Below are 57,671 nucleotides of genomic sequence, written 5' to 3' on the forward strand. Positions count from 1 at the left end.
ATATCATAAAACTGTGATTTTGCGCAAAAAAGTTAGCAAAGAGCACATAAATCACAATAAAGCGGGATTATATTGATAAAAACGGCGAAAACCGCCTCTAAAGGAGGGGAGAGAGCATGCGAGTTAGAATTTCAGCTATTTTTTGAGATCGAGGACGTCTGCGGAACACGTTCAAATCTATTTTTGAAGAGTTGGAAATGTCCTCTACAAAATCTGCCGAAAGCCGTTTTAACGCCGAAGTCGCAAAAAGTACAGCGGTCAACTCAAAATTATAGAAAAAGCTTCGCATGTCCATATTGGCGGTCCCAACCGAGCCGAGCAAATCGTCCACAATTACCACTTTGGCGTGGATAAATCCTTTTCGATATTGGTAGAACTCCACTCCCGCCTCAAGCAAATCTTGTACATAGGACAGTGACGCCAGGTGAACCAGTTTTGAATCTGATTGGTAGGGAATAATAATTTTCACATCTATGCCACTGACGGCCGCCAGCTTCAGCGCCTCATAAATCCCCGGATCGGGAATAAAATACGGCGTCGTTATCCAAATCCGCTTTTTGGCAACCGTGAGCGCTCCAAAGCACAATTCCTGAATCGTGTCCCATACCTGATCGGGACCACTGCTCAAAATCTGTACTTCCTCATCCCCTGTGCAGGTATGTGGAGGAAATAAATTCACGTCCATCAGCCTCTCTCCCGAAGCCAGCTTCCAATCGCTAAGAAACACATTTTGCAGAAAATAGACGCCATCTCCTTCAATCTGCAAATGCGTATCCCTCCAAAACCCCACTTTGGGGTACTTTCCGAGATAATCGTCGCCTATATTGATTCCCCCCACAAATCCGATTGTGCCGTCCACCACTACGATTTTCCGGTGATTGCGATAGTTAATTCGGCGGTCCAGCGTGGCGAAAAACGGCGGTAGAAAATAATGAAATTCGACCCCAGCCTCATTACAGGTGCGAATAAATGAATAGGGTAAATTGTAGCTCCCTACGCCGTCCACAATGAATCGTACCTTAACTCCCTCGAGTGCCTTACGGATCATGACCTCCTGAAATTTTTTTCCGATTTCGTCTGCCCGAAATATGTAAAACTCCACATGGATATGATGTCGTGCCTGTTCCATCGCTGTTAGCATAGCCTCAAAGGTTTCTTCCCCGTTCGTCAGCACACGTGTACGGTTGCAGCCTGTCAACGGGTTTTCCGACATACGAATTAACTGGTTAAACAGACGCTCCTGATGCTTAAAATGAGGATTGTGCATTTGCTCTACATTTTCAATCACCTTGGTTTGCGCCCACAGACGTTCACGGAATTCACGAAATAGCTGCGATCCTGCTTTACGAACCACTTTGCGCTTCTGGTAATCCTGTGCAACAAAATAGTACACCACAAAACCAATAAGCGGGAAGCAAAACAAAATAAAGAGCCAGGCTACCGCTTTGGACGGCTTGCGAAATTCAAAGAGCAGAATCGTCCCGGTCTGAAAAATAAAAATAATTAAAACCAACAGCAACCACAGCATGTCTAAGCCTCCTTATATATCTACGTTTTATACAAAGCTCCAATTTTTTTGACATGTTTGCCTCTTAAGCTGAATAGATAGTAACCAAGCACTATAGGAGCGATGTCCGGAAAGGAGCGATTATGAAAAAAGGAAGCCTAAATCGCCGGATGACCCTGCTTGTCATTCGGGATGCACAGCAACCGCCCAAGCAGCTACAATGCTCCGCAGCCGCTGTCATTCTCGTCCCGACCCTTGTGATCGCATCAATCTCTACGCTCGTGATCGGGCTGCAAATCCGTTCTTCCCATATTATTTCCCAAATGGAAACCAATCTTGCTGTCCAGAGTTTGCAGATGGAGGTCACAGTAGCAGACAAAGACGCAGCCATTGGGCGACTGCGGCAGGAAGTCATGGAGCTGACGAATCAAGCCACCAGTATTCGCGAACGTCTCCAGCGTGTAACAGAGCTGGAACAACAAATGCAGCAATTCATTCGTAAACACGGAAATTCCTCCAGCGCAAGCAGCAATAAATCAACCATAACCCCGCTCTCCTGGGATGCTTCCGGCCATACTGGGGGTGAATTGATCGCAGTGCATGAAAATACAGCTCTTCTAGCCCGCCAGGTCATGGATGATTTTCAGGAAATCGAAGCTCTGCTAGACACTGTGGAGCGTACGGTTCCGCGCTCTATTCAACAGGCAAATGCCGTCCAGCAGAACCTGGAGCGCCAACAAGCCGCGCAGCTGCTCCAGACCCGCAGACTGGCACTTGCTGAACAAGGGAGGCCCTCCATTTGGCCTGTTGGTTCGCGGCGCATGACCTCCAGCTTCGGCTACCGCAGCGACCCATTTACGGGTAGATCCGCTTTTCACTCCGGCGTGGACATTGCCGGTCAATCCGGTGATCCTGTCTATGCGGCAGGGGCAGGCACTGTGCTGGAGGCCGCTTCCAGCGGAGCCCGTGGCAATTGCATCATCATTCAGCATCCTGACGGACTCCAAAGCTGGTATATGCACCTAAGCGGGATGCAGGTAGCTCCCGGGGACCGTGTTCACAAAGGACAGACCATTGGCCTGCTGGGAAGTACAGGGAGAAGCACGGGACCTCATCTTCATTTTCAGATCGTCAAGCATAACCAACCTGTCGATCCATTGCTGTATGTACAATAAGGATTTTGCAAAATACTTACTATAAAGGATTGGAGGAAAACGTTCATGTTCAAGGAATCCAAAAAAAAGCTCTCCACCCCGGCGACGGATACACTGCTCGCTAACGGCACTAGCTTTGAAGGTACGATTGAGGCAGAGGCCAATATTCGCATTGACGGTCATTTCCAGGGCGATATCTATAGCACTCGTACTGTCGTCATTGGAGAATCAGCAGTTGTACGTTCGGACATCATTGCACGGGACGTCATTCTTGCCGGCAAGGTATTCGGCAGCATCACCGCGGAAGGACGGCTGACCATTACACCGACAGGCGAACTATATGGAAATACGGCGACCCCTACATTGGTCATTTCTGAAGGCGGCATACTGAACGGCACGAGTCAAATGAATCAAACTATGGAGGCAGAGTCGCCAACTGCTATAGAGAAATCAGATGATGAAAATCAATCCAGTTTCAGCCAAGACAATGAGGATAGCCAAGCCTCCCTACAACCCGAAGCGGGATAGGGCGGCTTACACTCCTTATATTTCCAGCAAAGCCTCCATTTACTCCATAATATCCTCCACTCTGCGTTCCAAAAATAAATGGTATACCTTGCGTATGACGATTTTGCCACACATATACAATGGAATAACCAAAATGATACCCAAGATCCCAAGTAGATCGCCACCAACTAGCAATAAAATGACGACAGTCAACGGATGAATGTCCAGTTGCTTGCCAAAGACAATCGGTGACAGCCAATTATCCTGAATTTGCTGTGCAACGATCACCACCACCAGCGACCAGAGCGCCATGGAAGGCGATTCGAGAAATCCAATGATAACCACAGGTATAGAAGCAGCTACTGCCCCCACATAGGGAATAAAATTAAGGAAAATCGAAATAACGGCAAGTAGCAAAGCATAAGGCAAACCAATAATCAAAAATCCAAGGAACATCATCAAGCCCAACGCGACATTGATCAGCACTCGACTGACGATAAAGCTGCTGAGTGCACTATCAATATCCTCCATCACTTCCAGCGCGTCCTTATGATATTTTTTAGGAAAGAAGTTGAGCATTTTAGGACCAAACTTGCTTCCTTCCTTCAGCATGTAGTAGAGCAATATGGGAAAGGTAGCCAATACGATAAAAAAGTAGGATACGAACGATACCAGCTTTACCGAATAATCTGACAGCGTTGAAAAAGCTTCGTTTAACGTATCTGACAGTTGTGACAGCGGGTCTTCACCCGGAGGCAGCACTTGTCTCAAGGATTGATTATGCCGCCATTGGCTTAATTGATCAACCAGACTTTTAATGAGCTTCGGCGCATTCTCAAATAAATTGGTCACCTGATCACGGAGCGTAGGCCATACTCCCCATGAGAAGAGGAACAGTAACACGCCAATGACCAAATAAATCAGTAATATGGAAATCGATCGTTTGATTTTTCTCCGTTCCATGACATCTACGATCGGTCTCAATAAATAATAGAGGAAAAAAGATAGCATCAGCGGTACTATCAGCAGGCTGACCAAGGATACGAGAGGACTGAATATAAAGTTTACTTTGGTGCCCAAGTAAATGATGAGCAATAGCATGACGATTCCTGAAGTCAGACGAAAAAAACGATTATTTTGCAGCATATCATGCGCCCCCTGTTCTGTTTCTCTCTACTTCTTTAAACGCAAACCGACCCTATTGATTGATTCTTGCTGAAAATAGATTACAATATACCCCCACTTACAGAATGTATAGCAAAAAAGGAAGTCCAAATGGCTAGGCATTGGACTTCCTTTTTGTGATCTTAGCATTTTGCCAAAATCCTCGTATGATTAAATCACACATTCTAAGAGATACGTGTTTAGGTTGAAACATCGCGTTTTACGAAAACCACCCAGGCAATTGCGATAAAAACCACATAATAAGCAGCCAACACAGTGAGCGAAAAGGTTAGATCGGAAGTTACTGTACCCGGCGGCATATCTAGATATTTTTTCAGATCCATATGCGTAAAGAGTACGTATTTGGTCCATTCAAAACGATCTGTGCTGAACAAACCAATCGAGTTATACACTGTTTTGGTGAACATCATAAACAAAGACAAACCAATCGCCAAGGCGCTCGAACGAAACACCGCAGATAACATAAATGCAAAAGCCATGGTCACGAATAAGGCGATATAGCTATACAAAAAGTTCAGCGTTACGTAAGATACCGGATCACTGAACAGCGGAACAGAGCCCGCTGGTGCGTCCTTCGATAACATCAGCCAGGAGGACAGCGTAACCATCAAAACCAAAACGATCGTTCCGAGCAAGCTGAACAAAATCACCGATATATACTTGGACAACAGAATTTTGCTGCGAGTCCAAGGGCGAATAAGCAGTAGCTTAATCGTTCCCCATGTAAATTCACCAGCCACCGAATCAGCAGCTACAATGACCGTAAACGTCGTATTGAGGAAAAATGTAAATAACGTTGTCAATGCGATGCCATCCCACACACTCACCTGATCGGAAACCAGAGAAATCAGCATCGGAATCACAGCGGTGATGACTGCCAGCAGCCCCAGCATGATCCATGTGCGCACACGCAAGTAGATTTTGAGATTTTCATTATGTACCAGCTTGAAGAAATCAGCCAATGGACCCGCCTCCCGTCACTTCCAAAAATTGATCTTCCAATGTACGGGCAACCGGGCGAATGGCGTACACCTTGACTCCATTTGCAGCCAGCAGACTGTTCATCTCTGCAATCTGTTCCCGCTCCAGGTGAAGCAGTAGTTGATTGCCTTCGACGCGCCCTGCTCCAGCAAGCGTATAAGCTTGCTCGGCATCATTGACTTCAAAAGCAATTTCCGCCGTCTGCACTTCTCCCTCTGTATTTTTCAACTGCTTGATATCTACCAACCGTCCGCTCTGAATAATAGCCACGCGGTCGCACATCAGCTCCATTTCGGACAACAAATGACTCGATACAAACACCGTAATTCCTTCCGTACGGGTTAATTGACGCAAATAATCCCGCAGTTCACGAATACCCTGCGGGTCCAAGCCATTGGTCGGCTCATCCAGCACGAGCAGCTTCGGACGATGCAAAATCGCCTGAGCTACTCCGAGTCGCTGTCGCATCCCGAGCGAGTAGGTTTTGACTTTATCGTGAATTCGGTTTCCGAGTCCCACCAGACGAATCGCTTCATCTATACGCTCTTGGGTCACCCCTGGAGACATGCGCGCAAAATGCTGCAAATTTTGATAGCCTGTCAAAAACTTGTACATCTCCGGGTTCTCAACAATCGCACCGACATGGGAAACAGCCTTTTCAAAATCGGTATTGATGCTGTCTCCGCAAATATGAATATCACCCTTGCTGATCGAAATCAGGCCAACCATCATACGAATGGTGGTCGTTTTTCCCGCACCGTTGGGTCCGAGAAAACCAAATACCTGTCCGGCCGGAACCTCCAGTGTCAGATTGTCCACGATCGCTTTTGAGGAAATGATTTTACTCACACCCTCCATACGTATGACGGGAACCTGCCCTGTCGCTTGCTGCATGCTATGAAACTCCTTCCATCCGGAGTGAAGCTGTCATCCATTTTACTGTACATTTCCGGTTTTGGAAGTATTGTACCATATTTATCCTTTCAGAAACACCTTTGGGAACACCATATCACGTCTGTTCCTTTTCCTTGTATATCCAAAGCACCCTCCACTCCTCATCTTCCTGCGTCACATAACAAGGCTGTACGATATCAAAATTACCGAATCGGGTCTTGTAATGCTGAGTGACCGTAATACGGTAAACCTTCCCTAAATCTTCCCCATTTGGATCGGTACGAATGTCATATTCTACCTGCGGCTCCCCCAGTTCAAACGTAAACGTATCCGTCCCCATATCCTGCATAAAAACGTGCGCACGCTGCTGTACATACGTGGACTTCTCGAATTTCTTCTTCATTTGTGAATGAAAAAGCTCCCAGGAGCCGCCAAAATTCCCCGATTGCTCCATCGTGTAGAACTCGTTCAGCGCTTCTACGGCTTGATCCCCTTCCCCCGTAGACATCACCCCACGCAGACCCATCCACAGCAGCCATAGCAATCCACATAGGATTGCAAAATACAGTAGCTTACGGACGAACGCCGAAGCCGCTCTCCTTCTAAGCAGCACATATGTCCCTCCCTCTGTTGGACTATACCGAATACTCTACAGATGTATGTAGGACAAGGTGAGTTTAGAAGAGAATAGCGGGTCCTCCCTATAGGACATTTGCCTGCATAAGGGATGTCTAAGGCGATGCAGAAGTGGTGACCAAATGTTTCTCCAGCACTCCATGGATACGTTGGCGTTCCTGCTCATCTACGATGTAATAATACACGCCGTTGATTTTGCTCCCATGTCCCTTCACCTCAACGGTATCCATCTGCTTAAGGGACGGACCGATCCGGGTCAGAAAGGTCGTCATATCATCAAAGGTAATGTCTGTGCGAATCTGCTCCCCCGCTGCCTCCAGTAGCGGTTTTACTCGCAACAGCCCTTCCTTGCTGATGGACTGGGCAAGAATTTGCTTGAGCAGTTCTCGCTGGCGAGCATTTCTCCCGAGATCCCCACGCGGATCATCAAATCGCATACGGGCATAGGCCAATGCTTCTACTCCGTTCAAGTTCAAATTCCCCTGCGCAAAATGATGCCCCTCATACTGAAAATCAAGTGGATTGTAGACCTCCACTCCCCCCACAAGATCCACCATTTTCGCAAACCCTTCCATATTCATTTGTACATAGTAATCTATCGGATGGTTCAAAAAATGCTCTACCGTACGGATCGACATATCCACGCCCCCAAAAGCAAACGCGTGATTGATTTTGTCCTCACGCCCTCTACCGATCAACTCTGTTCGTGTATCACGCGGAATGTTGAACATTAACATCGAACCCTTGGCGGGATTCATAGATAGAACGATCATCGTATCGGATCGTCCTGGATCGTGCGGTCGCCGATCTACACCCAGCACCAGCACGGTGAACGGCTTAAACTGAGAGATGGCTGCCGGATTGGGTGTACTTGTTCCAGTGTTTGTTCCTGCGGAGTGCCCTGCTCCGCCTGTCGCAAGGGTAGAGACCGCTCCGGGCTGCACGATGCTGCGTGGATGATACATCGCATCAGCCGCTGTTTTAAAGGAATGATACACATAGACGGTATATGCAGCACCTCCTACAACCAATAACGCCACAGTCCCCAATGTCATCTTCAGCCATCGTTTCATAGTCATCCTCCCTTTACGGATTCACTACAGACTGATGACGATCTATATCCAGATTGTTCATCTGTGGTCTGCCAACAGAATAGTATGCAAAGGCAGATTGTCTAATTTGTTCTTCCCTATACACATTGCGCCCGTCAATCATAATGGGATACTTCATCAGCTCATTCAGCTCACCTAGTCCGACCTCACCAAACTCCTCCCATTCCGTCAATAGACACAATGCATCGCATCCTTCTGCTGCTTCCCGCGCGCTATCGGCCCACTTTATTTCCGGGCTGTCCAGCAATCGGCGGAAGTTAGCAGTAGCAATCGGGTCATATGCACGAATATGCGCCCCCGCCTCCAACAGTGACTGCATAATATCCAGTGCCGGGGCATCTCTTACATCATCTGTATTCGGTTTAAATGCCAGCCCCCATATGCCAATCGTAGCTCCTTCCAGCTCACCCAGTGCCTCTTTCAGCTTGCGAATCACGTTAAAACGTTGTCCCTGATTCACCTCCACCACGGATTTCAGCAGCTTAAATTCATAGTCCACGTTGCCTGCAATTTGAATTAAAGCCTGCGTATCCTTGGGAAAACACGAACCCCCATAGCCAATACCAGCGGACAAAAAGGAGGAACCGATCCGCTGATCCAGCCCCATACCGTGTGCCACGCGTGTAACGTCTGCACCCACCTTTTCACAAATATTTGCAATCTCATTAATAAACGAAATTTTGGTCGCCAAAAAGGCATTCGACGCGTACTTGATCATCTCGGCCGAACGGATATCCGTGGTTAAGATATTCGTGGTCAGCGGCTCATGCAGAGTAGTTAGTACTGCGGATACATGCGGATCGGAAGCTCCAATGACGATTCGATCTGGCTGTAGGGTGTCTATAACCGCCGATCCTTCTCGTAAAAATTCAGGAACTGAAGCGATACCAAAAGGATAGTTCGTGCGACTAGCAATCCAATTTTGAATACGCTCGTTCGTTCCGACAGGAACCGTGCTTTTGGTAACAATGATCTTGTAGCCATTCATGGCATCTGCCACCTCGCACGCTGCTTCTTCAATATAGGACAAGTTGGCTTCACCACTCGGCAATGAAGGTGTACCTACCGCCAAAATAACAATATCAGCTGCCTGCACCGAAGCTGCGGTATCTGTTGTAAAGCTCAACCGTCCCTGCTCCACATTATCTTTAATTAGAGCCTTTAAGCCTGGTTCATAAATCGGTACCCCGCCTGCACGCAACTGCCGAATTTTATCTTCATTCTGATCGATACAGACGACGGTATTGCCAAGCGCGGCAAAACAGACCCCTGACACCAGTCCGACATACCCGGCACCTATTACACATAGCTTCAAAGCAATTCCCCCTTTTTACATGCTGTCTTATTTCACTGTACTTTTGCCCCGCTTTACTTCTCTATGCCTCTCCCTGTATGCCGATTATGATAGAGCGTGAGCCTTTTATTATGTCGATAGGATTTGAGAAAACGATAGATATACATTGGATTGTTATAGGCATACCTCTTCCACAAACGCTTTGGCTCACAGATCAGACGGTACAGCCATTCCAGTCCCAATCTTTGTATCATTAGCGGTGGCCTGCGAACCTTGCCTGTAATATAGTCAAAGGCAGCCCCTACTCCAATCATCACGCCACGGATACGATCCTTGTTGCGATGCATCCAGATTTCCTGCTTCGGACAGCCCAGACTGACGAATATGATATGCGCACCTGAAGCATTGATTTCCTCAATGATCCGTTTCTCCTCGTCTGGCTGAAGTTCACGAAATGGCGGTGAAAAGCTGCCCGCGATACGAATTCCAGGGTAATCCTGTCCTATCCTGTCTTTTAAGCTATCCAGCGTATCCGGCGTACTGCCGTAAAAATATACGCTCACCTCCGTCTGTGGCGCACGTTCACACAACTTGAGCATCAAACTGGGGCCATCTACTCGATCCTGACGCTCGAATCCGTACAGCTTGAGTGCCCAAACCAGTGGCATACCGTCTGGAGTACACAAATCAGCCTGAGTGAGCGCTTCGTGGAATTCGGGAAGATCTCCGGCCGTGACAATGGAATGAGTGTTGCAAATACATACATAGCTGTCCTTTCGTCCGACTGCCCATTGTTCCAGCGTATGTACCGTCTCCTGAAACGTCAGCGCTGCAACATCTGTGCTCGCAATCCTTCCGACTCTATACTGGGGCAGCTGCTTCATCATCGCATTCCTCCATAGCCTCGCTATATATCGCCAGCAGTTGCTTCACATTCACTTCTTCCGTATAGTGTGCAGCATAGTTTTGCGCCACCTTCTGTCTCATAGCCGCATAGTTCTCATAGGCTACTGCACGACGAATCACGGTCTTAATATTTTCCAGATCATCATGTTGAAAATGAAAACCCGTCACCCCGTCCTCCACAACTTCCTCCAATGCGCCGATTCGGCTGCACAATACCGGCGTTCCCACGGAATAGGACTCTACAATCGTCATCGGAAAACCTTCATACCAAATAGAAGGCACCATCACATACATGGCCCGGCTCATGCAGTACAGCACCGTGTCTCCATCTTGCTTGCCGAGAAACCGAATATCTTCCTGCGGATGAGCAGCCGCCAGTTCAGCCTTTTCCGGACCATCTCCAATGATGACCAGTCTCAATCCGCCCCGATCTTCCAGCTGTGACCAGGCTTGCAGCAGATTGCGAACCCCTTTTTCAGCTGAAATCCGCCCCACGAACAACAAATAACGATCATTGGGATCATACTTGGCTTTCACCGTTTGATGATGGACAAAATTCGGTTTTACTGCGATGCGGTCCAGCGGAATGCCGCTTTCGGCAAATTTGTCCCGTGCAAACTCCGTCAGCGCAATATAGCGACTTACCTTGTGCTGCCATGTGCCGATCAGCTCGTTGAACTTAATCATCGCCGCCACCGGAATCGTCTGCAGCTGCGAGCCTCGGTAACATCCATGACGGATGGAGTGCAACAGCGTGCCGTGCAGGCATTTTTCACAAACTTCATTCCCTCGCATAAAGGTTGCCGCCGGACAGATCAGCCTGTAATTATGCAGGGTCTGGACAACCGGAATCCCCAGCCGTTCACAGGCATGATAGACCGAAGGGGATATGACCGGGAAAAAATTGTGCACATGTACCACATCCGGTTTCACTCGCAAAAGTAACTCTTTGATCCTTTTGAATTCTGGGAAGGACCAGGTTGCCTCTACCGCCAGTTTTGCCATGTTGGCCAATCCTTTGCTTTGAATGCTGTCGTTATGCACATAGTAATGCTCCGTCTCTATTCCTCTGGAACGCAACATAGCCGATTCCTGCTCGACAACCTTGTCTTCTCCCCCACTTTGCTGATAAAAGTTATGGATGATCAGTACTTTGCTTACAGGCGGGGTCATTCGTCTGCTAACCTGTTGACTCACGTGGCCGCCCCACTTTCCTGTGTTGATTGCATAGCGTGATTGGAGCTCATGGGTTTGATCCGTTGCTGGCTTACGATTTCATCTGCAATCCGATCCCACGACATACGCTCGATCGTAAGAAATGCTTTCTCGGCTAGGCTTTGTCTAAGCTCAGCATCCTCCAGCAACGTGCCTATACGGCCAGCCCATTCCTCTTCCGAAAAGCTTCTCAGCATCACTCCGCTTACTCCGTCCTCAATCAAGGTAACCGAGCCACCGTTCACCGAAGAAATAATCGGGACGCGGAACAACATGCTTTCCAGCAGTACCATGCCAAAAATATCGTATTGGGTCGGAAACAGCATCAAATCCGCTGCTCCGTAAATCTGCCACAGATGACGTTGCTCCACTCTTGGAAAATGTATAATTCTATCCGTCAACCCCAGTTGCTGAGCATAAGCCCAATAACGATCCGTATCTATCTTCCGTCCATTCCCAACCATTAACAAAAGGCAGCCAGGATGCTTTTGGAGTACTCTTTTGAACGTACTCAGCATAAAACGTATATTTCTCCGTTCCTCCAGCACACCGACATACAGCAGCACCGGGCGATCTCCGATCCGACGCAGCTCATTCGCAACCTCACGGTTTTCCTCGCGCTCTCCGCTTTGGTCGTCACTGTTGAACCCTCTCTCTACATTGCTGCGATCCAGTCCGACCCCAATCGTTATCACGTTGTCAAAGCCTTTATTCTCCAGATAGCGCTTGGCAAGATCGGATTTGACATAGGTTCGGCGTAGAGACTTTGTCACCTTAGGCAGCAGCATAACATCGTACAGTTTGCGGATCAGCGCATGCGTATTATCTCGGTATGGACCGTGATACAGCGCCAGCTTATCGGGACATTTACGGGAAAGCAGGTAGGTCATGATCTGGTTGTATTCTGTAGTAATGACCAGATCATAAGCTGCCAGAAAAGAATCTTTGAGAACATCCCTGTAGATGCTGTTGCTTAAGAACTTGAACCCGTGCAGCCAGATTATGCGCAAGGTGCAGCCTGCGTGGCGGTAGACCTGTTCCAGATGGGTCTCCTTACGATCATTGTAGTAAACAATATCGCAATCGTAGCCTTTACGGACGAGCGCTTTACCCAAGCCGACTTCCTGCAAATTGTATGAGGCTCCATTCACCTTGCTGGCAAAGTTGCGAAGATACAGTATTTTTGGAATCATCATCAGTACTCCTGCCATTTCATATTGGGTGAGTTATGGCATGCGGGGTTTAGAGACCGCTGCACGCTCCATTTGATCTTCCGATCGCTGTTGCAGTGGGATTCCTGGATATATAAAACATTACGAGGTAGGAATCCCACTGCAAAGGCGAACGTTAGCGCTTCTTCAGATTCAAATGGACCACTCCTCTGCTGACCGCCGTTTCCATAAAGTCACCCCATCTTAAAAAAGGGAATGCTGGGCATGAAGTGCCATCGCTGCGCGATGTACGCGTGCGAATACATACAGGGCGTTGTTTCGTCAAACAACTTGTAAGCTTGGCACGTTATGGCACGCTCACAAGCAAGCATGGCTATACTACCGCTAAGCTGAGCAAGATGCTTTAACTAGGCTTGACTGTCGCTTGCCGTGAGTACTATTCATCAAGCTCTTTCGCCTTGAGAGAGCTATACAGAGCATTAATTACATCGGTTGCATGCTCGGTGTGAAGTTCGCGGCGATAGGGCGCAGCTATCGCCAGGCGGCTCTTACCTCCCCCACCTTATAGGCAGGGAGAAATTCTTTTTGGCGGCGGTGAAACGTAGCGGAGGGTAAGGATTTGAATCTGAAGAAGCGTCAGCGTTCGCCTTTGACGTGGGATTCCGCCCTCTATAGGGCTTATTCAAACCAAGGAATCCCACGTCAACAGCGATCGGAAGATCAAACCCGTCCCGTAGCGGCCTTTCCCCTCCAACTTGAATGTTCCCCCTGCCGCTGTCTTTCCTCCATCATCTGCATATTAAAATGGTCTGCCCCTTTAAGCTGGGCGGCTGCCATATCCGCTACCAAAGTCACGCTCGATTCCATCGGTACAAAGCGATATTTGTAGGCTGTAAGCCGATGATCCGTTTCGTGAAATAAAATGTCCTGGGCATAATTGCCCCATCGGTCCTTAGGCATCAAATCAATCGTCATACCTGCATGTGCAGAAGGCAGCAGCATATTGGAGCCGTGAATGCCAATGACTAATCGGCTGGCTGCGTACACCTCACATACCCGCATTTCACTATCCCGATCGAAGCGTGAGACGCGCTCGTCAGAAATCCATGCCGGGAAGCTTCCCGTGCGTCCAAGTCCCGCAACTGTAAAACGATGATCAGGAAAGCTTTCTCTCAGTCTGCGGAACAGCCCAATGATTTTGCTGCGTTGATGATAAATTAGCGGTTTCAGGCCACGTTTGAGCTGTGGGAATTTTTGTACCGCTCTGGCAATATGATGGCTACCGCTCCACAAGCGGTCTTCCCTCCATACAAAGGTAATGCGTGGATCCGACTCAACTTCCTCGTCATAACGGGAGACCCCTGTAAATTGCTCAATTTCAAACTGGCTGGGATGTGAATATGCCGGGCTGACATACACCTCATCAAAACGTATCAATTCCTCAATCATCCGATGATGTAGCAGAGGATAAAAGTTTCGTGCCTTGCTGAACGGCACATCGACCGTCCAAATTTCAGACACATATGCCGGCACCATCCACTCTAGCGACTTTTGCACAATAACGATGATCCCCATTTCCGGTGATTGCTCGTATTCGCGCTGAACATTCAGCAGCTTAAGCAACGCATGACCATACAAATAATCTATGGTGTTGACAATAATTACACGCGAAGAAGCTTTCTTTTTATGCACGGTCATACCGACTGCTAAATCATAGGAAGGATTCATCAAGGATTGCCGCAAAGGCTCTCCGAGCCATTTTCTTGACTTCGCATCACCGGTCAGGATATAGTCAGGCATTTCTACACGATAAGGGGAATACGTCGCATGACCGACCCTCATATCCTCAAGATATTCACGTCCGCAACCCTCACACTTAGTACTGACACATACGTGGATTCCCTGCCACAGTACCTCTCCCCCACGTAACGTGTCTCCACAATGCGGGCACTGTTCCTCATGCCGAACAAATGGTTTAATCGGTATCATGATTGTTCTCTCCAACTTTCGGTACTGTAATATGAACATGCCAGAAGGTCAGGATTGACTTCATCATCCAACCCAAATTGGCTTTGACTTCCTTAAACAACAAATCCATTAGAAATACAGATATCGTAAAGGACAATATCGTCGCCACTAAGGACCCTCGAACCCCAAGCCATGGGATCAGCGCGTAATTGAAGGCGATATTCGTAACCGCACCTATTACCGAGGTCAGCAACGTGTATTTGAACAAATTTTCATTGGTGATAAACAAGCTTTTGGCGACACTAAAGTTGGTGAAAAATAGACGAATCGCAAACAATGACAACAGCGAACCTGCTTCAGCAAACTCTCTCCCATACAGCACAACTACTACCCATTGGGATAGAAAAAATAAGGGGACTGATGTCACAAGAAAGCATATAAACATCAGCCGATACACGTTAGACAACGTCCGTCTGTATTCGTCGCTTCCTTTCTGCTTGGAACGCGTCACCACCGGGGCATAGGCTGTCGTTAGCACGACCGGGATAAAGCCCAGCACCTCGATGAGTCGGAGTGCAACGGAGTATTGCCCGACTGCTTCGTTTCCCAACAATTCACCGATAATGACCTGATCAATCCGTGCCTGTACATATACAGCGGAGGAGGACAAAATAATCGGCCAGCTGTGATCCATGATTCGCCGAGCAGTTGTGAAGCGAAACGTCCACTTGTTCACACGCCGTCCTTCCTTATGGAAGAAATACAGCAACAGCAGGCTTCCGAGCAGAAACTCTCCATGAGCACACAACGCCACTGCCCAGATTGGAATACCGGACAACAATAAAATGATTTTGACGGTGGAACCGAGGACAAAGGCGGTATTCTTGGCAACAACCGTATATTTGGACAACATCTGTGCACGAAACCAGTAGTCGATAATATCAAACAACTGAAATACCGAGGCCGTAGCCAGAATCAGATTAATTAACCGTACTGAACTGTCTTCCGGTCTGAGCAGTGAAATAAAGGAATAGGACAGTACAATGGCTACCAAAGTACCTAACAACTTCAGCAGAACCGCCGTACCCAATAGCTCGTGCTCATCCTTAGGGTGTTTGACAAGATCGCGTACTAATATAGAATCAAAGCCAAGGGTCGTGAAAATCAGGAACATCCCGAAAAAGGATTCCGCATAATTCCATTTTCCCAGTTCCTCTGGTCCCAACACTCTCGCCATGATGATGCTAACCGCCAGCCCGAACACCATGCGAATCATTTTGTCACCGAACAGCCAGGATGTATTCACCAGCAAACTTCTGCGCGGTTTGGCACGTTTCTTGACTAATGTCATATGTTCTACTCCATCTTGAAAAATGACCTTAAGCATTGCTTTATGATCTGTTGAGCTGTCATACAGCTGAAATCATGTACAACGAAGAGACCCCCCGGCCAGGCGGGTGGCCTCTCCACCTCTTACACGACGACAGAAGCTTCGACTGCAGCCTGCCTTTTTACACGCTCCAAGTCTGCATCCACCATCATACGAACAAGCTGCTCGAAGCCGACTTCCAATCGCCAGCCCAGCTTTTCCTTCGCCTTGGCACAATCGCCAAGCAATAGATCTACCTCTGCCGGTCGAACAAATTGCGGATCAATCACGACGTAATCCTCGTAATTTAAACCTACATGAGAAAAAGCAATTTGCAGCAGTTCACGCACAGAATGCATTTCTCCCGTGGAAATCACGTAATCATCTGGTCGATCCTGCTGAAGCATCAGCCACATCGCCTTTACATAATCCCCTGCAAAACCCCAGTCTCGCAGGGAATCCAAATTCCCCATACGCAGCTCCTGCTGCAATCCCAGCTTGATACGAGCTACTGCATCCGACACTTTGCGTGTTACAAACTCCAACCCTCGGCGGGGCGATTCGTGATTGAACAAAATACCTGAGCAAGCAAACATATCAAAGCTTTCGCGGTAGTTGACTGTAATCCAATGGCCGTACACCTTGGCGACACCATAAGGACTACGTGGGTAAAACGGGGTCATTTCTGTCTGCGGCGTCTCCAGTACCTTACCGAACATCTCGCTGCTTGAAGCCTGATAAAAGCGCGCCTCCGGCTTGGCAATTCGAACGGCCTCCAGCATATTGGTGACAGATAATGCTGTAATTTGCCCTGTAGCCAAGGGCTGCGGCCATGAGGCCGCTACAAAGGATTGAGCAGCCAAGTTGTAGACTTCATCCGGGTTGGACTGACGGACGGCTTCGATCAGCGAAGCCAGATCGGTCATATCACCAGAAAGCCAGTGAATGTCATTCTGGATATGCGCTACATTTTCAAAGTTCGGTGTGCTGGTTCGTCTGCGCACCCCGTACACCTCATAATCCTTGGACAGCAGCAACTCAGCCAGATAAGACCCGTCTTGTCCGGTAATCCCAGTGATCAGCGCTTTTTTCATTCCAATTCCCCCACCGTTATTTATTGTTCAACCAGATCCAGACCTTGAAATGCCTGGTATACAGACCTTAATCCTTCTTCTAGTGAAATACGCGCCGACCAGCCCAGCCCGGAAATCCGAGATACATCTACCAACTTGCGCGGCGTTCCGTCAGGAACGGAAGTATTAAAAGTAATTTCGCCCTCATAGCCGACTACATTTTTGACTCGTTCAGCTAGCTCACGGATGGAAATATCCTCACCCACACCAATATTTACAATCTCATTTCCCTCATAGTTATTCATCAGGAATAGACAGGCATCAGCCAAATCATCCGAATGAAGAAATTCTCGCCGAGGCGTACCGGAGCCCCATACTTCTACAGTCGGAGATTGATTCAGCTTAGCCTCATGAAACTTGCGGATCAGCGCAGGTAGCACATGAGAGGTTTGGAGATCAAAATTGTCGCCCGGACCATATAAATTCGTAGGCATCACCGAAATAAAACGGGTTCCATACTGACGGTTGTAGGACTGACACATTGTGATCCCGGCAATTTTAGCAACCGCATAGGCCTCGTTGGTAGGCTCAAGCTCACCTGTAAGCAGATATTCTTCTCGCAACGGCTGTGGAGCAAATTTGGGATAGATACATGTAGAGCCTAGGAATAACAGCTTGCTTACATTCTTCCGGTATGCCGCATCAATCACATTGGTTTGTATAAGCAGATTGTCACGGATAAAATCAGCCGGATATTCGTTATTGGCCAAAATCCCGCCCACCTTGGCTGCTGCCAGAAATACATAATCCACGGGCTCTGTATCAAAAAAATGATCTACGGCCTCTTTATTGCGCAGATCCAGTTCACGGCTTGTGCGAGTAATAATATGACGATATCCCGCTTTCTGAAGCGCTCGGACAATAGCGGAACCTACCAGTCCATTGTGCCCTGCTACATAAATGTTGGAATGAAGCTCCATCCTTCTCTCCTACCCCTCTTTGTTAAAATGACTTTAATATGCATCCTTGGAGCCCAGCAGCACACGGAATGTTTTCAGCATGATGATCATATCCGTGCGGAAACTGCGTCTAGATATGTACTCCAAATCCAGTTCTACCATCTGGTCAAAGCTTAGATGATTACGACCGCTGATCTGCCATAGTCCGGTGCAGCCCGGTGTGACCGTCAGACGCAGCTTATCCCTCATGGTGTAATCATGAACTTCTCTTGGCAATGGGGGTCTGGGTCCTACAAGGCTCATATGCCCACGCAGTACATTGAAGAGTTGCGGTAGTTCGTCGATGCTCGTTCTGCGAAGAAAGCGGCCCACACGGGTAATTCGGGGATCGTCCCGCATTTTGAACATCGCACCCTCAATTTCATTTTCCACCAGCAATGCAGACAATCTGGCCTCGGCATCAGACACCATGGAACGAAATTTGATCATGCGAAACGGTCGCTCATGTTTACCAATACGGATTTGATAAAATAATGCACTTCCTTTGGGGTCCTCCAGCTTGATCAACAAAATGACGAGCAGAAATACCGGGCATAGTACGATGATTCCAATAAAAGACAGTATAATGTCCATACTTCGCTTCACGAACGGATATACGCTCCATCCTTGTCGTCGTTCAAGCCCATGAGCGACCGAATATACATCCACTGACGCGCTCAGCACTTTGGCCTTGTTCGAGCGGGAAGAAGACACGTCTCATCACCTCACTCCTTGTTGATAAATATTATTAATACATTGTTAAAAGAATCTTATATACTCTTATTTCCCCCGATTTATTCATGTCAGATTGCGTTCCTCCATACCACGCTCGGCGCGGCGCTTCACGTTATTGAGCACTACACCCAAAATGCGCGCCTTTACTCTTTCCAAATTTGCCTTCGCCTTCTTAACGACATCCTTTTTGACCTTCCCTGCCTGCACTACCAAAATGACACCATCACACATGGCACTTACAATGAAGCCATCCGGAAAAGACAGCAGGGGTGGCGTATCCATCAGAATCACATCATAATGTTCTTTGAGCTCAACTAGTAGAGCCTTCATTCTACGGGAACTGAGCATCTCGGACGGATTGGGTGGATTCGGTCCAGCCGTGATCGCATGCAGATGATCAATCCCAGTTTCCTGAACCACATCCTGCCATGTCTGTTGATTGGCAAGTACCCGTGTAAGCCCTGTATGATTGCGCAAACCAAACATATGATGCAAGGAGGACCGACGCAAATCCATGTCCATAACCAGCACCTTTTTTCCTTCTTGTGCATAGGTTACAGCCAAATTGCTAATCGTGACTGTTCTGCCTTCACCCGCCTGAGCGGACGCCACCATCATCACCTCAATCGGCTCGTCTATAGAAGAAAACTGAATGTTAGTGCGGAGCATGCGGTACTCCTCCGACACGGAAGACTGAGCATGCAAGGATGTAACGAGCTGATTATTGATTAATCGCGGCATATTGTCCCTCACCTACCTGTTTAGGAGTTGTAGTAGAGCTGTCAGAGCGTCTATCTTCTTTTTTCATTTTTGTAATCAGGGATAGGGTAGGCAGACCAAGTTCTTTTTCAATATCTTCCTCATTTTTAAATGTATCATCCAATACCTCCAGCAAAAACGCCAAGCCTATTCCCAGCAATAAAGAAATGGCAAAAGCAATAAAAATCTGTATAGCGGGATTATTGTTCACGGGAACTGCTGGATCATTCAGGCTGGCTTCGCTTAGGATGGTGACATTGTCCATTTTCATGATAGAGGGAATTTGCCGTTTGAATACTTTGGCTACCGCATTGACGGTTTTCACAGCCTTCGTATACGACAAGTCGCGGACTGTTACATCCATGACCTGTGAGTCACCTGCGGTGTTCACTCTCAATTTTTGCGCCAAAGCTGACGGAGTAACCTTGAGATCGGGGAAGCTGGCGACCACCTGATCCATAATCGCCGAGGAGATCATAATTTGTTTATAGGAGTTCGTTAAGGCTATGTTGGTTTGCACTACACTGTAATCGACAACACCTGCACGATCCGGTCGTGGCGTCTGGTTAATAATGAGCTTGGCAGTAGCTTCATAAACCTGCGGGGTAAAATATACATTTTTTATGCCTACTACAGTACACACCAACAGTACAATACTGCCAATCAACCACATTCTTTTGCGGATCAAACGGATGTACTCTTTCAACTGCACAAGACCAGTCCTCCCTGCTTGACTTGTTTTCGATGAATAACGCTTGTACTGATCCTCTGCATGACGGGGAAAAGAACGATGCATGACCCTCTAATCTATAGTAAAATGTTGTATAATAGCGCATAGAAGGTCTAGCCAGCGAATAAGCACAAAATGCTCAATCATCGTTGGCCTCTTAAGGGTATATAAATGAAGATATCAGTGAAAACTATGAAATATAGATACGTTATGTAACTTACATAATAATTTATGATACAAATTGTATCTTGTCAAGCGCAAAATTGCTTTTCTTACCTCTCTTAACCTTGCCTTCAGGAGGAAAAACAGATGAATTATGGAACCCGCATCGCTGAATTACGAGAACATAAGGGACTAAAACAAGAGGAATTAGCGCAATCCCTCGGAATTACGCGGGCGGCTCTTTCTCACTATGAAAAAAATAGACGCAAGCCAGACTTTGAGACCCTGACCAAGCTCGCTGATATTTTCGAGGTAACCATCGATTATTTGGTGGGACGTACGAGCCACCCGACAGCAATATTGGATTCAGATGTGAGGGAATTTGTGGATCAGCTTGAACTGTCCGACGAGAATATCCTGCAACGTTTTAACCTGACGATTGACGGACGCACCTTGTCTGAGGAAGAAGCCAAACGTTTTATCGCGTTTGTTCGAATGGAACGAATGATGGAATAAGGAACGCGCCGCTGCTTGATGTTTTCTCAAGTAGGACCAGCAACTGAAAATTACACGCGCTTGTCTTTCCGGTACTTCGTTCTATCAGCATCGCCCTCCAGCCATTCTGGTGTCGTGATCCCACATTGGAGCAAAATGTTCCGGATGTCCAAGTGGATGGCTGCTTTGCCTGCTTTCCGTGCGTTGTCTCGAAGAAGAGGCCCATTCCCCCCTAATTCTGTTTCCTTGTTCATTCAGCAATAACCTCACTTTATTAGTCTTGGTCACCGGAAAGAAATTCCCTACAAACCATGTATGTATAGTCATGAACAAAACTATTATATATGAATACATACCTGCAATGTTGTCGTCTTATGACGAGAATATAAAAGGATTTTCTTATTTTTTTCTCCATTATACGTAAAGTATTGGCAATTCAGAACGATTTACAAATAAAAAAGAACCTGTCAGGTCCTATTTTCTCCTGATAGGTTCTTTTTTGCTTTTTTTCGGAATGATGTTAGATATTCATGAGGTAAGGTCCTATATGCATTCCGGTGTAACTAAGCAACCTCGGCTGCCTGAGAAACCTGAGTACCTCCGGTCGCTCGGACTTTGTAGACGTAATGACTTCCAGCTTTTACGGTGCGGTCCGTATACGTGCTTCCTTCTACTTGCGAGGCAATCACCTGATAGGCACCGTCTGTACGGTCAGCACGCAGCACATCATAGGATGATATGCCTTCTGCTTGAAGCCAATTAATCTTTACCGCCCCATCCTGAATTGAGGCTGCTTTTACCTCTGTTGGGGCAGAGGCCGTGGTTTGATCTGTACTTTTTAGTTCCAAAATATATTGTACCGATTCGCCAGGACCCAGCCTTTCTTCGAAATCAAGGGCAGGAGAAGCCTTGAGACCTGATATGGATCGCTGCGCCTGAGAGTAGGTGGAACCCGCTCCGAAACGTTCCCCCGTGTACAAGCCAGCTTTCGGCATCGTTACCCGCACACGAACGGTCTGCGTTGTGGATTCAAAATTCACTAGGTTCACCAGCAATTTGTTCGAGGTAGCGCCGCTACCTGCCAGTGATTTAAGCTTGGATGTATCCACCGCGCGAACATAGACCATCTTATCCTTCGTCTCCTCTGGATTCAGTATGGTATAAGTCAGCGGTTTACCATGCGTAGCATACGCTAGACTCAAGCGTCTCATGATCTTAACGCGAGTGTCCTGTCCTTGCCCAAACGGATAAATTTCCGTGTTAGCCGGGTTGTGACTTTGCAGATCAAAGCCCGTTTTAAACAGCGTATAATCCTTATAAAAAGCAGCGTGCTGGATAAACATATCGGCAAACCCGATTTGCGATCGCATAATCCGATCGAATGCAGCTGCTTGTGGCTGACTAGCCCCGTAATCAGGATTGTCTCGATGCGTATCGTTAGTACCAAACTCCGTGTTTAGCATCTTTTTCGCCAGTCCGTTGCTCGAACCACCGAAGGTTTTCAAATTCTGAACGAAGCTGCCCCCGCCCTCTTCATTATACGATTCACCGTAGGCATGTCCGTTGGTCAGGTCGGTGACTTCTTCCAGCTGTTTACGCTGCGCCGGGTCCCGTTCCCATCCATCCGGATCACCGCATTTTTGCGTACCTCCGGTTTGATTTTTGCACGCCTTGGTAGAGTATGTCGGCCAGTAAGCCCAACCCGGCGCTACGGTTTTGAGATGCGGTGCCAATTGCTTGCCTTCCGTATTCAACCACTTAGCCACAGCCAGGTCTACCGCCTTGGAACGGTTAAACAATCCAGGTTCGTTATCTACTTCATAATATTGAAGGTATGAACCGTATTTTTTTACATAATCACGCAACTTTTGCTTGGCCGTCTCTGGCAGAGTACCATCTTTTTGCAGCTTGATATCACCTGTGTATAGATACAAAGCAGACGATTGCATATTATACTGCTTTAACGTTTGATAGTAATCATCCACATCTGTGCATGCCTTGCCTACATTACTGGCACAAGTTACCCTCATGACGTTGCCACTATAAGCAATTCCCAGCCATTTGAGAACGTAAGGTAGATGCTTAACTGCACCCTGATCATAATAAAATTCTTTATTATTCACATTCGTACCGGTCAGTATATATTTCCCATGTACTGGTTCGGCCGCAGGGGAAGCTAACGTCTCCAAGCTCAAGTCATCCCAAGTCCACCACACATTTTTATCTTCTGCAGAGGAGCAGTATAGGCAGCGCGCTGTCTTTAGCTTGAGTACGTTAACACCGCTTTGCAATTGTTCTTTGGGGATATACAGCTCGTAGTTATTTTTGAAGTTATAGGTACTCCCAGTACCGGATACCCCGGCAATCTGAATAATTCCAGACAGCTGGTGATTTGAAAAGACAGCCATCTGCGGCACCGCTTTGCCCGCATCCAAAATCCGAACACGGAATATCATACCATTGGGAGGAACCTGATTCAGTTTATACTGAAGTGACAGTTCTGGATTCGTGGATGCATTCAAACCTGGAGGAATATCACCACTGCTGAGCAATACCGGAACTGTTGTACTCTCTGCTTCCGACAACGCCGAGAATGTTCCTTTAGCAGAGGATTCAGTAGAAGCTGCTGCTGCAGAAATTTCGATATTATCCCTACCGACTACTCCTTTAAATTCCGCTGAAGAGTCATCCCTCTGGCCCAGCTTCCATACTGGACTGGCCGCCGCTACCTTATCCGTCTGCAATTCTGCACTTTTTGAAGGCGTGTATATAAACCAAGCGATCATGGCTAGAGCTGCGACACCTAGTAATCCGGATAATACGACCGTATACCTATGGGTCAACCATTTTTTCATCATATGATACACCCTCTCTCCTCAAAATTTATGACCGGGAAAGAGTATCTATCAAGGAAGAAACAAAGCGTTTCCGGGAACCACCGCTTTCGCTTCATGCTGACTTTCCCACATCAGACGAGCCATCGCATCGCCTTTTTCATCATAGTATTCCACTTTTAGATCTACCATTTTACCTGCTTCCAAAGCAATACTGCCTTTACGCTCTGTCCAGCTTTGTTTGAACCAACTGTCAATCACCAGCTTGCCGTCTACCCATACGCGAATACCATCATCGGATATAGTTGTAAATGTATAGGTCTCGCTGTATTGTGGTTTGATTTTACCTGTCCAGCGAACCGAGAACTGGTCGGCATTTACCTTGGGATCAGCAGCAACGGCGCGCCAGTTATAATCCAGCTTGCTGTCTGTACGGATCAAAACAGGACTGCCGTTCACATTCATATTGTTGAAATATTCGCCCCGCAGCCCGTTCACATAGACTACATCAGGAACAGAAGGAGGAGTCGGAGCTGGGGGTACGATTACTACTGGCGGAACCGGGATAGGCTCACTTTGTCCCTCATCCGGTAAAGTCGGCACATCTGCCCCAGGTTGTTGGATTGCTGCCAGCCCATTTTTCACATCATCCCGTGTCAAACTCCTCGAATCGTTCATATAATCCTGTATTTGATTGGTTGTGTTATTCTCAGTCAGCATCTTGCCCCAAGTCATGGAATACACCCATTTGGGCTGTGCCTGCAACACCTCAGAGCTAGGCATCTCACCATGCTCGCCAATGGCAATCGGCTTATTCCGTGCCAGTCCGAGCAGTCCTTCATAATGACTTTGCTTAAAATCATTATTGTAGATGTCTACTGCCAAGATATCCACTTTGTCATCCCCCGGATATTTCGGGGTATACGGGACAGTATAGGAATTGGGAGCATTGGGACTCCACACCCACAGCAGATTGTTCAACTGATGCGTGTTTACAAAACGGTCGTACATGATATTCCATAGCTGATTGAAATTGTTTTTGTTTCCCCACCAGAACCAGTCACCATTCATTTCATGATAAGGTCTCCACAATACTGGAACCCCTGCATCACGAAGCTGCTTTAACGATACAGCGACCTTATCCAGATCGGCAATGAGGAGGTTATACTGCGTAGTGCCTGGTGTCACGTATTTATTGAACTCCGCCTGACTTACTTTCGCCTGCACATTGGCCCAAGTCAGCGGTCTACCCGGCAACGCTTCATGAAAAGTCATCGTCACAATGCCACCGGCTCTGCTCCAACGAATAGCGCTATCGACGACATTTTTACGTTGTGCTGCTTCTGTAGCGTCGGATTGACCAGAGATGGCTCCCATCTCATAGCCGTGCAGACCCACATACGCCTGGCTGATTTTTTGGACCTTGTTGCTTAATTCATCTGGACTTTCCAAATAATCATGCTGACCAGTGACTGTTTTCTTTCCAGAGATGCTGAGTAAATAATTGTATAGTTCACGGGCCTGAGTAGAAGCGTCCGAATTAACAGGTTGTAATGAAGCGGCATTCACCACAGACAGAAAACCACCAAAACCGACGGGAAACAAAGAAAAAAGCATAACAACGGGGAGTACATGACGTATCAGTCGATACAGAGGAATAAAATTGAATCTCACTTTAGCTCTTCCTTTCGGTAGCCAGGCTGCCATCCTTACGGGAAGGCCCTTTAGCTTTGCGTACCAGTCTTTCGACAGGGCTGCGTTTATCGTTGGAAGGAGTTTGGATTCCTTCTTAACCTAAGTATCGACTTTTTTTTACCAAAATTTAATAGGTCATGTTCATGAATTTACAGGTTTTCGCCCAATTTCGACAGTTTAGGTCATTAATTTTTCATCAAATCTTCTTTTTTACGTTTTTACGCAAATAATTACGAGATAAATTGATGACGAGAAATTTCATTCCAATCCATACAAAAGCGTACAATATCCTCTTCAACCAACTCAGAGCCAGTCTGAACTTCAATCAAATCCACATCGGTTACAGCCAAAATGCTATGCTTCGTCCCTTCAGGGATGCGAACTACGTCACCGGCCTTCACTTTATGCAGCTTCTCATTCAAAATAATTTCCGCTTCGCCGCTAATAATGGTCCAGATTTCACTTCGTTTGAAGTGAAGCTGGTAGCTGATATTTTTACCTTTGTGTACGCGGATTCGTTTGGTCAGTACCTCATTACCCTCGTCATACTTTACATAGTCTACAACCCGATACTGTCCCCAACGACGTTCTTCATACATTGGACGCTGATCATGAGCCTTGAGCACTTCCTTGATGCGTGGACTTTCTGCCTTATTGGTCACAAGAATGCCATCTGGGCTAGCGGCTACAATCAGATCATTCGTTCCAATGATCGCCACAGGAATGTCCAACTCATTAATAAGACTCGTATTGACGCAATCTTCCGTTACTACCCCTCTACCCACTTGCTGATGAGACATCTCTTCTGTGAGTGTATTCCAGGTTCCTAGATCCTTCCAAAAACCATCGTACGGAAGCACCACGATGTCTTTTTCCTTCTCGACTACTTCGTAGTCAAAGCTGATTTTTTCCAGAGACGCATATTGTTTTTGCATTTCTTCATAATTCAGCGGCAGACCCTTGGATGCCAAAATATCCAGCAAATAGCTTAATTTGAATGCAAAAACCCCGCAGTTCCATAGAGCATTGCGTTCCATTAGACGCTCCGCCTGCTCCCGGTCGGGTTTCTCTTGAAAATGGCTCACTTCGCGGTAGCCTGTGCTACCTTGAGTGGCATCGTTTTTCGGAATAATATAACCGTATTTCTCTGAAGGATAGGAAGGGACAACCCCGATTAATGCAAGCTTTCCTTCACTCTCCTGAAGTGTATGTTCGAGTTGGGCTACGGAAGCAAAGAAAGCATCCTCTACATAAGGATCTACAGGCAATATAGCTATAATTTCATCAGGCGAAACACCCGCAATGGAATATAGATAAGTCGCTGTCAGCGCAATCGCAGGAAAAGTATCTCTGCGTTCCGGCTCAACAATGATGCGCGTATTCGATCCGATTTGACTCTGGATCATTTCGACCTGCGCTCTCCCTGTCGCAATAAACGAGGATTCGGATAATCCGTTGTCTCCCAATTGTCTCCATACCCGCTGTACCATGGATTCCGAAATCCCTTCCGGGCTCTCCAGTACCTTCAAAAATTGTTTGGAACGGGAATCGTTGGATAACGGCCATAATCTTTTACCGGAACCACCAGACAAAAGTACGAGCTTCATAAATCTCCACTTCCTCTCTATATTGGTTGGTGATCGAATGGGGCAAGGTTGAGTAGCCCGCTACGGGCTCGATTTGATCTTATGATCGCTGTTGGATCGGGATTCATTCGATTGTATAAAATCGTATCAAGGTTTGAATCCCGGTCCAAAGGCGAACGCTATCGCTTCTCCAGATTCAAATCCATTCCTGCGCTACTCAAATATGCATCATATCGATCATACCTTGTGGTGCAAAAGGCACGATCGGACATTATTAAGTCCGGTCAGCCTGTAAAAATCTCACGCTTTCGGCGCTTGCCCGCTGTGCTTGCAAGCTTCTAGTAATCGAGGTTTCGTAACGCCTTGCCAAGATTGCTGCGACAACCGCAATGGCTTCTTAATCGGAAGGAGCGGCTCAACTATGCCGCTCCTTCTGATACGCCCTTCTACTCCCATCCCATAAGGTGGGAGATTAAACATTGTGACTTGGTGCGGCAAAAGCAGCGGAGCGGGCAGAATTGTTCTGAAGAAGCGTCAGCGTTTGCCTTTATCCCCGGATTTTAACCTTGGAATGTTTAATACAATCTAGAAAATCCGGGGGTAACAGCAATCGGAAGAACAATCTGCACGCGCAGCGCCTTAAGCGCCTCCCACATCACCACAGTCACTTTTTATTCGGTCACTTCGGTCACTTTTTAAACTTCCACTTTATCTCTGTTCCACCCACTCATCCGCGGACGACCCACGGAGTAGTATTCCAGCCCAGAGCCTTGGATCTGTTCCTCGGTGAATACGTTGCGACCGTCAATCAGAACTGGCTTGTGTAGAATGGAGCCCAATTGCACGAGATCAACTTCTTTGAACTCTTCCCAATCCGTCAGCAGGCACACAGCATCGCTTCTTTCGGCGGCTTGCTGCGGGGAGGAGCACCATATAATATTCGGGTGATCTACGCGCTCCTTGAATTTATCCATCGCAATGGGATCATACAGCTTGACAATAGCACCTGCCTGAATGAGCGTTTCTACGATTTCCAGTGCTGGAGCTTCGCGGATATCATCTGTATTGGGCTTGAAGGCGAGGCCCCAAATGCCAATCGATACGCCGTTTAGCTGACCCAGCGATTCACGCAGCTTGGATACAATCATAAAGCGCTGGTCGGTATTTACCTCTACCACCGATTTTAACAACTTAAATTCATAGTCTACATTACCCGCAATTTGGATGAGCGCATTCGTATCTTTCGGGAAGCAAGAGCCCCCGTATCCGATCCCTGCTTGCAGGAAAGAGGAACCAATCCGTTTGTCCATGCCCATACCTTCAGCCACACAGGTAACGTCCGCGCCAACCTTTTCACAAATATTAGCAATCTCGTTAATAAACGAAATTTTAGTTGCCAGGAACGCATTGGAGGCATATTTGATCATTTCAGCACTGCGGATATCCGTCACATAGATTTTATCCGTGAATACCTGATGCAGAGTGACCATTGTTTCACGCAAACCTGTATTGTCCAGACCAATAATGACGCGATCTGGATGAAGCGTATCATTGATGGCTGAGCCTTCTCTCAGGAACTCCGGCGCGGATACAATATCAAAAGACAAACTCGTATGACGAGCGACTACGTCCTTAATCTTTTCGTTCGTTCCGACAGGTACGGTACTCTTAGTCATAATAATCTTGTACCCGTTCATGGCTTTCCCGACATCGGCGGCCGCCTGTTCAATGTAGGACAAATTCGCCTCGCCGTTAGCCAGTGAAGGCGTACCTACTGCTAAAATGACGATATCCGAGCGACGTACCGCATCGGCCAAATCCGAGGTGAACTCTAAACGGCCAGCTTCCAGATTCAACGCGATCAATTCTTCAATACCTGGTTCATAAATCGGAGATTCCGCACGGTTCAACATATCGATTTTGTACTGCTCCAGATCGACACAAATTACCTCATTACCTTTTTGCGCAAAACATACACCCGAGACGAGTCCAACGTATCCAGTACCGATTACAGCCAGTTTCATTCCGTTCATCCTCCTTTTAGAAAGTTCACATAGGCTTGTTCTACATACTTTTTCAATTGATCCTTGAAGTTATCTTCATCAAATTTGCGGGCATGGGTAATGATATCGTCCACATTCCATGCATGTTGCTCAACCTTTTCGACGGCCTCCAGCACATCGTCTACTTGATGCTTGCGGAAAAATACGCCGTTCACATGAGGAACAATCGTATCCAGCGCTCCCCCACCCTGAAAAGCGATAACGGGCCGTCCGGCCGCATTCGCCTCCAAAGGCGTAATACCAAAGTCCTCTTCCCCCGGAAAGACAAGTGCCCGGCATTCGGCCATCAGCTTGTTAACCTCTTCGTCTTCAAGCCTGCCGAGGAACTCAATGTTCGGGGCAGCCATGGCTTCGAGTCGTTTACGATCCGGTCCTTCGCCAACGATGCGTAGCTTAAGACCGTTACGTTTGAATGCCTCAATCGCGAGATCAATGCGCTTGTAGGATACCAAACGGGATACGATCAAATAATAGTCACCGATGCTTGTAGCACGTTTAAAACGGGATGTATTGATAGGAGGGAAAATAACATCTGCCTCCCGTTGGTAATAGTGCAGAATTCTCCGCTTGACGACGGAAGAATTGGCGACAAACTGGTCTACGTTGCGAGAAGTTTTGGCATCCCATGTTTTCAGCCTGTTCATGTACAGCTTTAGCATATTTTTGAGCAGGTTGGATTTGGACTGCCGGGCCATATATGTATCGTAATCCCAGGCAAACCGCATCGGTGTGTGACAGTAACAAATGTGAAACGTATGTTTGGGTACCTGGATGCTTTTCATAAATGCGCTGCTAGAGCTTAAAACAATGTCGAAATCCCTAAAATCAAAATCACGGATAGCGATGGGATACAGCGGCAGCACTCCTTTGAAGTTGGCCTTCACTCCTGGGATGTTTTGTAGCCAAGTGGCTCTAATATCCGCATCCTTCAAGTTGCGCGACAGACGCTCGTCGCTGAACACCGTTGTGAAGATGGGAGCCTCCGGATACATATCATGGAATACCTCTACTACCCTTTCCGCTCCGCCCATTTGGATTAAGTAATCATGTGCTATCGCTATTTTCATCTGAATCATCCTTTAACGCGAATGTCGGTCAGACTCCTGCCAACAAACCCTTATAGTAATGAACTATATCCTTAACAGTGTTCTCGATGACAAAATGCTTCTTGACCCGTTCCATCCCTCTCTCACCCATCTGCTGACGTTCCTGTGGATGCTCCAGCATCCAGCGGATGGCTTCTTCCAGCTTGGCAGGTTCTCCCGGTTCAATGAGCAGCCCGGTTTCATTGGGTACCACCGTTTCCTTGGGACCACCTTCGTTTGAAGCGATCACTGGCAAACCTGCAGCCATGCCCTCAATAATGACCTGACCGAATGGTTCCGGTGTAATGGAGGTATGAATTAGCAGATCACAGCGCTGCATCAGACCCTGAATGTCGTCGACGTGTCCCATCAGATTGACGTTGGTCAACCCATATTCGCGCATCGTGGATTCCAATCGTTGTTTATATTCCTCTTCTCCGAACAACGCATCTCCAGCCAGCCAGAATTTCACACGCTGATCTGGTAAAAAAGAACGTGCCGCTTCCAGTAAAATATGTTGTCCTTTCCATTCCGCCAATCTGCCGACCAACACGACGTTAAACGAGTCATCGCCACGCAATTGCGCAGCCGAATCACGAGCCGTAATCGCTTTGGCAAAAGCGGAGTAGACGACGAGCGTCTTTTTGTCCGGGGGTAATTCCAATGCACTCAGCGTAGATTTGGAATTGGCAATCACACCGTTAGGCAAAAAGCGGGACATGAGCCGAATCCCTTTGGCTACAATCGGCTTCAGATACGGCGGACCGATGTGGTCACGGATATGCCATATCAACGGCAGCTTCGCCGATTTGGCGGCTACTGCACCATACAGTGCAGATTTGAGTGAGTTCGTGTGCACACACACGACTTTTTCCTCGCGCAACAATGGTGCGAGTTTCCTGCCGTAAGCCAGCAAGCGAAAGGCTGCTGCAGGCGCACCCAGATTGACGGCATTTCGTCCCCGATTACGAATCGAATCATCTAGTGGAACAATGCGCACATCAATATCACGCTGCCGAAGCCGATCCGCCAAATCGCCCTCCTCCGCCAAAATAACGAGCGGGTCGATATGTTCCCCGATATTCGTCAGTATGTTATACAAAGCAACTTCGCCGCCGCTCCATCTTGCCGTATGGTCAATATAAGCTACTCTCATCATTTCGACGCCGCCTTTCTGTCAAGGACCTGTCGGAACACCTCTTCTACCTGTTCCGCTACATGTCCCCATGTATATCTGCTCAGGACATGGTCCCGGCATTCCTGTGCATTCGGTAGAAGTTCACGATGATCCAGCACACGCAGCAACCCTGCAGCAATAGCTTCACTGTCCGTCCCCTGGAACAATAGCTCAGGACGGAATCCTCTTAAGATTTCCTTGTTGCCGCCTACAGGAGTGGCCAACACCGGTAGACCCGAGGCCATCGCCTCAACTGTGATCAGACCGAAACCCTCTAGTGCCTGTGTTGGCACAACAAACAAGTTCGAGGCTTGATGGTACAGGGGCAGCTCCTCATCCGACACATAACCAAGCAACCTTACATGGTTATGAAGATTGTATTCCGCCACCTTGGAAGCCAATTCCTCCATCAAGGGCCCCTTTCCACCAATCAGCAGCAGATGATCAGGGTGTCGCTCGGTTACTCGCCGCCATGCTTCGAGCAGCTGTAGCAGTCCCATGCGATTAACAAGACGACGAACGGTTAGCACAATCGTCGCATTTTGCGGCAAATTCAGCCGCTTACGTACAGCCTCCTGATCCTCTGCCGGATGAAACCTTTCTACATTCGCCGCACCAGGAATAATATGAATTTTGCTAAGTGGTACTTTATAGTGCTCGTGCAAAATATCCCGAAAAGTCTCGCTTAGCACTATAAATTTATCCGCCAGACCATAAGCTTTCATTTCAATGGATTTGGCCAACGTCGTTTTAAGAAAATGCTTAATTCCCTGTCCTTCAATCTTCATTTCCTCCGTCCACGGTCCGTGGAAGGTGGTAACGACAGGGATTCCTCTTTTTTTCGCCTCCAGTGCCGGTCCGACACTATAGGGAGCAAAATGGGAATACAGCACATCGATCGGTTGCTTGTCGAACAGTTCTGCTGCATATTTTTGCATCAGCTCTCGGCGCTTCCAGATGGATTGCTGCTTGCTGCCAATCGAATGAATACGAATACGTTCAGGCGCCTGAGGCTGCTCATCACTACAAATTAGAGCATCCAGCGTATTGCGCTCTAGCGTAAGCTGCTCACAGATGGATTTGAAATATGTGTTGAGACCTCCTGGCTGTAAGGACGGCCAGCTCAATCCCGTTGCCGCGATACGAAATCCGTTATTGTACGACATAGCTGGTTTCTCCTTTCTGCTCGGTCTGTCCGCCATCCACGACTTCTATCTTTTTTCGCCGCTTGGTTAACTCATAATGCTTGAAACAGACGAGAAACTCATACATCACCCAGAAAACGGCTACAGCAAAACCCGCTAACCCCTTGCGGTATAAGCCTTGAACAAAATACTTCTGTACAAAGCGGGCGGGGGGCCTCCACAACAGTCTGGTAATTCGAAAGGATCTTCCTTTGTTAAATGCCGTCTCTGCTTCCAGATCTGTATATTTGTTAAAACGGGTCATATGATCACTGATGCTGCGGAATCCATAGTGCCATAACACGCCCTCCAGATTGATGATCTGAGAAGAGGCTACATCTGGCATTTCATGAACAAGACTATTCGTAATGCCATAAATTCGCCGATTGTACAAACGAACCAAATACTCGCCTTTGTTCATCCATTTGCCGAGAAAATCGCCAATGCGAAATACGGAATAGGCTTTGGCCGGATCGTGGAGCGTTTCCTTTACTTTCAATAAGTCACCAAGCAACTCTGCATCCACTACTTCGTCTGTATCAATCAGGAAAATCCAATCAAATTCCGCTTTATCAACACCAAACATACGCTGTTTGGCATAACCGGGCCATGGGTTGGAAAACACCCGACAGCCCAATGATTCAGCTACCTGAATCGTATTGTCCTTGCTCCCTCCGTCAATGACGACGATATCGTCCGCAAAGGGCTGGCAGGATTTGATGGCAGCTGTAATTCGAATGCCATCATCCTGAGCGATAATAACTACGGATATCCGGTTGTCCGCGGGAACGCTAGACATGTGGTTCATTAGCGGGTGCCTCCTTCTTTATCTAACCGTTAACTGGCTTTTTCCGGATGTAGTGTGACATCGTTGATCGGAGCCATTGAAAATCTTGTTTGGAAATAACCAGTCTTGGAATTTTCATTTTCAGAACGAACTTAACATTACATAAAATGAAAACGAACCGTAAAATCCCCGAAGACAGCATTGCTATCCCTGCACCCGTCAATCCATATCTCGGCACGAGTATGGACAGCAATGGAATGACGAGCGCCAATCCGACACCCTGTAGAATGGTAACCAGTTTGGGCTTACCCAACGCCATAAATTGTTGTGCCAGCACCATGGTACCTCCACTGATAGCAACTTCAAGCACCAGAAACCGGAATACCGTAAGCGCTTGTTTAAACTCTTGACCATATAACAATGTGAATACGAACGGAGCAACCAGCATTAACATCACCGCAGCCAAAAAGGTTGCCGTTGAAGTCACTCGAAATGCCCGAAATGTTATGGCCACCGCCTCTTCCTTATCCAGCCCGGAGGCTTTGGGAAACAGCACGACAATGATCGAAGTTGAAAATACATTCACCATCCGGGCCAGGCTGACCGCTACCGCATATAAACCGAGATCTGCAGGTCTGAGCAGACCCGCAATCAAAATCTGGTCAATGTAAGTGGAAACCTGCCCCATGAGATCATTCCCGTATGAACCCATACCGTAGGTAAAGAGATTTTTAAATTGCGTCCAGCTGTTCTTCACCTTTGGTTTGTACAGCCGAATCATTCGTATCGTGACACCGATATAGATCGGCAAGCCTGGCAGTAAGTAGGCCAATGCTGAGGTGTACGGATTCATCGTCCCCGTCAGGATCAGAATCGCCAGTCCAAGCAGCGTACTTAGTGGTACCAGATACCGAAATAAATTGTACTGTTTATATTCCGAGCGAACCTGAAGCAATGCATTATTGATCTGTGAAATCGCTATGAGTGGACACATCATCATGGAGCACTGCGCGAAAAGTATGACCGATGAAGAAAAAGAGCGCAGCCAATAAGGAATTAGAAATACTCCGATGAGTGTCGCCATCCCCCCGAACACCGTAGCCAGCAGCAAGGCCAGACCATACAGCTTCCCCGTTTCCTCAGGTTTCCTTTTGGCATTGTAAATCAATGCAGATGGAACACCGAAGCTCATGCAGAAGGCAAGAAATTGGGACCAGTTCACCATCGCTGTCTGTTCCCCGCGTCCAGTAGGACCCAAGAATCGTGCCGTCAGCACACCAGTCAGCATATTCACAACGAGAATCAGCATACTGAATATCATCGTTTTTACTGCTGCAGAGCTGTTATCCTTGCTTTTGGCAAACCGAATCACCGTGGACCATAGTGTCCGGACAGGTGCGGATAATGCTTGTAAGTTTTGCACAGCCTTTACCTTCTTTCCGCGATGACATCTTTTGCCCATAGTCCTATTCCGATCATCATCCAGATCAAATAGCCGCGCATACCGGGGAAACCATTATCCGATATGAGACTGGCTACAGCTCCGGCCCATGTAGCCAACGCCAGTCTGATATAAGGCTGACTGGAATTCCGTTCGGCAATACGGACGAGAAGGCGCTTGATGATAACGAACAGACCACCGAAGAAAAAGAATGCTCCGCAAATACCGAAGGTGAGGAAAATGGCAATATATCCATTATCCATAATCCCAAGTTCACCGAGATCGCCGCCGTTATCAAGCTTGGTTCCGATTCCTACACTCCCGATCCCCTGCCCGACCGGATTGCTAGTAATCGCTGGAAGCATTGTATGCAGTAGATCCAAACGTTCATTGTACGAATGATCCTGTTGAATATCTGTCAACGTCTGCATGCGAGCCACCAAACCTTCTGCCCCCGGAAGTTTTGGAACGATGATGTAGAGAAGAAGGCCGACGATAGCAAGTTGAAACAGAGTCTTCCACTTTCCTTTGGAGGATGAGCTGAGAATGTAAGCCAGCAACATGACGAATGCAATCAGCCAGGCTGAACGTACGAGCGTGACCAAAAGACAAACAACTGTTAGCAGGACTCCAATCCATCCCAAAGTGCCTCGCCACCGTTTCTCCATCAGCATCGGTACAAGTGCCATTGCCAGGAAAATAGCGCATGGGCCGGGCGAGTTCATGGAAGAAAACACTCTGATTTGAAGCGGTTCCGGCATCCCAATGGAATTCATTTCCACATGATTCATCCAAAAAGCATCCCAAGGAGGCACCGTCAAGTACTGAATAATGCCGTATATCGCTACAAGAACAGCAATGTTGGCGTATGAATACAGCAGTCGGTCCAGCTCCTTTGCTTTCATTGGCTTAATCGCAAGATAAGGCAATAGAAGCAATGGAACCACATAATTGGCCAAATCATAAGCAAAAACAATACCATTTTTGAATAACCCGACCACACTTCCGTAGGCCAATTCTATGCCGAAAAATACAGCAATTCGGGTTAATGGCTTTTCCGCCAGATGAATACCCCGCAGCACAGGAATGATCAGCATGCTGCTTACCAGCAGCGGCGCCACGCTCAACAAGGAAACCGAGTGATACGTTCCCTCCAACCAATCTGCAATGCGGCGGATTTCCGGGCCTACTGCCCACACCACCAGTGTGTAAGAAATCAGTAGCCGTGATTGCAAGATCGCCAGCAGGAAGGCCGGAAAAACGATCGCCAGCAATATGGCTCCCTGCTGGCTCGTGGTGGGATTCATCTTGGCGCTGACAAATCCGATGGCGAGTGGCAGCATACAAGCCAGCACCCCCATACCAATCATGCCGATTCCACGCCGACTTCCTAGCCAGAAGGAAATCTGCTGATCTGCCAACCGACTCATGTTTCTCACCCCTGGCCTCCCTTCATCCGCTTCCGCTTGAACATCTCTTTAAACAGCAGAACGAGGAACTGGGAATCCTCAATCAAATATCTTTTCCACAATCGTTTAGGCTCCTGAGACAACCTCCAAAACCATTCAAATCCTGTCTTCTGCATCAGCTCCGGTGCTCTCTTTACATTCCCCGACAGGAAATCAAAGGTCGCTCCCACCCCAATCGAAACTGGAGCGCGGTAAGTCTCATAATATCTGTAAATCCATTTTTCCTGCTTCGGTGCTCCTACACCTACAAAAACGATGTCTGGGCGAGCCTCTTGGAGCAACTGGATAATGTATCTGTTCTCCTCTTCGTTTTTCTCAAAGCCATAAGAAGGAGAATAGCAGCCCACCACATTCATGTTTGGATAGGATTCCTGGAGATTAAGCATAGCCTTCTCAGGAATACCGTCAGCTGCACCCAGAAAAAACAAACGATAGCCTCGATCCTCAAAAGCCTCTCCCAGCCGGGTGAACAAATCGGAGCCTGACACCTTTTGTTTGAGGGGTTTTTTCAGTAACTTAGACGCCCAAATGATAGGCATTCCATCAGCCACTACAGCTCCGGCATCCGAATATACCTTGCGGAATTCATCATCCTTGCGAAGCTTGATCACATGATCGACATTACAGGTCAAAATGTAGGAATGACGCTGATGCTCAATAGAAGTATCTATAAATTCGAGTAGATCATTAAAATCGTAATTATCAAAGTTGACATCGAACATGTTCACTCTGCTCATCGTATCACTTCTCTTTGCGAAAATCGGTTTGAGTAGATGTTTGGTATAATGCATTCAAATACCAGCAAAACGGAATAATCATCTGAACCGTCGACAACGTATTATCTGAAAACGAGTAGATCAAAAAACCTGCAATTAAAGTTGCAAAATAAGGTTTAATAGACTTGGCAAGTGACCGGTAAATAAGAGCGAACACGATCAGTAATGAAAGCATTAAGAGCCCGCAACCGATATATCCGGTATCAAAATAAAAGCGTATATACTCGTTATGCGGTACAACAAAACCATTGAATAACGTCCCGTCGTTCGCAACCGTTACCGCGCCAAGTCCTCTGCCTGACCAAGGGTAATCATGTACTCTGTTCAAAAAATATTCCCATGCCTCCGAGCGTCCCGATAGGTCAATGCCTGTGTCGGTCTCCCGTTCGAAGGAGCGTTTTTTTAAATTGTTCCATTGCAGGGCCACCGCCCCCAGAGCAACCAAAAACGATCCGGCCAGCGGTAGCAAATAATTGACTTTTCCCTTGAGGTATTGACGGGCAATATCAAACAGATACACAGCAAACATTAATAACAATGCCAGAATCGGCCCACGTGTACCGGTGGCGATCAGGATTAAAAAGTTCAGTGCCAACACCGTGTAATAAAAGGCAGCTTGCCTAGGTTTGCGCTTGACCTCAATCAGCGAGACGGCAATTCCGAGAAAGGAGAGCATTGCCAAATGCGGCGGTATATTCGCTCCTTGTACTCTGACTGCGCCCGTAAATTCCACATCCGTAAATGAATGCAACCCTAAAACCTGCAAGCCTAATCCAATGACCACACTAATAATCGGCAACAGGCTGATCAGTCGAATATGCTTTTCCGCCACATCCTTTTTCCACTGGATCAGTAAAAAAAAGAAGGGCAGTGATAGTCCCACGAACGCCTTGACGGCAATCGAGGTCGTTAACAAAGGCAGCCATGCTGAAAATCCAAATGTAATCCCCAGCATGATCACCAATGCCCAGACTGGATAGCTGAACTTGAGACGAATGCCATATACGAGCATGCAAGGCACTAGCAGAGCCAAGATGCCCAATTTGTACAATGACAATATCTCAATGCCGAACACGCCACCCTGATACAGAGAATCGACCGAGACCGCTGTGCTTAGCAAAACTGCATAGCTGATGCGCTCTGGATGATGGATAGAGACAGCCAACAAAAGCAGTAAGCATACCGCTGCAATACTGACCACAGGTTGATAGGTAGCTGCAATTCCTACAGCAAGAGCGCCTAGTAGAAAAATAAAAACATGCTGTATGGTGTTTATTCTGGAAGTCCAAGGATAGTTACTCATGTTCAATCTTTCACCCCGCAGCTGACTCGCTTTTCCGGTTGCGCAGTGTATCCAGCGTTCCGCGGATATTTTCAAGCCTGCACCGGTTCAACAGCTTCCTGCCCTCAGTACGTGCCAGCAGGGAATCCACCGTGATGTATAACACTTTGGCTGCTACTTTTGCCATCAGCATCGCGTTGCCGCGCAGACCTGCAGCCTGAGCAGCATTAGACATACCCTGACAATAGTAGCGATTCATAATCCATTCTCTCGTTAAGCGTGAAGCCGGAACAAAATGTTCTACAGCCATGTGTGGATGATACATAATCGTTCCACCATTTTTACGGATTTGCTCGAATACCCACGATTCTTCACCAGATAGTAGGATATCTCCCTTTCTGCCCAAGTGAAGCGGGAACATGACGGCGGCGAAAGCCGTTTTGCGCATAGCCATATTCGCTCCAAATGGATTCAGTCCCGCCGGATATTCACGAACGGATTTCCCCAGATCAATAATCGTGTAAGGCAGTTCAAGCGGCCCTGTCAACCAGTTCGGCCGTTCCGTTTCAAACTTAGGATCAATTTTCCCACCCATAGCCGTCAGCTCGGGATTGTTCCCAAAGGCCGACATAATCGTTTGCAGCCATGTAACACACGGAATTGCATCATCATCCAGAAAAGCAATGACGTCTGCTTTTGATAACGTAATGCCGGCATTACGAGCGGCAGACAGTCCTTGTTCGCGCTCATAATGATACCGAAGATGAATGTCTTGGCCATGTGCAACGGTAAATCTTTTGATCGTTGCTGCTGTATGATCGGTAGATCGATTATCGACCACAATGATCTCAGCCAGTGCAAGGTCTTCCAGCTTCAGCAGAGACATTAACGTTTTCTCCAGCAGGTCCGCCCGGTTATAGGTGCAAATAACGACGGACACTGCGGGACATCGCTTAAATGCATCCATCAGTAAGCATCCTTGGAGAACAGCATTTTAACGCCTGTTTTCATGATAATTTTCAGATCGAGCCACGTATTGCGAACATGAATATACTTCAAATCCATTTGCACCATTTCTTCGAAGCCTACACTGTTACGTGCGCTCACCTGCCAGTAACCCGTACATCCCGGCGTTACAATCAGACGCTGCTTGTCATAATCGGAGTATTGCTCAACCTCGCTGGGCAACGGCGGGCGCGGACCGACTAAAGTCATATCTCCAACCAACACATTCCACAGCTGCGGAATCTCATCAATACTCGTCTTGCGTAGAAAACTGCCAATTTTCGTGATCCGAGGATCGTTTTTAATTTTGAACATGGCGCCGCTCACTTCATTCAGCTCCATCAAGTCCTTTTTCAGTTCCTCGGCATTGGACACCATTGAACGGAATTTATACATATCGAATAACTTCTCATTCTTGCCCACCCGAGTTTGCTTGAAAAACACACTTCCCTTTGGGTCTTCGAGCTTAATCAGGATGGCCACCACTGCAAACAGCGGGAGCAAGACGATTAAGCCCACGAAAGACAGCAGCATATCAAGGAGGCGTTTTGTGACCAGGTAGGACGTTTTATCCTGAATTTGTGTATTTCCGTATGGCATGTAAAACGCTTTACCTGACATGACAGCCTCGCCATCCTCCGGTAAATTTTCCATGCTCATGCTGACGTACCTCCTCTCAACCCGCTGTGGTTGCTTTCTCAGTCTTTTTCAGCCATTCATTCATGGCCTCCATAACCGGATACTTCAAATCATCGCTGGCAAGTGCAAATTCAAGAGTGGTTAAAATATATCCAAGACGTTCACCTACGTCATAACGCGTGCCTTCAAAGTCATAGGCGTATACACGTTCACTCTGATTCAGCTTTTGGATCGCATCCGTCAACTGAATTTCGCCGCCAGCTCCTTTTTCCTGAAGATCAAGATATTTGAAAATTTTCGGTGAGAACACATAACGACCCATAATAGCCAGATCGGATGGGGCTGTGCCTGGAGCCGGTTTTTCAATAAAATTATTCACTCGGTACAATCGTCCGTCCTGTTGGTCCGGTTCAATGATGCCATACCGGTTCGTGAATTCCTGTGGTACCCGCTGCACGCCGATCACAGAATTTTGTGTTTCCTCATATTGATCCATCAGCTGGCGCAGGCAAGGTTTTTGACCTGTTACGATATCGTCGCCCAACAGCACACCAAATGGCTCGTCCCCGATAAAGCGTCTTGCGCACCACACCGCATGTCCCAGACCTTTCGGTTCTTTCTGGCGAATGTAATGGATTTCCACTCCCGAAGAACGCTGTACTTCCTCCAGAAGCTTCAGCTTACCGTCCTCGAGCAGCTTTGATTCCAACTCAAATGCGTTGTCAAAGTGGTCCTCAATGGCACGTTTACCTTTACCCGTAACGATAATAATGTCCTCGATACCAGAAGCAATCGCTTCTTCCACGATATATTGAATCGTAGGCTTATTGATAATCGGAAGCATTTCCTTAGGCATTGCTTTGGTAGCAGGGAGGAAGCGCGTTCCCAATCCTGCTGCTGGAATAATGGCCTTTTTCACTTTTTTCATCATCGCACTCATTCTCCTTGCTTCATCGAATTTTGGTGTTGCTTACTTCACCTGATTCATCACAATTCCAACCAGCGTCGCGCTAGCCTGCTCCATGAGTTGCTTTGTTTTGCGTAGATCTTCCCGTTTGGTCCGGCCATGCTTGGCAACGAGAATCACACCATCCGTCAAGCCTGCAATCAGGCGAGCATCCGTATAATTCAGCGCTGGCGCCGAATCAAGTAAGATGATGTCATATTCACGTTTAAGCTCTTCCATCAGCTCTGCCATACGTTCGCTGCCGAGTAAATCTGCTGCGTTATACAGACTGTCCCCACCAGGAACAACCGATAGCTCCAGTCCACCATGCCTAACGATAGATTTGGAAGAAGCCCCACCGCGCAAATAAGCCGATAGACCTCCGGTATTCTCCATACCGAATATCTCGTGCAGCGCTGGTCTATGCAGATTGCAATCCACCAGAGCCACCTTCTTGCCTTCTTGAGCAAAGGAAACTCCGATGTTGGCGATCATTGTTGTTTTTCCCGCTCCGCTTTCCGGCGAGGTTAACAAAAGAACCGTCCCACGGTCCTTTTGCCCGATCACCTGCTGCCGGATGTATGTACGGAGGGATCGAAATGATTCCGAGATATACGATGATGGATTACTTTCTGTAATCAACATGTCATTCAATCGCAGCATATTTACGCTCCCCTACCCGTTCTTTGGAATTTCCAGCCACTCCATCGATGTCCTTCTTGCGAATGACGGGAATCGATGCAATTACAGGAATGCCGATGTCTGCATCCGCTTCTTTTTCCGTACGTAGCGTGCCGTTAATGCTTTCCAGGAACACAATCGTGCCCAGCGCAATCATCAGCGATACGAGAAAACTAATTGCAATATTCATGAGCGGATTCCCATTAATCGGGTCAGGATTGGCCTGCGGGTCCGCTTCATTTAAAATTTTCACATTATTTAATTCCATCAATCCAGGAACCGTCTGCACGAATTTCTGGGTTACTGCGTTTACAACTGCTGCGGCCTGAGGATAATTCCCTGCCTCAAACGTCAAGCCAATCACCTGACTTTTATCCGAGGATTTAATCTGCAGCTTCTCTGCCAACTTTTGCGACGTCAAATTGAACTCAGGATGAGTCGCTACCACAGCGTCCATAATTTTAGGCGAAGTGAGAATTTGCTTGTAGCTTTCCACCAAATTAAGACTTGTGTTGACGTCATTCAGATTGTTACTCCCCTGCTTGGCGGAAATATGATTAACCAGCAGTTGGCTTGAAGCGGAGTAGACTGGCTTTACGACATTGTCGCTCACAATGTAAGTCGTTACGCATGAGAGAATGACAAAAATCGCAATCAGCCACAATCTTTTTTTGATTAGGACTAGATAATCCAAAATGGTTTTCTCCACAAAAATCCTCCCTCCCACACAATTTCTCTTCTTATTTTAAGTATGATCTAATTGTAACAATCCGTTGTATAGACGACATGGAACCGAACGGCACTTTCTCCCTCACTACAGAGGAAGGGGGATGTATACTTTTGGACACGGCATGGTATACTTTTGTACCATACTTTGTCGATTATGGTAAATAGAAATGAAAAAATCCTCAAAACCACCAAAGTTGGTGATTTTAAGGATTTCTCTATGCCACTTGCATATGAAACTACTGCGTAGCTTATGGGGTTAGCGCATCATCATATTGGTTGGCTCGTACTTCGCTAGACCAATCGCATTGGCATATAATGCTGCCTGCGTACGATCTGCCAGTCGCAGCTTGGCCAAGATCTGACTGACATGCTTTTTGACGGTGAACTCACTGATAAATAAACGGGATGCTATTTCACGATTGCAAGCCCCTTGCCCCAGCTCGACCAGCACTTCTTTTTCCTTTGGTGTCAGGTCGTCCGTGAGATTGCCCGCATCTTCACGTAGCTTATTTTCGAGAATAGCCGGATCATAATATTTGCGTCCTTTGTTGACAAGATGAATCGCGTAAATTAATTCCTCAGGCAAAGCCTCCTTAAGCACATAACCGTCCACAGAGGCTTCCTCCGCTTTCAGAAAATCTTCACGTGTTGCAGAAGAGGTCAGCAAAATAAATTTGCTTCTGAACCCGCGTCCGCGCGCTATCTTGATAATATCCAGACCTGATTCATCAGCTAATTTCAAATCCAGCAGCACCAAATCTGGATCCGTTTCCTCGATCACTGCAAGTGCTTCCTGTTGATTCTGGGCCTCTCCCGCGAACTGAACATTAGGCTGCATGGATATAACCGCAGCGAGTCCTTTCCGTACTAAAGGATGATCATCGACAATGACAATTTTCATGATTCGGCCTCCTGTCTACAGTTCAGGATTTGCATAATCCCTATGTATCCGATTGTTACCGCAGATTTTGTATTGCAGAATGTTCACACATTGTATTCAAGATTTTATAAAATCCTCATTCATAAGCATTTACCGGAATGGACAATCGAATCTGTGTTCCCTCTCCGATTCGACTTGAAATATCAAATTCGCCTCCCATCGATTGAGCTAAATATTCCATATTCATCATGCCCAGGCCCCCGCCTGCACTGACCGCCTCACCTCCTGCTACCATTCTCGCCGTCTCAAACCCTACTCCGTCGTCATGAATAGACAGTCTAATCACTTGGGGCGTCAATTTTAACTTCACATCAATTCGCTTGGCCAATCCATGACGGATTGCGTTCCCCGCCGCTTCGGAAATGATGCGGAACAAAGCCTTTTGGTACAAATACGGAAGTGAATAATGATCACCATGGATATCAAAATCAATTTGTACATGGTTCAGCTTGGAGAGTGTATGCAGATGGCTTTTCACCGTACCCAACCAAGTTGAGCCTCCGCTTTTTTTCGAGCTTAGGCTATGAATTGCCCCCTTCAGCTCTCTAACCGCTTGATTGGCCGATTGCTGAATTAAATCAATTTGCTCCTCCACCTGCTCCTTAGGCTGATGGCACCAAGTCTGTCGGAGAGAATGGGTTGCGTACACAATACCAAAAAGACTTTGTGAAACATTGTCATGCATTTCATTTGCAATCCGGTTCTGCTCATTCGTCACAATCAACTGATTCTCAATACGCTCCAGCTCATAGCGTTCCAAAAACACAGCACTCAGCTCAGCTAAGAATATCAGTTGTTGCACAAGCCAGCGTCTTCCTGTCAAACTCTGATCCGGTCCCAGCTTGAGGCCAATCGTCGCTACAAAGCGGGTCGTCATCGGTACGGTGATCATGAGAAAGTCGCCCCATTCCGGTAGATGTCTGAAAAATGGTTCGCGCTCTTCCCTGAACTCCTCCCGGTAATTCTCCAGTTCCTCGAATAGCTGCTCCTCTTCCTCTACCGTCCAGCCTGTCTGGCTGCTTGCCGGTGCATCTTCCTCCTGACTATCCAGCCAGAAAAATGCACGGCTCTGCTTGGTTAGCTTGACAGTGTAATCCGAGATGACCTGACCCAGATTTAATGCCTCATTATGGCTGGTCGTCTCCATGATGTGATAAATCGACTTGATATGATCCATCGTCTCATTGGCTTGTTCTTTAGCCACCTTCAGTTCGTCCTTCATGACGCGAATAACCTGCATTGCCATTGTGGTTACGATCAATACCAGAAACAGATTAATGTTCTGCAATATAAGATCCCACAAAAAATATTGACCTGGTGTAAAAAAGATATAACAAAATGTGAGCACCAAACCGATATAAGAAAGTAGGAGCGTCCAGCTGTACCTCATGGATAGATGAGCACAAGCTACCAGCATGGGAGTAATCACATACCATTTGAACGGGCTATTGATCCCTCCGGTTGGGAATAACAGCAAAATGATCCCTGCGGTTTCTAGTGCAATACTGCATTTCAATACCATATCATGAAGTCTGTATTTACGGTAAATCCAAGTAAATGCTGTAACGGATAAAAATAGAAAAACAATCAGTAATAGCTTCTGCCATACCATTAATCTAGATGTTTCGAACAGAAAAACAAGTGATGTTAAAGATAATGATACATAACGGTATAAAAAAATCATTTTGTCTTCTGCTGACTTCTTCAACTTCATCCTGTCACCCTATTCTGTGTTTTGAAGGGACGATGGGCATATTAGGTTTGTTTGCGTACTCTAAAAAAATCATAACCAATCCAAAAATAAATAACAAGACATAAACTCTTACGTAAACGGTTACATTCCAAAAAATTTGGTACTTTTTATAACATATTTACCGTTTCAGGAAAACATTTTGGGGGTAATGTCAGAATTTATGACGTTTGTCAAGGTGATAAATCACATTTTTGTTAGCCTGAAAAAAGGACTTGCTGGTACCGCCGTGACTATAACAGCGGTATTCAGCAAGTCCTTTTAGTGAATTTGGCGATCTGCTTTTTAGCCCCCGGTACGCGCCAATTCACGCATATTGGCTTCAAATGCTGCCAGTAGAGCTTCATCCCCGCTCAAACCGGTCGCCTCTTCTTTTTGAATCTGTTCAACCATACGCTTGTAATCCTTTGGAATCACCCGTACAAATTGCTGAATCGCAGTCTGCCATTCATCCAAAATACGTTGTCCCGCTTCACTACCCGTGTAAGTGACATGGCGCTGGATCAAGCCGCGCAAATCCGCTGCTTCTCCAGGATCTTCCACATCTTCCAGCAACACCATTTCCAGATTACAACGGCTCAGGAACGCCCCCTCAGGATCATAGACGTATGCAATACCTCCGGACATCCCGGCTCCAAAGTTCCGTCCGGTTCCACCCAATACAGCTACACGTCCGCCCGTCATGTATTCGCAGCCATGATCACCAACGCCCTCAACAACAATACGTGCGCCGGAGTTCCGAACAGCAAAGCGCTCGCCTGCGATTCCGTTAATATAAGCTTCACCGCTGGTCGCTCCATACAAGGCTGTATTTCCGATGATAATGTTCTCTTCTGCCTTAAAGGTCGCTTTGTGAGATTTCTTTACAATAACTTTACCACCAGATAGCCCTTTACCGACATAATCATTGCTATCGCCTTCCACGCTCAACGTGATGCCTTTCGGAATAAACGCTCCAAAGCTCTGACCTGCCGATCCAATGAAGTTAAAGCGAATCGTATCCTCAGGCAGACCTGCCGCCCCATACTTACGTGTGACCTCGCTGCCCAGAATCGTACCTACTGCCCGATTCACGTTTGTAATAGGCAAGGTACCCTCTACAGGCGTTCCGCTCTCCAGTGCCTCCGCAGCCATCGGTACAAGCTTCAGCATATCGAGTGTTTCTTCCAGTCCGTGGTTTTGACGTTGTACGCGGTAACGTACACTTCCGTCTTCCAACTCAGGAACATGCAGCAGCAAGCTCAGGTCTACACCCTTCTTCTTCCAATGCGAATCGGCGTTTACGGTATCCAGACAATCCGTACGGCCAATCATTTCCTGAATCGTGCGGAATCCCAGCTCCGCCATAATTTCACGGACATCTTCTGCGATGAAACGCATAAAATTCACCACATGGGCAGGATCACCCATATAATTTTTGCGCAGCTCTGGATTCTGCGTAGCCACACCAACCGGACAGGTGTCCATTTGGCATACCCGCATCATAATACAGCCCAACGCTACGAGCGGCGCTGTTGAGAAGCCGTATTCTTCCGCACCCAACAGGGCAGCTACTACCAAATCACGTCCAGACAGCATTTTGCCGTCTGTCTCCAGCACCACGCGGTCGCGCAGGTTGTTCAGCATGAGCGTCTGATGCGTCTCAGCCAGCCCTAGCTCCCAAGGCATACCCGCATGGCGGATGGAGCCTTGCGGGGAAGCGCCTGTACCACCGTCATAACCGCTGACCAGAATAATGTCAGCACGGCCTTTGGCTACCCCTGTAGCAATCGTGCCCACGCCTACCTCTGATACCAGCTTTACGTTAATGTCAGCACGTGGATTGGCGTTTTTGAGATCGTAGATGAGCTCTGCCAAATCCTCGATAGAATAAATATCGTGATGCGGTGGTGGCGAAATCAGGCCTACTCCTGGCGTGGAACCGCGTACCTCGGCGACCCAAGGATACACCTTGCGTCCTGGCAGTTGTCCACCTTCGCCCGGCTTCGCACCTTGCGCCATTTTGATCTGAATTTCGTCGGCATTCACCAAGTAGTTCGACGTTACACCAAATCGGCCAGATGCCACCTGCTTGATCGAACTGCGACGTGAATCGCCATTAGCATCCGGGATAAAACGCGCAGGGTTCTCCCCGCCCTCACCCGTGTTGCTTTTGCCACCGATTCGATTCATTGCAATCGCCAAATCTTCATGCGCTTCCTGGCTAATGGAGCCGAAAGACATAGCCCCTGTTTTAAAGCGACGCATAATCGATGCAGCAGATTCCACTTCATCCAGCGGCACAGGCTCACCAGCAGGCTTCAATTGAAGCATGGAGCGAATCGTCAAATACTGTTCAGATTCACCCTGTACCAGCTTGGCGTACTTCTTGTAAAGCTCGTAGTCTCCTGAGCGTACCGCCTGCTGGAGCAAATGCACTGTTTGCGGGTTAAACAAATGCTCTTCTCCATCGTTACGCCATTGGTATTCGCCGCCCGAATCAAGCACCTTGTCGTTGCCGTCCTTATCCGTGAAAGCACGGTTATGGTGGGCCAATGCTTCCATTGTCACTTCCTCCAGACCAATACCGCCGATACGGGAAGGGGTCCAGGTGAAATAACGGTCAACAAACTCCTGTTTCAGACCTACAGCCTCGAAAATTTGCGCTCCACGGTAGGATTGAATCGTGGAAATTCCCATTTTGGACAATATTTTAACGACGCCCTTGGTTGCCGCTTTAATATAATTTTTAACTGCCTTTTCGTGCGAGATGCCGCGCAGCAAGCCTTGTTGAATCATGACATCCAGTGTTTCAAACGCCAGATACGGATTAACCGCACTCACACCGTAGCCCAGAAGCACCGCATAATGGTGAATATCTCTTGGCTCTCCGGATTCCAGCAAAATGCTCACACGTGTGCGTGTACCCTGCTTAATCAGATGGTGATGCAAGCTGGATACAGCTAGCAACGCCGGAATGGCTGCATTTTCCGCATCCACTCCACGGTCAGACAGAATCAGAATATTATGACCTTTGTCAATGACACGGTCAGCTGCCTCAAACAGTCCTTCCAGCGCCTTGTATAAGCCCTCAGCACCTTCTTTTGCTTCAAAGAAGATCGGAATGGTCATGGATTTGAAGCCTGGACGGTGTACGTGACGAATTTTGGCAAACTCTTCATTAGACAACACCGGTGAATCCAACCGAATCTGGCGACAGCTTTCCGGTTCTGGGTGTAGTAAATTGCGCTCTGGTCCAATCGTCGTTGCAGTTGACGTCACTATCTCTTCGCGAATGGCGTCAATTGGCGGGTTGGTAACCTGAGCAAACATTTGTTTAAAGTAATTGTACAAACGTTGCGGACGGTCAGACAATACCGCCAGTGGAGCATCATACCCCATTGAGCCAATCGGTTCCGCACCTGTAAGTGCCATCGGCTCCAGAAGTTTGCGTAGTTCTTCAAACGTATACCCAAAAGCGAGCTGCAGCTGATTTACATTTTCATGTTTCGGCTCTGGCTGCTCCAGTGCTTCAGGTAGATCATCCAGATCAATCAAATGCTCATCCAGCCACTGCTGATAAGGTTCCTCGGATGCGATACGTTCCTTTAACTCTTCATCAGAAACGATGCGGCCTTCTTGGGTATCTACCAGTAGCATACGCCCTGGACGGAGACGATCCTTATAAAGCACATTTTCAGGAGCAATATCCAATACACCCGCCTCAGATGACAGTGCGATCAGATCGTCCTTGGTCACATAATAACGTGCAGGACGCAGGCCGTTGCGGTCAAGAATCGCCCCGATTTGGATACCGTCTGTAAACGCCATCGCAGCAGGTCCGTCCCACGGTTCCATCATGGTGCTGTGATATTCATAAAATGCCCGCTTCTTCGGATCCATGGTTTCATGCTTGTTCCAAGGCTCAGGCACCATCATCATGGCTACATGAGGAAGCGAACGGCCACTCAGATACAGAAACTCCAGCGTATTATCAAACATGGCTGTATCCGAGCCATCTGAGTTGATGACAGGTTTTACCTTCTTGATATCGTTACCAAACGCTTCACTTTCAAACTGTGCCTGACGCGCATGCATCCAGTTTACGTTGCCACGCATGGTATTAATTTCACCATTGTGAATCATAAAACGATAAGGATGCGCACGATCCCAGCTGGGGAACGTATTTGTGCTAAAACGGGAATGGACCAGCGCAATCGCCGATGTCACTCGCTCATCCTGCAAATCCAGATAAAATTTGCCTACCTGCTCGGTTGTCAACATTCCTTTGTATACAACCTTGCGACATGACAAACTTGGAATATAGAACGACTCACCATTCACATCCTCTTGGTTATAGCGAATAGCAAGCTCTGCACGTTTACGAATGACATACAGTTTCCGTTCAAAGTCCAGCTCTTCCTTCAAATCGCTACTGCGGCCGATGAACACCTGACGCACACCTGGCTTAGCTGCTTTTGCCGATTTACCCAGCATTTCGTCATAAGTTGGAACATCGCGAAAGCCCAAACAGTTTTGACCTTCGTCCATAATGATTTCTCTGAGCTTCTGCTCATGCATCTCACGAACTTTTGAATCATTGGATACAAAAAGCATGCCTACGCCATAATGTCCGGCCTTTGGCAATTTGAAGCCCAATCGCTCTGCTTCCTCTTGAAAAAACAAATGAGGAACCTGAATCATGATCCCTGCTCCGTCACCGGAGTTTGGTTCACTTCCCTGACCGCCCCGATGCTCCATGTTTACGAGCATGGTCAAAGCCTGACTTACAATATCGTGCGATGGTTTTCCCTTGATGTGGGCAACAAAGCCCATGCCGCAGGCGTCTTTTTCGAATTGGGGATCATATAGTCCCTGTTTGGGTGGTAAACCTGTCTGTCTCATGGAACGCAACCTTTCTGTTATAAAGTCATGCTGGCCTGAAATACAGGCGGCCGAATAGAAGACAGTGGCAACAAGAGGTAAATCAAAGAACAACTACGAGGAATGGGGGACAAAAACATAAAACGTATTCAAGGCGGTACGGTCCGCCGAATGCGTATGTTTTTCAATAATTATGCAATGGCTTGACTTGAAAAACACGTCGATTCCACTGATGAATCTAATTAGTTCTATCATTTTATCATTGACCTATTGTGTTAGCAATTCAAAGTTTTTATGATTGTGATAATAAATCTTTTACATTACAGCTTCAACGTATCAATGCAAGAATATATCATTTTTATGTATAAATATTCATTAAAAAAGTCAGCCTTTTCTATCCCTTAAAGAATAGAAAAGGCTGACAAAGGAATTTTGATGTACATACGGACCATCATGTATATTCCCGCAAAGCGATAAACCGTATTAAAATTCGAGACTTTCGCCGGGCTTCAATGCTTTCCCTTCAATACCTTCTTTATGAAGACGGTCACAGAAGCCATCTCCGTCCTGCTCTATACCGGGAAAAGTATTGTAATGCACCGGTATCACGCGGCTTGCCCGCAGCCATTTCGCTGCCAGCAAGGCATCCTCCGGCCCCATTGTATAACCATCTCCGATCGGCAATACTGCGGCATCGATGGAGTTGGTTTCTCCAATGAGACGCATATCGCCAAACAAGCCAGTATCCCCTGCATGGAAAAATGTTTTGCCTCCCATGGTCAATAAAATCCCCGCTGGCTCTCCCATGTAGATGGTTTGTCCGTTCACTGTCAAAGAGGAGCTGTGGAACGCCAGCGTAAATTTCACATGAAAACCGTCAAATTGGTGACCTCCACCCAGGTTCATACCGTGAGCTTTGGTCCCCAAGGATGAACAATATTCAGCCAGTTCCGCCACCGCGATCACAGGGCAATCATTGCGCTTGGCAATTTCAACTGCATCCCCAAAATGATCGGCGTGACCGTGTGTCAACAGCACTGCATCCACCTGAATATCTTCGGCCTGTATGGTTGCTTTAGGATTCCCCGTCAAAAAAGGATCGATAATAATCCGTTTCCCCTCTGCCTCCACCAACACAACTGAATGTCCATAATATGTGATTTTCATAACATTTACGTCTCCTTTATCACTTTCATTATTTAGGTTTCTTTCCTTTACCAATTATACTTCTTTTGCATAATGGCTTCACCTGCGCACACAAAATACGCTCACAAAGCTGAACCCTGTTGTTTAGAAAGGGCTGTTATTTGTCGCTTTTGGGATTTATACAAAATGCTCATTTATAAAAGGTATGATGACCGATTGTTTTCACCTTGGTACGCGAATGATGAACCGTAAGGTCCTGGGCCAACGTAAGCGAAAGGAAAAAACAGGTGTTATCAGGCACGGCTTTATGACCATTCAAAGCGGCCGTAACTGCACGGATGCAGTCCTGGTTAGGCTGAACACGACGAAGACGCCCGTTCGCAACCGGACTAAATTGCGCTTTTTGATAAATCACTGCCTGAATCGTATCGGGAAATGAGGCTGACCGCAGCCGGTTTAAGACAACGTTGGCAACTGCCACTTTGCCTTCGTACGGTTCGCCCTCTGCTTCTGCCATCACTATTTTTTGCAGCAGGAGCAGTTCTTTAGCGGAGACAGGATAGCTCCAGGTAGACAACGCCTTGTCATCCTGAGTGAGCATTTTTGTCTTCGTAAAGTAGATGGTTGTAGGAGGGGTTAGGATTGCGGACTTGCTATGCTGGACCTCAGGCTTTTTCTTGCCTGTAACAGCGTTATTCCGAGCTTGTTCCACCTGCTTCATCTGGGAAGCGGGTAACGGAGTCGGCATGATTTCTTTCCAGCTTGGCTGCCCATGAGCAGCGACAAAGATGGGGCTTGTCCTGTTTGACCCGTTATGGGTCCCCATCCTGTCACCATATGTAGGAACCGAAGTGTTCCCTGACCAGCTCAGAGATTGCATAGGTGCATTTTTATGATTATTCTGTGTTTGCTGAACCTCAGCGTAGAGGCCTATCCCCAATATACAAACAAGCAGCACACTCAAAAGAGGTGCAAACCAACGATGTTCTTTAACGATTTCCATAATGTTCCTCCCGTTAACTTTAAGCACATTCCTCAGATATGTAACCCAAAATGCGCTTTTTGAATAACGCTGAAACACTATATCACTAAATTCGCTGATAGATCAAGGGTTTCACCTCATTAATGGGAATGTTTGAATTATTTGGTACATTGGTTTTTGCCCCATTCGTGTTGCATATAACACAAATTCCCCCACTTCCCAAGGCTCGCCGCTTCGGTCATTTGACTGCCACACAGACGCTGAAACAGGCTCCCCTCCTGTATACGAACGTGCTACGGTGATATGGGGTCGATAAGGTCGTTCCTCGGGTTTAAAACCCAGCGGTTCGGTAGCTCGAAGTATCGACTGGTGCAACTGATCCAGCGACTCTCGCTGTCCGGTCACCCCCCTCCACAGTACACGCGGAAAGTCTTCACGTCCAAAAAAGCCCGCTTCACCCATGCCAAGCGTAAACGGGCGATGCTCAGCTGCAGCATGAACTAAAGCCTGCTCAAGTTTTGGAATAACCGAGGTCTCTACATCACCCAGAAACTGAAGTGTCACGTGATAATCTCTGAAGTCACTCCATTTGCGAAAAGACAAATTATTCAAATCCTGCTCCACCCAATGACGTAACTTCTTCTTGTGCTCGTCCGGGAGAGCAATCGCTGTAAAGAGCCTTTGCGACTCATCTTTCATCAACCTCTTCTCCTTTCTTATAAATATCCTGTACCTATCCCAAAAAGTAGCTGTTTGGTTGGTCCCTGATCAGGGTAAAGCCACTTGTTGTTATATATAATGACACCGCGAGCTTGTTTCTACCCTTATTATGCAAATTTTCCGGCAATCTGTTATCCTTGAAGGGATGGTTCGCCAGAATATATTGGAAACTCCAAGGAATCAAACATCGAGGAGGCTATGAATCATGGGAAGCATTTTAAGTTTACATCAACTGACGGAAGATCAAAAAAAACAGGTTCGTGCAGCGGCTCCGGGCTACGAGTTGATTATTGGCAAAGCCCAGGAATTGGAGTCTGAACAAATCCGTGAGGCCGAGGTTATTCTAGGCTGGTCCAAGCATATTGCCGAGGAGGCATTACATCCAGACAGCAAGCTGAAGTGGATACAAACCTGGTCGGCTGGGATTGATAAGCTCCCGCTTACCGAACTGGAAAAGCGCAACATAGCACTCACGAATACGAGTGGTGTGCATGCAATTCCAATCACAGAGCAGATCTTTGGAATGCTGCTATCGCATACCCGTTATTTACAGCAAGCGGCTCTCTTGCAGCGTCAGAAAACATGGCAGCCACCGGAAGGTCAACTGACGGAATTACGTGGCAAAACGCTATTGATTACAGGTGTTGGCGAAATTGGTCGTGAAACCGCTCGAATTGCAGAAGCCTTTGGCATGCGGGTGATCGGGGTTCGCCGTTCCGGCAAGGAAGCTCCCCATGTAGAACACATGTACACAAACGAACAATTACATGAAGCATTGGGCGTTGCGGATATTGTAGTTAATATTTTACCATTCACTGAAGAGACCCATCACTTTTTTGACGAAAAAGCATTTGCAGCGATGCGTAAAGGAGCCTTCTTCATTAATGTCGGTCGCGGCAAGACTGTTCATACAGATGCGCTGGTACGCTCGTTGGAACAAAAACATATTGCCTTTGCCGGACTGGATGTATTCGAAGAAGAACCGCTACCTGCGTCACATCCACTATGGGGCTTGGATCATGTCCTTATTACTCCGCATATTGCAGGGGATACAGACCGATATGCTGAACGAGCGGTAGATATTTTTCTTACTAATTTGAAAGCCTATGCTACTGGTCAGGAGCTGCCGCTGAATTTGGTTAACTACAAAACCCAGTATTAACAAGCTACTTACAGATCCAGATTTCCCGACTCATACCTGTCTTATATATACGGCATTGCTCCGTAATGGTCCAACCTGACTCGGATAGCAATGTTGCCATCGGCTCCGTGCTCACGATCACTGCCCGCGCGGCCAGGCGTCTCAGACTGCGCAGCATCTTTTTTTGTTCTTCAGCAGGGAGCACGGAGCACAGGTTATAGGGCATGTCCAAGATAGCCGCATCGTATGTGCCTGCGAGCATATTCATATCCCCCAGTTTCACCAGATCTTCTTCATACCCATAATGACGTAAATTTACTCGTGCCCCACGTACCGCCAACGGATTGATATCACAGCCGCGAATATTCTTGTCCATACTCAATGCCTCAATCATCACATTGCCCATACCACAACACGGGTCCAGCAGTTTCAAGGAGTCTGACTTTCCCTTAGATGCAGATCGATCATTTGCTGCCAAATTCACAAGTGCTCTAGCTACCAGAACGGGTAGGCCAGTAGAATAGTTTTGCGGCTTCTGACGACGTTCCTGCCACGATCTGTCGCTATACTCGCATATGCCCATTAGCCATCGCTCTCCTACTCGTATGACTCCTAGGATTACATCCGGTGTCTTCATTTGCGCCTGCCCCTGAATACGTGCGCCAATCCGGCGTTCTATCCCGCGCCGCTCGTCATAGTCAGCCTCATTGTCCCCTTCTTTAAGGCACAGCACCTTAAAGGTCTTTCCTTCCTCAAGCTGTAACCTGGAAGCCGCTTCGCATAGCTCTTCCAGCGTGTCCGCATCGGTGACGATATCCAGACGAAGATGGATAAACGGACTGGTCCCCGGCTCCAGCCGAAGATGGGACAACAGCATGGAACTATGCACAGGCTGCTGACCGAACAAGCATTTTAGTTCCAATAGACACAACTCACGCTCGGTTTCATGATACGCATAGGTATATATGTAGCTTGGTTTCATTTCATCTATATTAATTTTGTGTTTATTCATGTCAGATCTCTTTTCATCTTTTCATTTGGAATCAAGACTACAATTCACAGCCTCCGCTATCAGTTGGTAGGAATGAAGCCGCTGCTCATAATCGGGAATGGGCGTGACCAACAGAAACTCATCATTATCATATTTGACCTGCAAGCTACGCAACCGTTCGGCAATAAGCGATGGTGTTCCCACCAGCCAACTGCCCCGTATCCCCGGATCGCCTAATGAAATCTGAGCAGCCCATTGCTGCGCCAACTCATCTGTCGAGGCACATACTGCTCCTACAGCAACCATAGTACGTGGTTTGTCCATCCGTGTGGATGGCTGAAAGCTGGAGCGGTAAATACTTAGCATTTCTTCCGTATGTTGTTCACTCATAAATTGGCCGAATACATAGCCCGTTGAATACTGCGCAGCATATTCGGCACTTTTTCGATTGGTACCCAGCATCCACAGCGCTGGCGGCTGTTCTGGCATTGGACGGGCAAACACGGGGGGTCTGTTCATATTCATATGAGCCTTCCAACAAAGCCAATAGAGCTTCCATCTTCTGTGGCAGCTCGGTCACATGTTGAAGAAAATTGCCGCTTAGTGCCATCGAAGCATGAGGTCCCCCACCAGGGGCCCTCCCCAGGCCCAATTCGACTCTGCCCGGATAGAGAGCTGCCAGCAGATGGAACCATTCGGCGACCTTGACTGGACTATAATGCGGGAGCAAAATAGCACCCGCACCCAGTTGGATGGTCGTCGTCACCGCCCCGATATGAGACAACAGCACTTCTGGACTGGAAGAAGCCAGCCCCTCCATGTCATGATGCTCGGAGGTCCAGTAGCGTGTATATCCCCATGCTTCCGCCTGTTTCGCCAGCTTTACCGCCCATTGAACTGCTTGCTCCGGGCGATTGCCGGACAGTAGCGGTACCATATCAAGCACACCGAGATTCAACGAGTTAGTAGCTAAAGACTGAGGTTGCATATGCGCCTTTTTCTCTCCCTTCTATCCGTTCTAAACAAGTTTCTTCTACTATATAGGGTTAAATTAAAACGTTAGTCCAGGTCATAGATAGAACCTACCTTCAGGCCATATAACTCATTATAAATTTTTTCAGCAAAAGCATCGGTCATGCCTGCAATATAGTCAATAACCATATGCTCCCAAGTCCAGATCGGTTTCGCCTTGGCCTGGTCGCGCTCATAGCGCTGGAGCCAGTCGCTTGGAATAATGGACTTGGATGTCTCAGGGTCCAGAAAAGCCAACCATAACCGTCTGAGCATCCATTCACTGCGTTTTTGCAGACGCTGTACGCGCAGATCGCGGATCATGGTGACCCAAGCAAAGCTTTTCAATACACTCACCGTGCGCAGCATATCCAAATCTTCGCTTCTATCCCGTACGAAGGTTACCTTTTTCCAGTTTCCATCATCAATTACACCTAAGCTGCTGACAAACAGGCTAACCCAGTATGCCTTCACTTCACGGCGGGTGCGAGAATAATCGTGTTCACACATCGGCATCTTGCCATTCCACACCTTCAAAAATTCGCTCAGCACTGCCGCTACCTTCTGTTCAATCTCAGCCAGCTGCCAGCCTTGCCAGAAGCTATCCTCCAACGTGGTGATTTTCTCCGTAATCAGACGAATCAAATATGGATCATATAAGAAATGCTCGTGTACCTCAATTTTCCCTGCCTTAATCCCATCCTCCAGATCATGCGCGGAATAAGCAATATCGTCGCAGAGATCCATGAGCTGGGCCTCCAGCGTTTTTTTTCCGTCAGGGATGCCCCAATCCTCGCGAATAGAACGTATATATTCCCACTCATGCAGGTACAACCCTTTTTTGTTCAGAATTCCTGGGTACGGGTATTTGTTGATCCCGAGCAGCACAGCGTCCGACAAATTCAAGCCATCCACATTCTCACGCTTCTCCAAAAACATAATCAGCCGGAAATTGTGTGCGTTCCCTTCAAAATGCTCATAAATTCGTCGCTCACGCGCATAGGCCTCCTGTCCACGCTTGGACTCTGGCGTGAAGCCTCCGGCGGATGATATCTTTTCTACCTTCGTCTCAATCAGTTGATCCAAGATCCCGTCCAGCACCTCTTCTCCCTTGTGTCCAAACGGTGGATGTCCAAAGTCATGTGCTATCGATGCACACTCCACCACCTCAGGGTCAATAATCAGTCCTGCGTTATCCGCCTGTTCCAACTCTACCTCTGGATGACGGCGCAGCAAGCTTCGTGCTGCCTCACGCGCAATTTGCGCTACCTCCAAAGAATGTGTCAGCCGTGTGCGATAATAATCGCCTGTGCCTGCGCCAAATACTTGTGATTTCCCCTGCAATCGACGGAAAGTCGGTGAATGAATCAATCGGGAGTAATCCCGTTCATATGCTGCCCGTGAAGCGTCGCTTCGTGTCTGTTCCGCGAATTGCCGATGCTCTCTCTTGTCCTGCCATGTCATAAAGCTCACTCCCTACGTACTCAATTGGAGTGATTATACATTTTTTTCACGCCTCAGGAAAGCTCACATGAGTTTCATTTATATGTAAGCGTCAAACTAGCGCATTATCGCCTATCAAGCCAAGCCAGTGTTCAGACGATGAGTAATAAAAAAGCAAGTCCAAAAAAACTTAATATAGGGTAAATAGCATAATAAAATAAAACTAGACTTTATATTTAATGGTTTTGAGTTTGATTATTTTCTACAACGTTACTTCATAAACGCACCCGATTGTTGAAGATTATTTATTAACTAAGACCTGTTGAATTGCCCCCTAATGCTATCATTTTAACTATGTACCTAATTATCAGGCTTGCTGTTGAGAGAGATTTTGAAAAATTAAAAACGCCTATCTATCAAGATAGACGTAAAGTATAACAAGCTTTAAAGAGG

At 47.3% G+C, this 57,671-nt stretch carries 48 protein-coding genes, 1 pseudogene and 1 riboswitch (1 of these 50 running past the window's edge); of the genes and pseudogenes, 4 read left to right on the top strand and 45 right to left on the bottom strand.

The window, feature by feature from the left end; genetic code table 11:
* Positions 1 to 97: 97 nt before the first annotated feature.
* Complete coding sequence (gene cls / locus BN1546_RS05330; RefSeq protein WP_090736336.1) at positions 98 to 1,528, bottom strand: cardiolipin synthase; 1,431 nt, start codon at positions 1,526 to 1,528, stop codon at positions 98 to 100.
* Between the two features lie 122 nt (positions 1,529 to 1,650).
* Here cls and BN1546_RS05335 point away from each other — a divergent pair, with 122 nt between their 5' ends.
* Positions 1,651 to 2,682, top strand: coding sequence for a M23 family metallopeptidase (locus BN1546_RS05335; RefSeq protein ID WP_025678082.1), 1,032 nt, complete (start codon positions 1,651 to 1,653; stop codon positions 2,680 to 2,682).
* 45 nt (positions 2,683 to 2,727) lie between these two features.
* Positions 2,728 to 3,189: a bactofilin family protein gene (locus BN1546_RS05340; RefSeq protein ID WP_025678079.1), complete on the top strand. Its 462-nt coding sequence runs from the start codon at positions 2,728 to 2,730 to the stop codon at positions 3,187 to 3,189.
* 39 nt (positions 3,190 to 3,228) lie between these two features.
* On the opposite strand, the gene BN1546_RS05345 is transcribed toward BN1546_RS05340, so the two are convergent.
* The 16 genes from BN1546_RS05345 to BN1546_RS05420 all read right to left on the bottom strand — a co-directional run bounded on the left by BN1546_RS05345 (position 3,229) and on the right by BN1546_RS05420 (position 20,177).
* On the bottom strand, positions 3,229 to 4,314 hold the full coding sequence (locus BN1546_RS05345) for an AI-2E family transporter (protein ID WP_090736338.1): 1,086 nt from the start codon (positions 4,312 to 4,314) through the stop codon (positions 3,229 to 3,231).
* A gap of 218 nt (positions 4,315 to 4,532) precedes the next feature.
* Positions 4,533 to 5,315, bottom strand: a complete 783-nt coding sequence (locus BN1546_RS05350) for an ABC transporter permease (RefSeq protein ID WP_090736341.1) — start codon at positions 5,313 to 5,315, stop codon at positions 4,533 to 4,535.
* Entirely contained in the window at positions 5,308 to 6,228 is a 921-nt protein-coding gene (locus BN1546_RS05355) for an ABC transporter ATP-binding protein (RefSeq protein ID WP_031463077.1), read from the bottom strand. Before BN1546_RS05355 ends, BN1546_RS05350 begins: the two co-directional genes overlap by 8 nt.
* Before the next feature lie 115 nt (positions 6,229 to 6,343).
* Positions 6,344 to 6,841, bottom strand: a complete 498-nt coding sequence (locus BN1546_RS05360) for a hypothetical protein (protein ID WP_025678077.1) — start codon at positions 6,839 to 6,841, stop codon at positions 6,344 to 6,346.
* A gap of 118 nt (positions 6,842 to 6,959) precedes the next feature.
* Complete coding sequence (locus tag BN1546_RS05365) at positions 6,960 to 7,937, bottom strand: LCP family glycopolymer transferase (RefSeq protein WP_090736343.1); 978 nt, start codon at positions 7,935 to 7,937, stop codon at positions 6,960 to 6,962.
* A gap of 13 nt (positions 7,938 to 7,950) precedes the next feature.
* On the bottom strand, positions 7,951 to 9,291 hold the full coding sequence (locus tag BN1546_RS05370; protein WP_090736346.1) for a UDP-glucose dehydrogenase family protein: 1,341 nt from the start codon (positions 9,289 to 9,291) through the stop codon (positions 7,951 to 7,953).
* A 53-nt stretch (positions 9,292 to 9,344) separates the two neighbouring features.
* Entirely contained in the window at positions 9,345 to 10,157 is an 813-nt protein-coding gene (locus tag BN1546_RS05375; RefSeq protein ID WP_090736348.1) for a WecB/TagA/CpsF family glycosyltransferase, read from the bottom strand.
* Positions 10,132 to 11,373 carry a glycosyltransferase family 4 protein gene (locus BN1546_RS05380; protein WP_090736351.1) on the bottom strand — a complete coding sequence of 414 codons (1,242 nt, stop codon included), beginning with the start codon at positions 11,371 to 11,373 and terminating at the stop codon, positions 10,132 to 10,134. Before BN1546_RS05380 ends, BN1546_RS05375 begins: the two co-directional genes overlap by 26 nt.
* Entirely contained in the window at positions 11,370 to 12,584 is a 1,215-nt protein-coding gene (locus tag BN1546_RS05385; RefSeq protein WP_090736354.1) for a glycosyltransferase family 4 protein, read from the bottom strand. The genes BN1546_RS05380 and BN1546_RS05385 overlap by 4 nt, the downstream gene beginning before the upstream one ends.
* Positions 12,585 to 13,283: 699 nt before the next feature.
* Positions 13,284 to 14,552, bottom strand: coding sequence for a hypothetical protein (locus BN1546_RS05390; protein ID WP_090736356.1), 1,269 nt, complete (start codon positions 14,550 to 14,552; stop codon positions 13,284 to 13,286).
* On the bottom strand, positions 14,539 to 15,882 hold the full coding sequence (locus BN1546_RS05395; protein ID WP_090736359.1) for a flippase: 1,344 nt from the start codon (positions 15,880 to 15,882) through the stop codon (positions 14,539 to 14,541). Before BN1546_RS05395 ends, BN1546_RS05390 begins: the two co-directional genes overlap by 14 nt.
* Before the next feature lie 122 nt (positions 15,883 to 16,004).
* Positions 16,005 to 16,994 carry a GDP-mannose 4,6-dehydratase gene (gmd, locus tag BN1546_RS05400; protein ID WP_013369836.1) on the bottom strand — a complete coding sequence of 330 codons (990 nt, stop codon included), beginning with the start codon at positions 16,992 to 16,994 and terminating at the stop codon, positions 16,005 to 16,007.
* A gap of 20 nt (positions 16,995 to 17,014) precedes the next feature.
* On the bottom strand, positions 17,015 to 17,953 hold the full coding sequence (locus BN1546_RS05405) for a GDP-L-fucose synthase family protein (protein WP_064962383.1): 939 nt from the start codon (positions 17,951 to 17,953) through the stop codon (positions 17,015 to 17,017).
* A 33-nt stretch (positions 17,954 to 17,986) separates the two neighbouring features.
* Positions 17,987 to 18,685: a sugar transferase gene (locus BN1546_RS05410; protein ID WP_013369834.1), complete on the bottom strand. Its 699-nt coding sequence runs from the start codon at positions 18,683 to 18,685 to the stop codon at positions 17,987 to 17,989.
* Between the two features lie 84 nt (positions 18,686 to 18,769).
* Positions 18,770 to 19,447: a CpsD/CapB family tyrosine-protein kinase gene (locus tag BN1546_RS05415; protein WP_090736362.1), complete on the bottom strand. Its 678-nt coding sequence runs from the start codon at positions 19,445 to 19,447 to the stop codon at positions 18,770 to 18,772.
* Positions 19,428 to 20,177, bottom strand: coding sequence for a YveK family protein (locus BN1546_RS05420; RefSeq protein ID WP_013369832.1), 750 nt, complete (start codon positions 20,175 to 20,177; stop codon positions 19,428 to 19,430). Before BN1546_RS05420 ends, BN1546_RS05415 begins: the two co-directional genes overlap by 20 nt.
* 327 nt (positions 20,178 to 20,504) lie before the next feature.
* Between BN1546_RS05420 and BN1546_RS05425 the strand changes: the two genes are divergently transcribed.
* Positions 20,505 to 20,873 (top strand): helix-turn-helix domain-containing protein, encoded by a 369-nt coding sequence (locus BN1546_RS05425; RefSeq protein ID WP_013369831.1) that lies wholly within the window; start codon positions 20,505 to 20,507, stop codon positions 20,871 to 20,873.
* A 50-nt stretch (positions 20,874 to 20,923) separates the two neighbouring features.
* Here the strand turns inward: BN1546_RS05425 and BN1546_RS05430 are convergent, their stop codons facing one another.
* From BN1546_RS05430 to thpR, 24 genes are all read right to left on the bottom strand, one after another.
* Positions 20,924 to 21,106 (bottom strand): hypothetical protein, encoded by a 183-nt coding sequence (locus BN1546_RS05430; protein WP_013369830.1) that lies wholly within the window; start codon positions 21,104 to 21,106, stop codon positions 20,924 to 20,926.
* Positions 21,107 to 21,415: 309 nt separating this feature from the next.
* A complete protein-coding gene (locus BN1546_RS05435; RefSeq protein WP_090736365.1) occupies positions 21,416 to 23,710 on the bottom strand; it encodes a hypothetical protein in 2,295 nt (764 codons plus the stop codon).
* 48 nt (positions 23,711 to 23,758) lie between these two features.
* Complete coding sequence (locus BN1546_RS05440; protein ID WP_090736369.1) at positions 23,759 to 25,360, bottom strand: glycosyl hydrolase; 1,602 nt, start codon at positions 25,358 to 25,360, stop codon at positions 23,759 to 23,761.
* 13 nt (positions 25,361 to 25,373) lie between these two features.
* A riboswitch (cyclic di-GMP riboswitch) is annotated at positions 25,374 to 25,455 on the bottom strand.
* A gap of 156 nt (positions 25,456 to 25,611) precedes the next feature.
* Entirely contained in the window at positions 25,612 to 26,988 is a 1,377-nt protein-coding gene (locus tag BN1546_RS05445; protein WP_013369826.1) for a sugar phosphate nucleotidyltransferase, read from the bottom strand.
* Positions 26,989 to 27,662: 674 nt separating this feature from the next.
* Positions 27,663 to 28,991, bottom strand: coding sequence for a UDP-glucose dehydrogenase family protein (locus BN1546_RS05450; RefSeq protein WP_013369825.1), 1,329 nt, complete (start codon positions 28,989 to 28,991; stop codon positions 27,663 to 27,665).
* Between the two features lie 5 nt (positions 28,992 to 28,996).
* Complete coding sequence (locus BN1546_RS05455) at positions 28,997 to 30,097, bottom strand: glycosyltransferase (RefSeq protein ID WP_058829110.1); 1,101 nt, start codon at positions 30,095 to 30,097, stop codon at positions 28,997 to 28,999.
* 28 nt (positions 30,098 to 30,125) lie between these two features.
* Positions 30,126 to 31,274 carry a glycosyltransferase family 4 protein gene (locus BN1546_RS05460; protein ID WP_090736372.1) on the bottom strand — a complete coding sequence of 383 codons (1,149 nt, stop codon included), beginning with the start codon at positions 31,272 to 31,274 and terminating at the stop codon, positions 30,126 to 30,128.
* Entirely contained in the window at positions 31,271 to 32,458 is a 1,188-nt protein-coding gene (locus BN1546_RS05465; protein WP_090736375.1) for a glycosyltransferase family 4 protein, read from the bottom strand. The genes BN1546_RS05460 and BN1546_RS05465 overlap by 4 nt, the downstream gene beginning before the upstream one ends.
* On the bottom strand, positions 32,445 to 33,284 hold the full coding sequence (locus tag BN1546_RS05470) for a glycosyltransferase family 2 protein (protein WP_013369821.1): 840 nt from the start codon (positions 33,282 to 33,284) through the stop codon (positions 32,445 to 32,447). Before BN1546_RS05470 ends, BN1546_RS05465 begins: the two co-directional genes overlap by 14 nt.
* A gap of 22 nt (positions 33,285 to 33,306) precedes the next feature.
* On the bottom strand, positions 33,307 to 34,686 hold the full coding sequence (locus BN1546_RS05475) for a lipopolysaccharide biosynthesis protein (protein ID WP_014599533.1): 1,380 nt from the start codon (positions 34,684 to 34,686) through the stop codon (positions 33,307 to 33,309).
* Positions 34,687 to 34,691: 5 nt separating this feature from the next.
* Positions 34,692 to 36,134: an O-antigen ligase family protein gene (locus BN1546_RS05480; protein WP_025678650.1), complete on the bottom strand. Its 1,443-nt coding sequence runs from the start codon at positions 36,132 to 36,134 to the stop codon at positions 34,692 to 34,694.
* A gap of 5 nt (positions 36,135 to 36,139) precedes the next feature.
* The gene (locus BN1546_RS05485) at positions 36,140 to 36,910 is read right to left on the bottom strand and encodes a WecB/TagA/CpsF family glycosyltransferase (protein WP_014599532.1); all 771 of its coding nucleotides are present in this window, start codon (positions 36,908 to 36,910) and stop codon (positions 36,140 to 36,142) included.
* A 4-nt stretch (positions 36,911 to 36,914) separates the two neighbouring features.
* Complete coding sequence (locus BN1546_RS05490) at positions 36,915 to 38,252, bottom strand: O-antigen ligase family protein (RefSeq protein WP_013369817.1); 1,338 nt, start codon at positions 38,250 to 38,252, stop codon at positions 36,915 to 36,917.
* Positions 38,253 to 38,262: 10 nt separating this feature from the next.
* Positions 38,263 to 39,198: a glycosyltransferase gene (locus tag BN1546_RS05495; protein ID WP_013369816.1), complete on the bottom strand. Its 936-nt coding sequence runs from the start codon at positions 39,196 to 39,198 to the stop codon at positions 38,263 to 38,265.
* Positions 39,198 to 39,896, bottom strand: coding sequence for a sugar transferase (locus BN1546_RS05500; RefSeq protein WP_013369815.1), 699 nt, complete (start codon positions 39,894 to 39,896; stop codon positions 39,198 to 39,200). Before BN1546_RS05500 ends, BN1546_RS05495 begins: the two co-directional genes overlap by 1 nt.
* Before the next feature lie 16 nt (positions 39,897 to 39,912).
* A complete protein-coding gene (galU, locus tag BN1546_RS05505; RefSeq protein WP_025364257.1) occupies positions 39,913 to 40,803 on the bottom strand; it encodes a UTP--glucose-1-phosphate uridylyltransferase GalU in 891 nt (296 codons plus the stop codon).
* A 42-nt stretch (positions 40,804 to 40,845) separates the two neighbouring features.
* Positions 40,846 to 41,484: a CpsD/CapB family tyrosine-protein kinase gene (locus BN1546_RS05510; protein WP_013369813.1), complete on the bottom strand. Its 639-nt coding sequence runs from the start codon at positions 41,482 to 41,484 to the stop codon at positions 40,846 to 40,848.
* Positions 41,468 to 42,211 (bottom strand): YveK family protein, encoded by a 744-nt coding sequence (locus BN1546_RS05515; protein ID WP_013369812.1) that lies wholly within the window; start codon positions 42,209 to 42,211, stop codon positions 41,468 to 41,470. Before BN1546_RS05515 ends, BN1546_RS05510 begins: the two co-directional genes overlap by 17 nt.
* 276 nt (positions 42,212 to 42,487) lie before the next feature.
* On the bottom strand, positions 42,488 to 43,132 hold the full coding sequence (locus BN1546_RS05520; protein ID WP_013369811.1) for a response regulator: 645 nt from the start codon (positions 43,130 to 43,132) through the stop codon (positions 42,488 to 42,490).
* 115 nt (positions 43,133 to 43,247) lie between these two features.
* Positions 43,248 to 44,885, bottom strand: coding sequence for a sensor histidine kinase (locus BN1546_RS05525; protein ID WP_013369810.1), 1,638 nt, complete (start codon positions 44,883 to 44,885; stop codon positions 43,248 to 43,250).
* A gap of 321 nt (positions 44,886 to 45,206) precedes the next feature.
* Positions 45,207 to 49,805, bottom strand: coding sequence for a glutamate synthase large subunit (gltB, locus tag BN1546_RS05530; protein ID WP_090736378.1), 4,599 nt, complete (start codon positions 49,803 to 49,805; stop codon positions 45,207 to 45,209).
* Positions 49,806 to 50,267: 462 nt separating this feature from the next.
* Positions 50,268 to 50,951, bottom strand: a complete 684-nt coding sequence (locus tag BN1546_RS05535; protein ID WP_040101915.1) for a metal-dependent hydrolase — start codon at positions 50,949 to 50,951, stop codon at positions 50,268 to 50,270.
* Between the two features lie 169 nt (positions 50,952 to 51,120).
* On the bottom strand, positions 51,121 to 51,933 hold the full coding sequence (locus BN1546_RS05540) for a cell wall hydrolase (protein WP_016821264.1): 813 nt from the start codon (positions 51,931 to 51,933) through the stop codon (positions 51,121 to 51,123).
* Positions 51,934 to 52,044: 111 nt separating this feature from the next.
* On the bottom strand, positions 52,045 to 52,611 hold the full coding sequence (thpR, locus tag BN1546_RS05545) for an RNA 2',3'-cyclic phosphodiesterase (RefSeq protein WP_090736381.1): 567 nt from the start codon (positions 52,609 to 52,611) through the stop codon (positions 52,045 to 52,047).
* Positions 52,612 to 52,837: 226 nt separating this feature from the next.
* Here thpR and BN1546_RS05550 point away from each other — a divergent pair, with 226 nt between their 5' ends.
* Positions 52,838 to 53,794, top strand: coding sequence for a D-2-hydroxyacid dehydrogenase (locus BN1546_RS05550; RefSeq protein ID WP_025678635.1), 957 nt, complete (start codon positions 52,838 to 52,840; stop codon positions 53,792 to 53,794).
* 4 nt (positions 53,795 to 53,798) lie between these two features.
* On the opposite strand, the gene BN1546_RS05555 is transcribed toward BN1546_RS05550, so the two are convergent.
* The 4 genes and pseudogenes from BN1546_RS05555 to BN1546_RS05570 form a co-directional block, all read right to left on the bottom strand.
* The gene (locus BN1546_RS05555) at positions 53,799 to 54,785 is read right to left on the bottom strand and encodes a methyltransferase domain-containing protein (RefSeq protein ID WP_025678633.1); all 987 of its coding nucleotides are present in this window, start codon (positions 54,783 to 54,785) and stop codon (positions 53,799 to 53,801) included.
* Between the two features lie 21 nt (positions 54,786 to 54,806).
* A pseudogene (locus BN1546_RS05560) lies at positions 54,807 to 55,752 on the bottom strand (MsnO8 family LLM class oxidoreductase).
* Between the two features lie 71 nt (positions 55,753 to 55,823).
* The gene (locus tag BN1546_RS05565; RefSeq protein WP_090736384.1) at positions 55,824 to 57,239 is read right to left on the bottom strand and encodes a deoxyguanosinetriphosphate triphosphohydrolase family protein; all 1,416 of its coding nucleotides are present in this window, start codon (positions 57,237 to 57,239) and stop codon (positions 55,824 to 55,826) included.
* Between the two features lie 423 nt (positions 57,240 to 57,662).
* A protein-coding gene (locus tag BN1546_RS05570) for a MerR family transcriptional regulator (protein WP_090736387.1) crosses the window boundary here: on the bottom strand, positions 57,663 to 57,671 show its final stretch. 834 nt of this gene lie beyond the right edge of the window; the window shows 9 of its 843 coding nt (coding positions 835–843); its start codon lies beyond the right edge, outside the window; its stop codon occupies positions 57,663 to 57,665.

It is taken from the genome of Paenibacillus sp. Mc5Re-14 (assembly GCF_001049835.1).
Taxonomy (GTDB): domain Bacteria; phylum Bacillota; class Bacilli; order Paenibacillales; family Paenibacillaceae; genus Paenibacillus; species Paenibacillus polymyxa_C.

Coding starts and splice junctions, on each gene's coding strand:
- cls (WP_090736336.1), bottom strand. CDS start 1,528: ATGCTGTGGTTGCTGTTGGTTTTAATTATTTTTATTTTTCAGACCGGG.
- BN1546_RS05335 (WP_025678082.1), top strand. CDS start 1,651: ATGAAAAAAGGAAGCCTAAATCGCCGGATGACCCTGCTTGTCATTCGG.
- BN1546_RS05340 (WP_025678079.1), top strand. CDS start 2,728: ATGTTCAAGGAATCCAAAAAAAAGCTCTCCACCCCGGCGACGGATACA.
- BN1546_RS05345 (WP_090736338.1), bottom strand. CDS start 4,314: ATGCTGCAAAATAATCGTTTTTTTCGTCTGACTTCAGGAATCGTCATG.
- BN1546_RS05355 (WP_031463077.1), bottom strand. CDS start 6,228: ATGCAGCAAGCGACAGGGCAGGTTCCCGTCATACGTATGGAGGGTGTG.
- BN1546_RS05365 (WP_090736343.1), bottom strand. CDS start 7,937: ATGAAACGATGGCTGAAGATGACATTGGGGACTGTGGCGTTATTGGTT.
- BN1546_RS05375 (WP_090736348.1), bottom strand. CDS start 10,157: ATGATGAAGCAGCTGCCCCAGTATAGAGTCGGAAGGATTGCGAGCACA.
- BN1546_RS05385 (WP_090736354.1), bottom strand. CDS start 12,584: ATGATTCCAAAAATACTGTATCTTCGCAACTTTGCCAGCAAGGTGAAT.
- BN1546_RS05390 (WP_090736356.1), bottom strand. CDS start 14,552: ATGATACCGATTAAACCATTTGTTCGGCATGAGGAACAGTGCCCGCAT.
- BN1546_RS05395 (WP_090736359.1), bottom strand. CDS start 15,882: ATGACATTAGTCAAGAAACGTGCCAAACCGCGCAGAAGTTTGCTGGTG.
- gmd (WP_013369836.1), bottom strand. CDS start 16,994: ATGAAAAAAGCGCTGATCACTGGGATTACCGGACAAGACGGGTCTTAT.
- BN1546_RS05405 (WP_064962383.1), bottom strand. CDS start 17,953: ATGGAGCTTCATTCCAACATTTATGTAGCAGGGCACAATGGACTGGTA.
- BN1546_RS05415 (WP_090736362.1), bottom strand. CDS start 19,447: ATGCCGCGATTAATCAATAATCAGCTCGTTACATCCTTGCATGCTCAG.
- BN1546_RS05425 (WP_013369831.1), top strand. CDS start 20,505: ATGAATTATGGAACCCGCATCGCTGAATTACGAGAACATAAGGGACTA.
- BN1546_RS05430 (WP_013369830.1), bottom strand. CDS start 21,106: ATGAACAAGGAAACAGAATTAGGGGGGAATGGGCCTCTTCTTCGAGAC.
- BN1546_RS05435 (WP_090736365.1), bottom strand. CDS start 23,710: ATGATGAAAAAATGGTTGACCCATAGGTATACGGTCGTATTATCCGGA.
- BN1546_RS05445 (WP_013369826.1), bottom strand. CDS start 26,988: ATGAAGCTCGTACTTTTGTCTGGTGGTTCCGGTAAAAGATTATGGCCG.
- BN1546_RS05450 (WP_013369825.1), bottom strand. CDS start 28,991: ATGAAACTGGCTGTAATCGGTACTGGATACGTTGGACTCGTCTCGGGT.
- BN1546_RS05455 (WP_058829110.1), bottom strand. CDS start 30,097: ATGAAAATAGCGATAGCACATGATTACTTAATCCAAATGGGCGGAGCG.
- BN1546_RS05460 (WP_090736372.1), bottom strand. CDS start 31,274: ATGATGAGAGTAGCTTATATTGACCATACGGCAAGATGGAGCGGCGGC.
- BN1546_RS05465 (WP_090736375.1), bottom strand. CDS start 32,458: ATGTCGTACAATAACGGATTTCGTATCGCGGCAACGGGATTGAGCTGG.
- BN1546_RS05470 (WP_013369821.1), bottom strand. CDS start 33,284: ATGAACCACATGTCTAGCGTTCCCGCGGACAACCGGATATCCGTAGTT.
- BN1546_RS05480 (WP_025678650.1), bottom strand. CDS start 36,134: ATGAGTCGGTTGGCAGATCAGCAGATTTCCTTCTGGCTAGGAAGTCGG.
- BN1546_RS05485 (WP_014599532.1), bottom strand. CDS start 36,910: ATGAGCAGAGTGAACATGTTCGATGTCAACTTTGATAATTACGATTTT.
- BN1546_RS05490 (WP_013369817.1), bottom strand. CDS start 38,252: ATGAGTAACTATCCTTGGACTTCCAGAATAAACACCATACAGCATGTT.
- BN1546_RS05495 (WP_013369816.1), bottom strand. CDS start 39,198: ATGGATGCATTTAAGCGATGTCCCGCAGTGTCCGTCGTTATTTGCACC.
- BN1546_RS05500 (WP_013369815.1), bottom strand. CDS start 39,896: ATGAGCATGGAAAATTTACCGGAGGATGGCGAGGCTGTCATGTCAGGT.
- galU (WP_025364257.1), bottom strand. CDS start 40,803: ATGAAAAAAGTGAAAAAGGCCATTATTCCAGCAGCAGGATTGGGAACG.
- BN1546_RS05510 (WP_013369813.1), bottom strand. CDS start 41,484: ATGCTGCGATTGAATGACATGTTGATTACAGAAAGTAATCCATCATCG.
- BN1546_RS05520 (WP_013369811.1), bottom strand. CDS start 43,132: ATGAAAATTGTCATTGTCGATGATCATCCTTTAGTACGGAAAGGACTC.
- BN1546_RS05525 (WP_013369810.1), bottom strand. CDS start 44,885: ATGAAGTTGAAGAAGTCAGCAGAAGACAAAATGATTTTTTTATACCGT.
- gltB (WP_090736378.1), bottom strand. CDS start 49,805: ATGAGACAGACAGGTTTACCACCCAAACAGGGACTATATGATCCCCAA.
- BN1546_RS05535 (WP_040101915.1), bottom strand. CDS start 50,951: ATGAAAATCACATATTATGGACATTCAGTTGTGTTGGTGGAGGCAGAG.
- BN1546_RS05540 (WP_016821264.1), bottom strand. CDS start 51,933: ATGGAAATCGTTAAAGAACATCGTTGGTTTGCACCTCTTTTGAGTGTG.
- thpR (WP_090736381.1), bottom strand. CDS start 52,611: ATGAAAGATGAGTCGCAAAGGCTCTTTACAGCGATTGCTCTCCCGGAC.
- BN1546_RS05550 (WP_025678635.1), top strand. CDS start 52,838: ATGGGAAGCATTTTAAGTTTACATCAACTGACGGAAGATCAAAAAAAA.
- BN1546_RS05555 (WP_025678633.1), bottom strand. CDS start 54,785: ATGAATAAACACAAAATTAATATAGATGAAATGAAACCAAGCTACATA.
- BN1546_RS05565 (WP_090736384.1), bottom strand. CDS start 57,239: ATGACATGGCAGGACAAGAGAGAGCATCGGCAATTCGCGGAACAGACA.